The sequence below is a fragment of the Xanthobacter sp. SG618 genome (assembly GCF_012932745.1).
Lineage (GTDB): Bacteria > Pseudomonadota > Alphaproteobacteria > Rhizobiales > Xanthobacteraceae > Xanthobacter > Xanthobacter flavus.
Genome location: NZ_JABBHL010000011.1, coordinates 1 through 57095 on the forward strand (window position 1 = coordinate 1; position 57095 = coordinate 57095).

General features: G+C 68.4%; 49 protein-coding genes and 1 tRNA gene (1 of these 50 running past the window's edge). 20 read left to right on the forward strand and 30 right to left on the reverse strand.

Translation table 11 applies throughout. The features are described from left to right. The 8 genes from FHT36_RS22890 to FHT36_RS22925 form a co-directional block, all read right to left on the reverse strand. The coding region (locus FHT36_RS22890; protein WP_169124597.1) for an AAA family ATPase at nt 1-155 on the reverse strand (155 nt) is incomplete at its 3' end. A gap of 467 nt (nt 156-622) precedes the next feature. Then, nucleotides 623-1888, reverse strand: a complete 1266-nt coding sequence (locus tag FHT36_RS22895) for a cysteine desulfurase (protein ID WP_169124780.1) — start codon at nt 1886-1888, stop codon at nt 623-625. Nucleotides 1889-1892: 4 nt separating this feature from the next. After that, the gene (gene sufD, locus FHT36_RS22900; protein WP_169124781.1) at nt 1893-3236 is read right to left on the reverse strand and encodes a Fe-S cluster assembly protein SufD; all 1344 of its coding nucleotides are present in this window, start codon (nt 3234-3236) and stop codon (nt 1893-1895) included. Beyond that, the gene (sufC, locus tag FHT36_RS22905) at nt 3236-3997 is read right to left on the reverse strand and encodes a Fe-S cluster assembly ATPase SufC (protein ID WP_169124782.1); all 762 of its coding nucleotides are present in this window, start codon (nt 3995-3997) and stop codon (nt 3236-3238) included. The genes sufD and sufC overlap by 1 nt, the downstream gene beginning before the upstream one ends. 65 nt (nt 3998-4062) lie before the next feature. After that, nucleotides 4063-5547 carry a Fe-S cluster assembly protein SufB gene (gene sufB, locus FHT36_RS22910; protein WP_169124783.1) on the reverse strand — a complete coding sequence of 495 codons (1485 nt, stop codon included), beginning with the start codon at nt 5545-5547 and terminating at the stop codon, nt 4063-4065. Between the two features lie 241 nt (nt 5548-5788). Beyond that, complete coding sequence (locus tag FHT36_RS22915) at nt 5789-5983, reverse strand: 4Fe-4S binding protein (protein WP_029555939.1); 195 nt, start codon at nt 5981-5983, stop codon at nt 5789-5791. A gap of 287 nt (nt 5984-6270) precedes the next feature. Further along, entirely contained in the window at nt 6271-8049 is a 1779-nt protein-coding gene (gene nifA / locus FHT36_RS22920) for a nif-specific transcriptional activator NifA (protein WP_169124784.1), read from the reverse strand. Nucleotides 8050-8395: 346 nt separating this feature from the next. Beyond that, a complete protein-coding gene (locus FHT36_RS22925; protein ID WP_169124785.1) occupies nt 8396-10765 on the reverse strand; it encodes a bifunctional diguanylate cyclase/phosphodiesterase in 2370 nt (789 codons plus the stop codon). A gap of 297 nt (nt 10766-11062) precedes the next feature. Here FHT36_RS22925 and coaBC point away from each other — a divergent pair, with 297 nt between their 5' ends. From coaBC to FHT36_RS22955, 6 genes are all read left to right on the forward strand, one after another. Next, complete coding sequence (coaBC, locus tag FHT36_RS22930; protein ID WP_169124786.1) at nt 11063-12280, forward strand: bifunctional phosphopantothenoylcysteine decarboxylase/phosphopantothenate--cysteine ligase CoaBC; 1218 nt, start codon at nt 11063-11065, stop codon at nt 12278-12280. Continuing rightward, on the forward strand, nt 12277-12741 hold the full coding sequence (dut, locus tag FHT36_RS22935) for a dUTP diphosphatase (RefSeq protein WP_169124787.1): 465 nt from the start codon (nt 12277-12279) through the stop codon (nt 12739-12741). The genes coaBC and dut overlap by 4 nt, the downstream gene beginning before the upstream one ends. 74 nt (nt 12742-12815) lie before the next feature. Beyond that, nucleotides 12816-13256 (forward strand): Rrf2 family transcriptional regulator, encoded by a 441-nt coding sequence (locus FHT36_RS22940; RefSeq protein WP_024281083.1) that lies wholly within the window; start codon nt 12816-12818, stop codon nt 13254-13256. Nucleotides 13257-13467: 211 nt separating this feature from the next. After that, entirely contained in the window at nt 13468-14451 is a 984-nt protein-coding gene (gene cysK / locus FHT36_RS22945; RefSeq protein ID WP_169124788.1) for a cysteine synthase A, read from the forward strand. A 490-nt stretch (nt 14452-14941) separates the two neighbouring features. Further along, on the forward strand, nt 14942-15325 hold the full coding sequence (locus FHT36_RS24635; protein ID WP_246702402.1) for a helix-turn-helix domain-containing protein: 384 nt from the start codon (nt 14942-14944) through the stop codon (nt 15323-15325). Nucleotides 15326-15357: 32 nt separating this feature from the next. Continuing rightward, nucleotides 15358-15906: a DUF6456 domain-containing protein gene (locus FHT36_RS22955; RefSeq protein ID WP_210257946.1), complete on the forward strand. Its 549-nt coding sequence runs from the start codon at nt 15358-15360 to the stop codon at nt 15904-15906. Nucleotide 15907: 1 nt separating this feature from the next. Here FHT36_RS22955 and FHT36_RS22960 read toward each other — a convergent pair whose 3' ends face one another. Then, nucleotides 15908-17320, reverse strand: coding sequence for a pyridoxal-dependent decarboxylase (locus tag FHT36_RS22960; protein ID WP_169124789.1), 1413 nt, complete (start codon nt 17318-17320; stop codon nt 15908-15910). A gap of 336 nt (nt 17321-17656) precedes the next feature. Here FHT36_RS22960 and ilvD point away from each other — a divergent pair, with 336 nt between their 5' ends. After that, on the forward strand, nt 17657-19510 hold the full coding sequence (gene ilvD, locus FHT36_RS22965) for a dihydroxy-acid dehydratase (protein WP_169124790.1): 1854 nt from the start codon (nt 17657-17659) through the stop codon (nt 19508-19510). 48 nt (nt 19511-19558) lie between these two features. Here the strand turns inward: ilvD and FHT36_RS22970 are convergent, their stop codons facing one another. The 3 genes from FHT36_RS22970 to FHT36_RS22980 all read right to left on the reverse strand — a co-directional run bounded on the left by FHT36_RS22970 (nt 19559) and on the right by FHT36_RS22980 (nt 21570). After that, the gene (locus FHT36_RS22970; RefSeq protein ID WP_348644551.1) at nt 19559-20563 is read right to left on the reverse strand and encodes a sensor domain-containing diguanylate cyclase; all 1005 of its coding nucleotides are present in this window, start codon (nt 20561-20563) and stop codon (nt 19559-19561) included. Between the two features lie 379 nt (nt 20564-20942). Beyond that, nucleotides 20943-21018, reverse strand: a tRNA-Ala gene (locus FHT36_RS22975). A gap of 156 nt (nt 21019-21174) precedes the next feature. Then, entirely contained in the window at nt 21175-21570 is a 396-nt protein-coding gene (locus FHT36_RS22980; protein ID WP_169124791.1) for a TIGR02300 family protein, read from the reverse strand. A 193-nt stretch (nt 21571-21763) separates the two neighbouring features. Here FHT36_RS22980 and aroA point away from each other — a divergent pair, with 193 nt between their 5' ends. Further along, nucleotides 21764-23146: a 3-phosphoshikimate 1-carboxyvinyltransferase gene (gene aroA / locus FHT36_RS22985; protein ID WP_169124792.1), complete on the forward strand. Its 1383-nt coding sequence runs from the start codon at nt 21764-21766 to the stop codon at nt 23144-23146. 10 nt (nt 23147-23156) lie between these two features. After that, nucleotides 23157-23777, forward strand: a complete 621-nt coding sequence (cmk, locus tag FHT36_RS22990; protein WP_169124793.1) for a (d)CMP kinase — start codon at nt 23157-23159, stop codon at nt 23775-23777. Here the strand turns inward: cmk and FHT36_RS22995 are convergent. After that, nucleotides 23774-24757 carry an LLM class flavin-dependent oxidoreductase gene (locus FHT36_RS22995; RefSeq protein ID WP_169124794.1) on the reverse strand — a complete coding sequence of 328 codons (984 nt, stop codon included), beginning with the start codon at nt 24755-24757 and terminating at the stop codon, nt 23774-23776. The genes cmk and FHT36_RS22995 overlap by 4 nt on opposite strands. Before the next feature lie 186 nt (nt 24758-24943). Here FHT36_RS22995 and FHT36_RS23000 point away from each other — a divergent pair, with 186 nt between their 5' ends. Beyond that, entirely contained in the window at nt 24944-25633 is a 690-nt protein-coding gene (locus FHT36_RS23000; RefSeq protein ID WP_169124795.1) for a fumarylacetoacetate hydrolase family protein, read from the forward strand. 84 nt (nt 25634-25717) lie between these two features. On the opposite strand, the gene FHT36_RS23005 is transcribed toward FHT36_RS23000, so the two are convergent. Then, nucleotides 25718-26923, reverse strand: a complete 1206-nt coding sequence (locus FHT36_RS23005; RefSeq protein WP_169124796.1) for a beta-ketoacyl synthase — start codon at nt 26921-26923, stop codon at nt 25718-25720. Continuing rightward, nucleotides 26920-27207: an acyl carrier protein gene (locus FHT36_RS23010; protein WP_169124797.1), complete on the reverse strand. Its 288-nt coding sequence runs from the start codon at nt 27205-27207 to the stop codon at nt 26920-26922. Before FHT36_RS23010 ends, FHT36_RS23005 begins: the two co-directional genes overlap by 4 nt. A gap of 180 nt (nt 27208-27387) precedes the next feature. On the opposite strand from FHT36_RS23010, the gene FHT36_RS23015 reads away from it, so the two are divergent. Together FHT36_RS23015 and FHT36_RS23020 are read left to right on the forward strand one after the other, a co-directional pair. After that, a complete protein-coding gene (locus FHT36_RS23015) occupies nt 27388-27591 on the forward strand; it encodes a hypothetical protein (protein ID WP_169124798.1) in 204 nt (67 codons plus the stop codon). Further along, nucleotides 27592-28209 (forward strand): cysteine hydrolase family protein, encoded by a 618-nt coding sequence (locus FHT36_RS23020; protein ID WP_169124799.1) that lies wholly within the window; start codon nt 27592-27594, stop codon nt 28207-28209. 6 nt (nt 28210-28215) lie between these two features. On the opposite strand, the gene FHT36_RS23025 is transcribed toward FHT36_RS23020, so the two are convergent. The 4 genes from FHT36_RS23025 to FHT36_RS23040 all read right to left on the reverse strand — a co-directional run bounded on the left by FHT36_RS23025 (nt 28216) and on the right by FHT36_RS23040 (nt 34217). After that, nucleotides 28216-29787, reverse strand: coding sequence for an FAD-dependent monooxygenase (locus FHT36_RS23025; protein ID WP_169124800.1), 1572 nt, complete (start codon nt 29785-29787; stop codon nt 28216-28218). 48 nt (nt 29788-29835) lie between these two features. Further along, nucleotides 29836-30894, reverse strand: coding sequence for an NAD(P)/FAD-dependent oxidoreductase (locus tag FHT36_RS23030; RefSeq protein ID WP_169124801.1), 1059 nt, complete (start codon nt 30892-30894; stop codon nt 29836-29838). Further along, nucleotides 30891-33533: a LodA/GoxA family CTQ-dependent oxidase gene (locus FHT36_RS23035; RefSeq protein ID WP_169124802.1), complete on the reverse strand. Its 2643-nt coding sequence runs from the start codon at nt 33531-33533 to the stop codon at nt 30891-30893. The genes FHT36_RS23030 and FHT36_RS23035 overlap by 4 nt, the downstream gene beginning before the upstream one ends. A 78-nt stretch (nt 33534-33611) precedes the next feature. Continuing rightward, complete coding sequence (locus FHT36_RS23040) at nt 33612-34217, reverse strand: biliverdin-producing heme oxygenase (RefSeq protein WP_169124803.1); 606 nt, start codon at nt 34215-34217, stop codon at nt 33612-33614. A gap of 397 nt (nt 34218-34614) precedes the next feature. Here FHT36_RS23040 and FHT36_RS23045 point away from each other — a divergent pair, with 397 nt between their 5' ends. Both FHT36_RS23045 and FHT36_RS23050 read left to right on the forward strand, forming a co-directional pair. Next, complete coding sequence (locus FHT36_RS23045; protein ID WP_169124804.1) at nt 34615-35205, forward strand: superoxide dismutase family protein; 591 nt, start codon at nt 34615-34617, stop codon at nt 35203-35205. Between the two features lie 298 nt (nt 35206-35503). Then, nucleotides 35504-36715: an ABC transporter substrate-binding protein gene (locus FHT36_RS23050; RefSeq protein WP_169124805.1), complete on the forward strand. Its 1212-nt coding sequence runs from the start codon at nt 35504-35506 to the stop codon at nt 36713-36715. A gap of 83 nt (nt 36716-36798) precedes the next feature. Here the strand turns inward: FHT36_RS23050 and FHT36_RS23055 are convergent, their stop codons facing one another. The 6 genes from FHT36_RS23055 to FHT36_RS23080 form a co-directional block, all read right to left on the reverse strand. Continuing rightward, complete coding sequence (locus FHT36_RS23055; RefSeq protein WP_169124806.1) at nt 36799-37746, reverse strand: DMT family transporter; 948 nt, start codon at nt 37744-37746, stop codon at nt 36799-36801. Nucleotides 37747-37885: 139 nt separating this feature from the next. Beyond that, on the reverse strand, nt 37886-39481 hold the full coding sequence (locus FHT36_RS23060; RefSeq protein WP_348644554.1) for a PEP/pyruvate-binding domain-containing protein: 1596 nt from the start codon (nt 39479-39481) through the stop codon (nt 37886-37888). Further along, nucleotides 39478-41421 carry a hypothetical protein gene (locus tag FHT36_RS23065; protein WP_169124807.1) on the reverse strand — a complete coding sequence of 648 codons (1944 nt, stop codon included), beginning with the start codon at nt 41419-41421 and terminating at the stop codon, nt 39478-39480. Before FHT36_RS23065 ends, FHT36_RS23060 begins: the two co-directional genes overlap by 4 nt. 141 nt (nt 41422-41562) lie before the next feature. Next, the gene (locus FHT36_RS23070; RefSeq protein ID WP_210257947.1) at nt 41563-44385 is read right to left on the reverse strand and encodes a cation-translocating P-type ATPase; all 2823 of its coding nucleotides are present in this window, start codon (nt 44383-44385) and stop codon (nt 41563-41565) included. Between the two features lie 67 nt (nt 44386-44452). Further along, nucleotides 44453-45082: a glutathione S-transferase family protein gene (locus tag FHT36_RS23075; RefSeq protein WP_169124925.1), complete on the reverse strand. Its 630-nt coding sequence runs from the start codon at nt 45080-45082 to the stop codon at nt 44453-44455. A gap of 269 nt (nt 45083-45351) precedes the next feature. Further along, nucleotides 45352-46125, reverse strand: coding sequence for a ferredoxin--NADP reductase (locus tag FHT36_RS23080; protein WP_168457481.1), 774 nt, complete (start codon nt 46123-46125; stop codon nt 45352-45354). A gap of 192 nt (nt 46126-46317) precedes the next feature. Between FHT36_RS23080 and FHT36_RS23085 the strand changes: the two genes are divergently transcribed. Together FHT36_RS23085 and FHT36_RS23090 are read left to right on the forward strand one after the other, a co-directional pair. Further along, nucleotides 46318-47922 (forward strand): acyl CoA:acetate/3-ketoacid CoA transferase, encoded by a 1605-nt coding sequence (locus FHT36_RS23085; RefSeq protein ID WP_246702403.1) that lies wholly within the window; start codon nt 46318-46320, stop codon nt 47920-47922. A 41-nt stretch (nt 47923-47963) separates the two neighbouring features. After that, nucleotides 47964-48647, forward strand: a complete 684-nt coding sequence (locus FHT36_RS23090) for a TetR/AcrR family transcriptional regulator (protein WP_169124809.1) — start codon at nt 47964-47966, stop codon at nt 48645-48647. 25 nt (nt 48648-48672) lie between these two features. Here FHT36_RS23090 and FHT36_RS23095 read toward each other — a convergent pair whose 3' ends face one another. Beyond that, on the reverse strand, nt 48673-49377 hold the full coding sequence (locus FHT36_RS23095; protein ID WP_169124810.1) for a toll/interleukin-1 receptor domain-containing protein: 705 nt from the start codon (nt 49375-49377) through the stop codon (nt 48673-48675). Nucleotides 49378-49727: 350 nt separating this feature from the next. Here FHT36_RS23095 and FHT36_RS23100 point away from each other — a divergent pair, with 350 nt between their 5' ends. From FHT36_RS23100 to FHT36_RS23110, 3 genes are read left to right on the forward strand one after another with little or no spacing between them, the layout of a single operon-like run. Next, nucleotides 49728-51203, forward strand: a complete 1476-nt coding sequence (locus tag FHT36_RS23100) for an NADH:flavin oxidoreductase (RefSeq protein WP_169124811.1) — start codon at nt 49728-49730, stop codon at nt 51201-51203. Between the two features lie 31 nt (nt 51204-51234). Continuing rightward, nucleotides 51235-52143, forward strand: a complete 909-nt coding sequence (locus FHT36_RS23105) for an NAD(P)-dependent oxidoreductase (RefSeq protein ID WP_210257948.1) — start codon at nt 51235-51237, stop codon at nt 52141-52143. Then, complete coding sequence (locus FHT36_RS23110) at nt 52140-52910, forward strand: enoyl-CoA hydratase/isomerase family protein (protein ID WP_169124812.1); 771 nt, start codon at nt 52140-52142, stop codon at nt 52908-52910. The genes FHT36_RS23105 and FHT36_RS23110 overlap by 4 nt, the downstream gene beginning before the upstream one ends. Nucleotides 52911-52915: 5 nt before the next feature. Here FHT36_RS23110 and FHT36_RS23115 read toward each other — a convergent pair whose 3' ends face one another. The 4 genes from FHT36_RS23115 to FHT36_RS23130 all read right to left on the reverse strand — a co-directional run bounded on the left by FHT36_RS23115 (nt 52916) and on the right by FHT36_RS23130 (nt 56785). Further along, on the reverse strand, nt 52916-53929 hold the full coding sequence (locus tag FHT36_RS23115; protein ID WP_169124813.1) for a hypothetical protein: 1014 nt from the start codon (nt 53927-53929) through the stop codon (nt 52916-52918). A gap of 125 nt (nt 53930-54054) precedes the next feature. Continuing rightward, on the reverse strand, nt 54055-54825 hold the full coding sequence (locus FHT36_RS23120) for a 2-keto-4-pentenoate hydratase (protein WP_169124814.1): 771 nt from the start codon (nt 54823-54825) through the stop codon (nt 54055-54057). Continuing rightward, entirely contained in the window at nt 54822-55625 is an 804-nt protein-coding gene (locus FHT36_RS23125; protein WP_169124815.1) for a shikimate dehydrogenase, read from the reverse strand. The genes FHT36_RS23120 and FHT36_RS23125 overlap by 4 nt, the downstream gene beginning before the upstream one ends. A gap of 164 nt (nt 55626-55789) precedes the next feature. Then, a complete protein-coding gene (locus tag FHT36_RS23130; RefSeq protein ID WP_169124816.1) occupies nt 55790-56785 on the reverse strand; it encodes an ABC transporter substrate-binding protein in 996 nt (331 codons plus the stop codon). 276 nt (nt 56786-57061) lie between these two features. Between FHT36_RS23130 and FHT36_RS23135 the strand changes: the two genes are divergently transcribed. After that, a protein-coding gene (locus FHT36_RS23135) for a coniferyl aldehyde dehydrogenase (RefSeq protein ID WP_348644555.1) crosses the window boundary here: on the forward strand, nt 57062-57095 show its 5' portion. The gene runs 1442 nt beyond the window's last position; the window shows 34 of its 1476 coding nt (coding positions 1-34); it begins with the start codon at nt 57062-57064; its stop codon lies beyond the right edge, outside the window.

Sequence of the window (57095 nt, forward strand, 5' to 3'; positions counted from 1 at the left end):
TGCAGGATCAGGCGGGTCGAGTCCGCCTTCGGGTCGCAGCCCACGATGAGGATGCGCTGACCAAGCTCGGTCAGGGCCGCAAGCGTGTTCTGGGACGTGGTGGACTTGCCGATGCCACCCTTGCCGTAAAACGCGATCTGTCGCAGCGAAGCCATCTTGCTCTCCTTCGAAACCTTCAAACGAGGATTCGGTGGTCTCCGGACCGCTGCGGGGCACGCAGACGGACCCGGGGACGTTGCACTCCGGCGCGGATGCGGACGGGGCCCTTCCGGAGCCCACCAGCCAGCAGCCTGGCGCCTGACAGTGATCTAGCAACGTCTATGCCAGCGATTTTCAGGAGATTTTATTTATTAAAATCAACATCTTGCGGACGACATACAGGCATGTTCAGAACCCGACACACGTGTTTTGACGGCCGACATGCCAGTTTAGGGCTGTTTGAAACAGGACACTGCCGGCCCCGCCCGCCCCCCTGTCGAAAGCCGACAATCGCCGCTCCCGGCCGCATGTCGCATTTTCGACCTTGTCCCTCGACGGGAGCCTCCCCCAACGCAAAACGGGCCGGCGAAGCCGACCCGTTGCTGTGCGTGAAGCAGAGACCTTGCGCTCGAGGGCGTCGGCCTCAGCCGATCAGGGCCTGCGCCTTGCTCAGCGCCGCGACGAAGCGGTCCACTTCCTCGCGCGTGTTGTAGAGGCCGAACGAGGCGCGGCAGGTGGCCGCGACGCCGAACCGCTCCAGGAGCGGCATGGCGCAATGGGTGCCGGCCCGCACCGCGATGCCGTCATTGTCGATGAGCGTCGCGAAGTCATGGGCATGGGCCCCGGCGATCTCGAACGAGATGATGGCGCCCTTCTCCTTGGCCGTGCCGATGATGCGCACCGAGTTCAGCTCGCCCAGCCGCTCCTGCGCATACCGGCACAACTCGTTCTCATGGGCACGGATGCGCGCCTTGCCGATGGACTGGATGTAGTCCAGCGCAGCCCCCAGACCCGCGGCCTGCACGATGGCCGGCGTGCCGGCCTCGAAGCGGTGGGGCGGATCGCCATAGGTAACGGAATCCTGCCGGACCACCCGGATCATCTCGCCGCCGCCGTTGAAGGGCGGCATGGCCTCGAGATGCTCATACTTGCCGTATAGCGCGCCGATGCCCGTGGGGCCATACAGCTTGTGGCCGGTGATGATGTAGAAGTCGCAGTCGATGTCCTGCACGTCCACATCGAGGTGGACCGCGCCCTGGGAGCCGTCCACCAGCACGGGAATGCCGCGCGCGTGGGCGATCTTCACCACCTCCTTCACCGGGACAGTGGTGCCCAGCACGTTGGACATCTGCGTGATGGCCACCAGCTTGGTGCGGTCCGTGAGCAGCTTCTCGAATTCGTCGAGCAGGAAGTTGCCCTCGTCGTCCACCGGCGCCCACTTCAGCACCGCGCCCTGGTTCTCCCGCAGGAAGTGCCACGGCACGATATTGGCGTGGTGCTCCATGATGGAGAGGACGATCTCGTCGCCCTCCTTGATCCGGGTCTTGCCGAAGGTGGCGGCGACGAGGTTGATCGCCTCGGTGGCGCTGCGGGTGAAGATGATCTCTTCCGGCCGCGCGGCGTTGAGGAAGCGCTGCACCGCGTGGCGGCCGCCCTCATAGGCCTCGGTCGCCGCATTGGCGAGATAGTGCAGGCCACGATGCACGTTGGCATATTCGGACGTGTAGACCTGCTGGATGCGGTCGAGCACCGCCTTCGGCTTCTGCGCCGAGGCGCCGTTGTCGAGATAGACAAGCGGCTTGCCGTTGACCTTGAGGTCGAGGATCGGGAAATCCTCGCGCACGCGCATCACATCGTAGGAACCGTTCGAGACCGCGGGGTGAAGGGCGGCCGACTGAGGGACGGTCATTGGTTCACTCCCGACCCAACAACCAGGCGCGCGTCGCCTCGGCGAGGGCGGTGCGGATGCCCTCCTCGCCGATGGCGTCGATCACCTCGCCGACGAAGGCCTGGATGAGCAGCGCCTCGGCCTCCTTGGCGGGAATGCCGCGGGCCATGAGATAGAACTTGATCTGCTGGTCGAGCGTGCCGGTGGTGCAGCCGTGGCCGCACTGCACGTCGTCGGCAAAGATCTCCAGCTCCGGCTTGTTGCAGGATTCCGCCGTCTCGGTCAGCAGCAGCGCGCGGCTGAGCATGCGGGCGTCGGTCTTCTGCGCCGCCTGGCGCACGGCGATCTTGCCCTGGAAGATGTCCTGGGAGGCGCCGTCCAGCACCGCGCGGAAGGACTCGCGGCTTTCGCCGGCCGGCGCCGCATGATCGACGGAGAGCATGGTGTCGGCGTGCTGCTTGCCCGCGAGCAGGCTCACGCCGCCCATGTGGGCCTTCACGTTCTCGCCCGCGAGATGCAGCAGAAGCTGGTTGCGCACCACGGCGCCGCCGGTGGTGAAGAAGGTGTTGGAGAAGCGCGCGTCGGCGCCCACCTTCGCCAGCATCGTGGCGAGATGAACGGCGTCGCTGCCTTCGGTCGTCACCTTGACGCGCTCGAAGGTCGCGCCGGCACCCACCACCAGCTCCAGCGCCGTATTGACCTGATAGGCGATGCCAGCAGGTCCTTCGTGACTCTCGACGAGAGAGAGGCTGGCGCCGTCTTCCACCACGACCAGCGAACGCGTGAAGGCGGCCACCGGGGTCTCGGCCGTGGTCACGAACACCAGCTCCACCGGCCGCGGGATCGACGCGCCGGCGGCAACGTGGACCACCACGCCGTCGCCCATGAGCGCGGTGTTGAGGGCGAGTACGGCATCCGACGAGGCAACGGTGCGGCCGAGGTAGCTTGCAGGAAGGCCCGCCGGATCGGCCAGCGCATCGGCCATGGAGGCGATGGTGAGGCCGGGCTCCAGATCCGAAAGGTCGGACAGCTCCGGCACGAAGGTGCCGTTCACCACCACGAGGCGGCGGAAACCGAGCGTGGAGAACAGGCTGCCGGCGGCCACCGCCTTCGCCTTGGCATCCGCGTCCGGCAGCGGCGCGAGGGGCTTGGCGTCGCGCATCAGGGCGCGCAGGTCGGTGTATTTCCAGCTTTCGACCCGGCGGTGCGGCAGGCCCGCATCGGCGAAGGTGTCGAAGGCCGCAGTGCGCTGGGCCGCCACGTCGGGACCGCCGGGCAAGCTGGCGCGGACGGCGGCGAAGGTCTCGGCCAGCGCCAGTTCGGCGCCGGTCTTCATGGGGCGGACGAGTGCCGGAGCTGGCGTGGCCATCACGCGGCCTCGCTCTGGTACTGGGCGTAGCCGGTGGCCTCGAGCTCCAGCGCCAGCTCCTTGCCGCCGGTGTGGACGATGCGGCCGGCATTGAACACGTGCACCACGTCCGGCACGATGTAATCGAGCAGGCGCTGGTAGTGGGTGATGACCAGCATGGAACGCTCGGGCGAGCGCAGCGCGTTGACGCCGTTGGAGACCACCTTGAGCGCGTCGATGTCGAGGCCCGAATCCGCCTCGTCCAGCACGCAGAAATAGGGCTCCAGCAGCATCATCTGCAGGGTCTCGTTGCGCTTCTTCTCGCCGCCGGAGAAGCCCACGTTCACCGGGCGCTTGAGCATGTCGGCGTCGATGCCAAGCGTCTTGCCCAGCTCGCGCACCTTGCGCACCAGTTCGGGGGAGGTCAGCTCCGCCTCGCCGCGCTTCTTGCGCTGGCTGTTCACCGCGGTGTGCAGGAACGCCATGTTGGAGACGCCGGGGATTTCCAGAGGATACTGGAAGCAGAGGAACAGGCCCTGCGCTGCACGCTCGTCGGGCGACAGATCGAGCAGGTTCACGCCCCGGAAGATGACCTCGCCGCCGGTGATCTCGTAGCCCGGCTTGCCGGAGAGGACATAGGAGAGGGTGGACTTGCCGGCGCCGTTCGGCCCCATGATGGCATGCACCTCACCGGGATTGATGGTGAGGTTCATCCCGTTGATGATCTTGCGCCCCCCAGCGATCTCGGCATGGAGGTCCTTGATTTCGAGAAGGGGAGCCATGGTGAAGATCCTTTGGTTATTGTTGCCCGGCGACGCGACCTGAACACAAGGAAGGGAAGGCGGCGTCAGCCGACGCTGCCTTCCAGGCTGATGGAGATGAGCTTCTGCGCCTCGACGGCGAACTCCATGGGAAGCTGCTGGAGCACGTCCCGGACGAAGCCATTCACCACGAGCGCGACGGCATCTTCCTGCGAGAGGCCGCGCTGCATGCAGTAGAACAGCATGTCTTCCGAGATCTTCGAGGTGGTCGCCTCGTGCTCGAACTGCGCCGTGGGGTTTTTCGCCTCGATATAGGGCACGGTGTGTGCGCCGCAGAGGTCGCCGATGAGGAGCGAGTCGCAATTGGTGAAGTTGCGGGCCCCGGCCGCCTTGCGGTGGGCCGAGACGAGGCCGCGATAGGTGTTGTTGGACCCGCCGGCCGAGATGCCCTTGGAGATGATCCGGCTCGTGGTGTTCTTGCCGAGATGGATCATCTTGGTGCCGGAATCCACCTGCTGGCGGCCGTTGGAAATGGCGATGGAGTAGAACTCGCCGGAAGAGCCCTCGCCGCGCAGCACGCAGCTCGGATACTTCCAGGTGATGGCCGAGCCGGTTTCCACCTGCGTCCAGGAAATCTTGGAATTCTTGCCGCGGCAGTCGCCGCGCTTGGTCACGAAATTGTAGATGCCGCCCTTGCCCTCGGCATCGCCGGGGTACCAGTTCTGGACGGTTGAATACTTGATCTCGGCGTCATCGAGGGCGACCAGCTCCACCACGGCGGCGTGCAGCTGGTTCTCGTCGCGCATGGGCGCGGTGCAGCCTTCGAGATAGGAGACGTAGGAGCCCTTGTCCGCGATGATGAGGGTGCGCTCGAACTGTCCCGTATTCTTCTCGTTGATGCGGAAGTAGGTGGACAACTCCATCGGGCAGCGCACGCCCGGCGGGATGTAGACGAACGAGCCGTCCGAGAACACCGCCTGGTTCAACGTCGCATAATAATTGTCGGTCGCCGGCACCACGCTGCCCAGATACTGCTTCACCAGATCGGGATGCTCGCGCAGGGCCTCGGAGATGGGCATGAAGATCACGCCCGCGGCCTTCAGCTCCTCCTTGAAGGTGGTGGCCACCGACACGCTGTCGAACACCGCGTCCACGGCGATCTTCGGCCGCTCGCCCTCGGGAATTTCGACGCCGGCGAGAATCACCTGCTCGCGCAGCGGAATTCCGAGCTTTTCATACGTCTTCAGGATTTCCGGATCGACCTCGTCCAGCGACTTCGGCGCCTTGAACTTCTTGGGCTGCGAATAATAATAGAGGTCCTGGAAGTCGATCTGCGGGTAGCTGACGCGCGCCCACTCCGGCTCCTGCATGGTGAGCCAGCGGGCGTAGGCGTCGAGGCGCCACTGCAGCATCCACTCCGGCTCTTCCTTCTTGGCCGAGATGAAGCGGATCACCTCTTCGGAGAGCCCCTTCGGCGCCTTCTCGGATTCGATATTGGTCTCGAATCCGTATTTGTACTGGTCGACGTCGATGGAGCGAACCTGTTCGACTGTGTCCTGTACGGCCGCCATCTGGTCCTCCGTTCAACTGTCAGGCTGCGGCGCCGGGCGCCGCGCGCAGGGGGGTTGGGAGCGGAGCCCGGACGGCCCCGATCTCGTATTCGGTGGAGGGAATGCCCGCCGGGACCAGCAAGGATGGGTCCGTGCGGAGCCGATCGGGCCGGCATCCCCACCGCGGCGCCGCCGGAGCGGGCCCTCCCGCCGCACCCTCAGGCACGGCCCCAGGCCTGCAAACGGCGGGCGCCGCCGGGTGTCATGCCGGGACGCAGGTATTCTCCACCGGGCAGACCACGGCGCACTGGGGCTTGTCGAAATGCCCTTCGCACTCCGTGCACTTCTTGGGGTCGATCACATACATGTCCCGCTTGAGGCTGATGGCAGCATTCGGGCACTCGAACTCGCAGGCACCGCAGACGGTGCACTGGGACGCGACGATCTTGTAGGCCATGGGCTAGCTCCGCACTGTGCAGATTGGCAGGCGCAGACCCTCTTTCAAGCAACGTGCCATCGGGCAAGAGCTTGATTTTTAATTGTTATTCTTACGGGTCAGAGTCGCGGACCGCTGTCGTTCACCCGACAAGGTGTCGCAAGTGCGACACCGCGCGCGTCCGTGTCCGGAGCCCCGGGCCAGATCGGCGGCCACTTCGCGCGGGCACGAAAAAGCCCTCCCCGCGGGGCGGAGAGGGCTTGTTTCGGTTCAAGGCCCCAAGGAGCAAAGACGGCGGCCGGCGAAAATCAGAAGCGCTTGATCTCGATGTCGTGCTTCTTGAGGGCGTAGCCAATCTGGCGGGGCGTGAGGCCGAGCAGTCGCGCGGCCTTGGCCTGAACCCAGCCGGCCCGCTCCATGGCGTCCACCAGGCGCTCGCGCTCGGACATTTCCTCGTCCAGGACAGCGGCTCGCACCGGCACGGCGGGGGCGGGTGTCGGCACCGGCACGGTCAGCGGCGGCAGGCGCGGCACCGTGTTGGAATTGGCCGCCTCGCCGCTGATCGCGGACAGCGGCGGCATCACCGGCAGGGGGATTTCCATCGGCCGGCGCGTCTGCGGCGCATCCGCCGGGCTGCGCCACAGGAGCGCCGACAGGCATTCGTTGTGACGACACGCGAAGTCGTCACCGACGATGGAGCCGCCCTGCGCAAGGGTGGCGGTTCGCTGCACGCAATTCTCCAGCTCGCGCACATTGCCGGGGAAGCCGCAGCCCATCAGCACGTCCATGGCGTCCTGATTGAAGTGCAGGTCGCGGCCGTTCTCGCGATTGAAGCGGTCGAGGAATTCGTTGGCCAGGAGCGGGATGTCGCCACGCCGGTCGCGCAGGGAGGGCACGATCACCGGGATCACGCTGATGCGGTAATAAAGGTCGGCGCGGAACTCGTTCTTGGCCACCGCCTCTTCGAGGTTCTTGTTGGTGGCGGCGACGACGCGCACGTTCACCTTCAGGGTGTGGCTGCCGCCGACCCGCTCGAACTCCTGCTCCTGCAGCACGCGCAGCAGCTTCGCCTGAAAGGAAGGGGAGATCTCGCCGATCTCGTCGAGGAAGAGCGTGCCCTTGTCAGCGAGTTCGAAGCGGCCCTTGCGGGCGCCGACGGCGCCGGTGAAGGCCCCCTTCTCGTGGCCGAACAGCTCGGATTCCAGAACGGATTCGGGCAAGGCGGCGCAGTTGAGCTTGATGAAGGGCCCCTTGGCGCGGGGCGAGAGCTCGTGGATGGCTTTGGCGATCAGCTCCTTGCCGGTGCCCGATTCCCCGCGCAGCAGCACCGGCGAATGGGACTTGGCGACGATCATGATCTTGTCGAGCAGCCCGCGGATCTCGCGGCTGTCGCCGATGATGCCGTCCACATAGACGCGCTTGCGCTCGCGACCGGCGCTCGTCGGCTTCAGCTCCGACAGCTCCTTCTGCAGGCGTCCGCTTTCCGCCATCAGCCGCTCGCGGTCGCGCGAGACGACGCGATGGAGCTGGACCGTTTGGCCGATAAGGTTCGCCACCATGGTGAGGAAGCGCACGTCGGAATCGAGCCGGAACACGGAGCGGCCGTCCCACACGCGGTCGATGGTGAGCGTGCCGATGACCCGGGACGCGACGCGGATCGGCACGCCGATGAAGGACACGCGCGAGTCTTCGCTGGCGCCGAGCGCCTGCGCGTCCGCCTCGCTGAAAGCGGGATGGGAGGCGACATTCTCGGCGATCAGCGGCACGGCGGTCGCGATCACCTGTCCGATGGCCTTCTCCGGCAGGCGCGCGCGGTAGCGCGCATCGGTGCCTTCGTTCCAGCCGCCGCCGACAGTGATGTCGGGAATGCCGTCGTCTTCGAGCAGCGAAATCACGCCGTGGCGCATCTGCATGAAGGACGACAGAAGATTAACCACGCTCGACAGCGTGGTTTCGAGACGATTCGGGGCCGTGAGAATCTTCGAGATCTCGTAGATCCCGGTCAGAGCCACGTCGCTCAGTGAAACGAGGGGCACATGAGATCGAGGCTGCTCGCGCTCGATTTGCAACGCTTCCTGCTGAACCATGGTGCTCTCTCCATCACCCCAGGCACCGTCCCCACCCATTTTTGTCTGATTAGCGACACTTTGATTTAGTTTCATTCTCATGTCGTGCCCAAGGTGAGGGCAAGATTTGATGCTTGTTTGAGCACCTGCTGACCAATTGTCGTCTTTGCTGCGACAACTTGGCCATTTCCGGCGTGAGTTGGGCGTCCGCTTGTCAGAGAAGGGACGAATTGGCCGTCTCGCCGGCAAAAAGATTTCGCGCTGCGAAATCATCGCGGCTCTTCTTGCCGCAACTTTCCGCACACTGCCTTTCGCAGTGCAGCGAAGAGGACGCGGGTACGGCGTTCCCTTCCGTTCGCCGGCGCGTTCAGTTCGCCTCGAACAAAGCGAGGCGCGCAGCGGCGGTGTCCGGGCGCTCGGCCCGCAGCAGGTCCGTCATTTCCGGTGCGGCCAGCGGACGGAAGAACAGGAATCCCTGCGCCAGCTCGCAGCCGTTGTCGCGCAGGAACCGCGCCTGCCCCGCCGTCTCCAGCCCCTCCGCCACCACCCGCATGCCCAGCTTGCGGCCGAGCTCGATCACCGCGCAGACGATGGCGGTGTCGAAGGCATCGCGTTCGATGTCCTTCACGAAGCTCTGGTCGATCTTGATGGTGTCGATGGGCAATTGCTTGAGGTGGATGAGGCCGGCATAGCCCGTGCCGAAATCGTCGAGGGCCACCCGCACGCCCGCGCGGTTCAGTTCGTCGAGAATCGGCGCCACGTGGTCGGAGCTGCGGCCGAGAAAGACGGTCTCGGTGATCTCCACGTCGAAATGCGACGGCTCCACGCCCGCGGCGTGGAACTGGCGCAGCAAAGTGGGCGCGAGGTCGCGGTTGGTGAACTGGGCGGGCGCGAGGTTGATGGCGACGCGGCCGCAATCGTAGCCCAGCTCGATCCAGCCGCGCACGTCGCTCGCCACCCGGCGCACCATGCGCTCGCCGATCAGCACCGCGAGTTCGGGATCCGACAGCGCCGCCTCGAAGGCCGAGGGCGAGAGGATGCTGTGCGGCGAGCGCCGCCAGCGTACCAGCGCCTCCACCCCGGCGAGCTGCCCGGTCACGAGCGACACCTTGGGCTGGTAGTAGGGCACGATCTCGTCGTCGGCGAGGGCGCCGATCATCGCCCGGTTCAGCGCCACCCGCTCCAGCACCGCCTGACGCATGGCCGGCGCGTAGACGACCACGCGATTGCGGCCCTGCTGCTTGGCGGCATAGAGGGCGAGGTCGGCGTCCTTCATCAGCTCGCCATATGAGCAATCGTGCTCGGGACACACGGCGATGCCGACGCTCGCGCGGGTGGAAAAGTGGCGGCCGGCATGCAGCAGCGGCCGACGCAGCTCGGCGAGGATGCTCTGGGCGACACGCCGGCCGAGCCCAATGGGGTCCGGCCCCTCGATGGCGCAGACGAACTCGTCGCCGCCGAGCCGGGCGATGAGAGCGGGCTGGTCGACGAGGGCGTCGAGCCGGTGCGCCGTCTCCATCAGCACGGCGTCGCCGGCATCATGGCCCAGGGTGTCGTTGACGTCCTTGAGCCCGTCGAGATCCAGGAGCAGCACGCAGATGCCCTGCCCCGGCTTGCGACGGGCCAGCGCGGCTTCCAGCCCCTCGTGGAAGGCGGAGCGGTTGGGCAGGCCGGTGAGGGCATCGTGGCTCGCCGCATAGCGCGCCCGGCGCTCGGCGGCGCGGCGGTCGGTGACGTCAACCAAAGCGGCGACGAGATTGGGCGAGGGGCCGGAGCGCGTCACCGCGGCCGCCATCACGACCTGCCGCTCCTCGCCGTCGGCGAGCGTCACCGTGGTCTCGAACTCGGTGGCGATGCCGTCGCGGCGCAGGCGATCGCGAAGCGACAGGGCCCCCTCCCCGCCGAGGCTGGCCTCGCACAGGCCCCCGGCATCGGGCAGGTCGAGCGTCCCGCCATAGAAGCGACGCGCGGCCTCGTTGGACTTGATGTGCCGGCCGTCTTCCAGCCGCGCCACGACCAGCGGAATCGGCACGGCCTGGAAGGTGTTCTCCAGGATGTCCTCGCTGGCGCGCAGCTTCTCGTTCGCCTCCCGCTCGGCCCGCACCACAGACCAGAAGCGCCGCTCCGTGCGGTTGGCGCGGGCGGCGATGAGCGCCAGCATGGTGTTGAGCACGGCGACCGCGAGGGCGAGGCCCACCCCCACCTGCCAGCCCGCCGACCGGTCGAGATAGCCGTAGAGCAACAGGGCGCTCGCCCCGAAGCCTCCCGACACCAGCCAGCCGAACGGTATGGGCACGGCCAGATAGAAGACCGTGGGCAGCAGCATCACCACGAACAGGGCAAGGTCGGTGTGCGAACTCACCAGCACCGCTATGGCCGCCGATATGCCCCAGAGCCAGACGAGATAGATGGCGGTCATCCGCCCCGGCGTGGTCGCGATCTGGACCGCCACCAAGCAAAGCAGCGACAGCGTGACCACCCCGAAGCGCGCGCTCACCGCCACCACGAAATGGGCGGTCCCGGCGAATCGCCAGTCGCTCATCAGGAACAAGGCGTTGAGGATGACCGAGGCGGCGAACAGGAGACGCCCGTGCCGCCGCGTCTCTTCAAGGCAGGCCGTACGGAACCGCTGCTCCGTGGCCTTGTCGACGAATTCGCCGCCGAACGCGCTGAGACGAACGTCCTCAGCGCCTCCGAGCCCATCAGAGTTCCCGACCTGCCCCGTGATACCTCTCATGAGACAGATTCTAATGGTCATTCCCGCCCCGCGCCAGCACGCGGGGCGGGCGGCCGGGGCGTAATCGTACCGCTGGCCACGATTTTCTTCGAACGTTTCTTGGCGACCGGACAACTCGGCAATTCATAGGGTCCGGCAATGCAATCGCCGGATACCGGCACACCTCGGAACTACTCTGGGATGCAGACCGGGATTCCGTATACCGGCAGCACGATGTGGCCGGCATTCCAAGGCGCGCGCGTTGCATGGCGGCCCTTGCGTGCTGTACTGCGGCGGGACGACGCAATGGAGCCGCCGATGCTGAAGGACAAGCGCATCCTCCTCCTCATCGGAGGGGGCATTGCCGCATACAAGTGCCTCGATCTGGCGCGCCGCCTCAAGGAGCGCGGCGCCACGGTCCGCGCCATCATGACCGAGGCGGCGGGGCGATTCGTGACACCCCTGTCGGTCGGGGCCATCACCGGCGAGCGGGTGTTCACCGACCTGTTCGATCTGACGGCGGAGCACGACATCGGCCACATCCGGCTGTCGCGGGAGGCGGACCTCCTCGTGGTGGCGCCGGCCACCGCCGATCTTCTCGCCCGCATGGCGCACGGCCTCGCCGACGACCTCGCCACCACCTGCCTTCTCGCCACCGACAAGCCGGTGCTCGTTGCCCCCGCCATGAACCCGCGCATGTGGTCGCACCTCGCCACACGCCGCAACGTCGCCCAGCTCAAAGCGGACGGGGTTTCGGTGGTCGGCCCCAATTCGGGTGCCATGGCCGAGCGCGGCGAGTTCGGCGAGGGCCGCATGGCGGAGCCGATGGAGATTCTCGCCGCCATCGAGGCACATTTCGACGACGGCGCGTCGCGGCTGCTCGCGGGCCGCCGCATCCTCGTCACCTCGGGCCCGACCCACGAACCCATCGATCCGGTGCGCTACATCGCCAATCGCTCCTCCGGCAAGCAGGGCCATGCGATCGCCGCCGCCGCCCGCGCCGCCGGCGCCGAGGTGGTGCTGGTCTCCGGCCCGGCCGAGGCAGCGGACCCCGTGGGCGTGCGCGTGATTCACGTGGAGAGCGCCCGCGACATGCTGGCCGCCGTGGAAGAGAACCTGCCGGTGGACGCCGCCGTCTTCGCCGCGGCGGTCGCCGACTGGCGGGTGGCCGACGCGTCGGAGCAGAAGATCAAGAAGGACGGCGGCGGCGCGCCCACCCTGACGCTGGTGGAGAATCCCGACATCCTCGCCTCGGTCTCGCGCCACCACACCCTGCGCCCGCGTTTGGTGGTCGGCTTCGCGGCGGAAACCGAGCAGGTGGTGGCCCATGCGCGCGACAAGCGCCTGCGCAAGGGCTGCGACTGGATCGTCGCCAATGACGTGTCCCCCGCCACCGGCATCATGGGGGGCGACAGCAATACCGTGCACCTTGTCACCGCCGCCGGCGTGGAAGATTGGCCCTCGGCCACCAAGGCCGAGGTCGCCCGCGACCTCGTCGCCCGCATCGCCGCCGAACTTTCGGGAACCCATCCGTGACCACGCCCCCTGTGAAGATCCAGCGCCTGCCCCACGCCGCAGGCCTCCCCCTGCCCGCTTATGCCACCCCCGGCGCCGCCGGCATGGACCTCGCCTGCGCTTTGCCGGCCGACACGCCGCTGCTGCTGGCGCCGGGCGCGCGCGCCGCCATCCCCACCGGCTTCGCCATCGCCTTGCCGGACGGCTACGAGGCGCAGGTGCGGCCGCGCTCGGGCCTCGCCAAGAACCACGGCGTCACCGTGTTGAATGCGCCGGGCACCGTGGATTGCGACTACCGGGGGGAGATCGCCGTCCTGCTCGTCAACCACGGCCGCGAGACCCTGGAAATCAGCCGCGGCATGCGGATCGCGCAGCTCGTCGTGGCGCCTGTGGTTCAAATAATGCTGGAAGAAATCGGAGAATTGAGCGAAACTGCACGCGGTTCCGGTGGTTTTGGATCCACAGGCCTCGGTTCCACGTGATTTAGCCGTCGGTGGACGGCTGGGAGCAGTTTCACCTTTCGAGACGCCCGCCCTTAAAGGAAGCCGTCCCTCCGATGCCGCGCCTTTCCGACAAGAGCCTCCTCGCCATCGCCGCCGTGGTGGATGTGGCCGTCCACGCCCGTGGCGCTCCGGTTGCCGCCAAGGCGCTGGCCGCCCGCCACGGACTTCCCCCCCGCCGGCTGGAGCCGGTGCTGCAGGCGCTTGTCCATGCCGGCGTCCTCAAGGGCGTGCGGGGCCCGCGCGGCGGCTACGAGCTGGCGCGGGAACGCCGCCGGGTGTCGGTCGCCGAGATCGTGCGGGTGGTTGAAGGCGCCGAGGAGGAAAAGGAGATCATCCTTCCGCCGCTGGTGACGGAAGTGGTGCAGCCCGCCGTGGCCGCCGCCGAGGACACGTTCGACACCGCCCTCGACGGCGTGACGCTCGAGGATCTGTGCCGCGCCGCCGACGACAAGGGGCACGGCTCGGAGCACGAGAGGATCGACTTCGCCATCTGAGACCGGCCTCCGGGCCGGCGACGGCCCGGCCGGACGCACGCCGGAATCGACCCGGCGGCAGAAAAGGGTTCTATTTCCGCGCTCGAGAGTTCCCCCGAGGTAGAGCGTTCCCCACCCGCGAGGACAGGCCCCGCCTTTTGTGCCGGACGCAGCGCGGCGCGCCGGGAGGCCCGCCCGAAGCAGACGAGACAAGACAAGAAGGAGATCGCCCATGGCACAACCTGCCGCCAAGATCGTGTCCTCCGCGCCCCTCGTGGGCCGGGGCAGGGTCTATGATTCCATCACCGAGACCATCGGCAACACGCCGCTGGTGCGGCTCAAGCGGTTGCCCGAGCTGCGCGGAGCCAAGGCGGACATCCTCGCCAAGCTCGAATTCTTCAATCCCATCAGTAGCGTGAAGGACCGCATCGGCGTCGCCATGATCGACGCGATGGAAGCGGCCGGCGCGCTCGATGCGGACACCGTGCTGGTGGAGCCGACCTCCGGCAACACGGGCATCGCGCTCGCCTTCGTCGCGGCGGCCCGAGGCTACCGGCTCATCCTGGTCATGCCCGAGAGCATGTCCATCGAGCGCCGCAAGATGCTGACCCTGCTCGGCGCCGAGCTGGTGCTGACCCCCGCCAACCTCGGCATGAAGGGCGCCGTGTCGCGGGCCGAGCAGATCATCGCCGAGATGCCCAAGGCGGTGATGCCCCAGCAGTTCAAGAACAAGGCGAACCCCGAGGTGCACCGCCGCACGACGGCCGAGGAAATCTGGAACGACACCAACGGCAAGGTGGACGCGGTGGTGGCCGGCGTCGGCACCGGCGGCACCATCACCGGCATCGGCCAGGTGCTGAAGCCCCGCAAGGCCTCGCTCAAGATGATCGCGGTGGAGCCGGAGGATTCCCCGGTTCTCTCCGGCGGCCCTCCCGGCCCGCACAAGATCCAGGGCATCGGCGCCGGCTTCGTGCCGGAGGTGCTCGATCGCTCGATCATCGACGAGGTGGTGACGGTGGGCAACCAGACCGCCTTCGACACCGCCCGTGCCCTCGCCCGCTATGAAGGCATTCCCGGCGGCATCTCCTCCGGCGCCGCCGTGGCGGCCGCCTTGGAGCTTGCGGTGCGTGACGACATGGCCGGCAAGACCATCGTCGCCATCGTCCCCTCCTTCGCCGAGCGCTATCTCTCGACCGCGCTGTTCGAAGGCCTCTGAGCCTTTGCCCGCGCCCCGGCACCGGCCGGGGCGCGGGCGCAATCTTGCTTAAGCCGCTGAAGCCGCAGCAGCGCCGCATGGCGCGCCGGATCATAGCCGACGCCACCGGCCCGCGCCGCCTTTCGCGCCGCGCGCAGCGCCCGTGCGATGCCCGCCGGCCCCTCGCAGAACACCTCCAGCCCCCGCATCAACCGCCCGACCTGCGTCTCGGCCGCCTCGGCCGCGAAGGCATGCGCCCGTCTGCCCTTCCCATCCGTACCGGCCATGCCGCTCCTCCCTGATGTCGGGCGATGCTGGAGCGGCGCTGGGGATAGGAGGATAAATTCCTATTACGCGAACATGGAGAAGCTGCACCTTAGTTCCGATAAACATCTGGTTTAAATAATTTTTCTCCCCATACGCTACAAACGTAGGTTGCAGTCTCTATCCGCCTCCTCTTGCAAGGGCGGATGATTGGTGTAGGAATTTTTACCTACAATGAGCGTTCCCGATGAGTCCATTGCCCACCGCCCCCTCGGTCGCCCGCCCGTCCGCCGGCCCCGTCCGCGCCTCGCGGGGGCGCCGCCCACCCCGCCCGAAACCCTGCTGGCATCTGGCCGTCGCGGTGGCGGCGGCCGATGCCGGAATGACCGTGGAAGCCTTGCTGGCGCACAGTCGCTCGACCGCGCCGGTGGCCCTCGCGCGGCAGCTCGCCATGTATCTCGCCCATGTGGGGCTGGGCCTGCCCCAGGCGGCGGTGGCGGCGGCCTTCGGCCGGGATCGCTCCACCGTCGCCCATGCCTGCCGGCGCATCGAGGAATTGCGGGACGCGACGGCGTTCGACCAGAAGGTCGGCCGGCTGGAAGGCTGCCTGCGCTGGGCGGCGGAGGCGTGACCATGGCGACGGGATCTGCAAGCGAAAACGGCGTGAAATCAGCGCCTTCCGCCCGCCCTTCCGGACGGGGACGACGCCGGGCCGCAGCCAAGCCGGCGGCGGACAAGCCGGGCTTCAACCCGGCGGAAAGCCCGCTCGCCTGGCTGGCGCGGCGGCAGGGCAAGGACGGCCGGACAATGGTGGATGCGGCCCAGTTGCAGGCGGGAGAACGGCTCCGGGCCGATTTCACCCGGGCCAATCTCACCCCCCGCGTCACCAGCCGCTGGAGCGAGGTGTCGGGGGCCGGCACACCGGAAGCCTTCACCGACATGGTGCTGGCGGCCAAGCTCCGGGTCTCCCGCGCGCTCACGGCGGTGGGGCCGGAACTGTCCGGCGTCCTGCTCGACGTCTGCTGCTTTCTCAAGGGGTTGGAGACGGTGGAGCGGGAACGCCGATGGCCGGCCCGCACCGCCAAGGTGGTGCTGTGCCTCGCCCTCGATCGGCTCGCCTCCCATTACGGGATTTCCGCCTCGGCCACCGGCCGCGACCGGGCGAGGATGCGGGCGTGGCAGGCCCCGGCGTCCGCCGAGGCCGAAAGCTAAGTCAGGACAAAGCTTTGGCCGTATCCCGGATGATCTGGAAGGCGGCGTCCACGTCGCCTTCCGTCGTCTCCATCGCCCCCGCCTGGAAGCGGATGGCGAGGTGGCCGTCGATGCGGGTGGGGGTGAGATAGAGATCGCCGCCGTCATTGATGGCGGTGAGGATCGCCAGCATATGGGCGTCGAGGTCCCGCCCGTCGCCGGGGTCGTGGCGGAAGGTGAAGAGGGAGAGCACCGGGGTGCTCGCCAGCGCGAAGCCCGGCTCCGCCGCGAGGCGCGCCGCCAGCGCCTGCGACCAGCGCACATGGTTGCGCATCATCTCCCTGAGCCCGTTCAGTCCATGCGCGCGCAGCACAAACCAGAGCTTCAGCGCGCGGAAGCGGCGGCCGAGCTGGACCGTCCATTCGCTGTAATTGGTGATGTCGTCATGGCCGTGGGTCTTCAGGTACTCCGGCTGGATCGAGAGCGTCCTCAGGTGGTCGTCCACGCTCCGCAGGTAATGGGCGGAGCAGTCGAACTGCACCCCCAGCCATTTGTGCGGATTGAGCACGATGCTGTCCGCCGCCTCCACCCCCGCCCACAGATCCCGGAATTCCGGGCAGATCATCGCCGTGCCGGCCCAGGCGGCATCCACATGGACGAACAGGCCATGCCGGTGCGCGATTCGGATGAGTTCAGGTGCCGAATCCATCGCGCCAGTGCCGGTTCCACCGATACACAGTACGAGTCCAGCCGGCCGATACCCGGCAGCGCGATCGGCGACGATGGCCGCCTCCAGCGCGGCCGGATCCATACCCCGGAACGGACCTATCGTCGGTATTCGGATGAGGTTGTCATGGCCGATGCCCGACACCCACGCCGCCCGGTCGATGGAGGTATGGACCTCCGCTGAGGCATAGACCCGCAGGCGCTCCCGCCCCGACAGGCCGGTGGCGTTGCCGGTGAAGCCCAGCGCCCGCTCCCGCATGGTGAGGAAGGCGCATAGGGTGGCGGAGGAGGCGGAATCCTGGATGACGCCGGTGAAGTCCGCCGGCAGGCCCACCGCCTGGCGCAGCCAGTCCAGCGCCACGCCCTCAAGTTCCGTCGCTGCGGGGGAGGTCTGCCACAGCAGGCATTGCGCGCCCATGGCGGAGGAGAGCATTTCCGCGATCACGCTGGCCGGGCTGGCATTGGCAGGGAAGTAGGCGAAGAAGCGCGGGTGCTGCCAATGGGTCATGCCCGGCACGATGATGCGGCGGAAATCCTCGAACAGCGCCGCCATGGGCTCCGCCTCCTCGGGCGGGCTTTCGGGAAGCTGCGCGGCGATCTCGCCGGGCTTCGTGCGGGCACGGACGGGCTGGTCCCTCAGCGTCTCGCGATAATCCGCCGCGAAGGTCGCCGCCTCGTGCGCCCAATGGCGGAAGGTCTCCCCGTCCATGTCCCGTCCTCGTCCCGTCCTCGTCACGCGCAGAGGGCGGACATAGCCGACTTCGCCGGCCCCGCAAACGCGCAGGTCGGCCGCACCGGCTTGAGCGGGGCAGGCGCGCTCCGGCCCGCTCTGCCGCCCGGCCTCCCGCCTTCGTGTCCGGCGGCAGGCCTTCTCCATGCTAGTGTCTCTGGGGAAAGGGCTTTCCCCGGAGGCTCCGCCGCACTAAGACGGCGCGAAAGCTCCGGATGCGGGCGCGCAGCCGCCCGCCGATGCGGAGCCCGAGACGACCACAAGACGCGCCCAAGAGACGCAAGGACGCGACGCAAGAACGAGGCCCGCGAGGATATGCCCCAATACCGCTCCCGCACGTCCACCCACGGCCGCAACATGGCCGGCGCCCGCGGCCTGTGGCGCGCCACCGGCATGAAGGACGGCGATTTCGGCAAGCCGATCATCGCGGTGGTGAACTCCTTCACCCAGTTCGTGCCCGGACACGTGCACCTGAAGGATCTCGGCCAGCTGGTGGCGCGCGAGATCGAGAAGGCCGGCGGCGTCGCCAAGGAGTTCAACACCATCGCGGTGGATGACGGCATCGCCATGGGCCATGACGGGATGCTCTATTCGCTCCCGTCCCGCGAGATCATCGCCGACAGCGTGGAATACATGGTCAACGCGCATTGCGCCGACGCCATGGTCTGCATCTCCAACTGCGACAAGATCACCCCCGGCATGCTGATGGCCGCCATGCGCCTCAACATCCCGGCCGTGTTCGTCTCCGGCGGGCCCATGGAGGCCGGCAAGGTGCTGCTCTCCACCGGCGAGCGGAAGGTCGACCTCATCGACGCCATGATCTCGGCCGCCGACGACAAGGTGTCGGACGCGGACGTGACCGTGATGGAGCGCTCCGCCTGCCCCACCTGCGGCTCGTGCTCCGGCATGTTCACCGCCAATTCCATGAACTGCCTCACCGAGGCGCTGGGCCTCGCGCTGCCCGGCAACGGCTCGGTGCTCGCCACCCATGCCGACCGCGAGCGGCTGTTCGTGGAGGCCGGCCACCTCATCGTGGATCTCGCCCGCCGCTATTACGAGCAGGACGACGCCAGCGTGCTGCCGCGCGCCATCGCCTCGTTCAAGGCGTTCGAGAACGCCATGACGCTGGACATCTCCATGGGCGGCTCCACCAACACGGTGCTGCACCTGCTGGCCGCCGCCAATGAGGGCGAAGTGCCCTTCACCATGGCGGACATCGACCGGCTGTCGCGCAAGGTGCCGGTGCTGTGCAAGGTCGCGCCCGCCGTCGCCAACATCCACATGGAGGACGTGCACCGCGCCGGTGGCATCATGGCCATCCTCGGCGAGCTGGACCGCGGCGGGCTCATCCATACCGACCTGCCCACCGTGCACGCGCCGACCATGGCCGATGCGCTGGACCGCTGGGACATCGCGCGCACCAAGAGCGAGAGCGTCGCCACCTTCTACCGCGCCGCGCCCGGCGGGGTGCCCACCCAGGTGGCGTTCAGCCAGTCCCGCCGCTGGGACGACCTCGACCTCGACCGCGAGGCGGGCGTCATCCGCAATGTGGAGCACGCTTATTCCAAGGATGGCGGTCTCGCCGTGCTCTACGGCAACATCGCGCTGGACGGCTGCATCGTGAAGACGGCGGGCGTGGACGCCTCCATCCTGAAGTTCACCGGCAAGGCGCGCATCTTCGAGAGCCAGGACGCGGCGGTGGAGGCCATCCTCTCCACCGGGCGCATCCAGCCCGGCGACGTGGTGCTGATCCGCTATGAGGGGCCGCGCGGCGGGCCGGGCATGCAGGAGATGCTCTATCCGACCTCCTATCTGAAGTCGAAGGGCCTCGGAAAGGCGTGCGCGCTGGTCACTGACGGGCGCTTCTCGGGCGGCTCCTCGGGCCTCTCCATCGGCCATTGCTCGCCGGAAGCGGCGGAAGGCGGCGCCATCGGCCTCGTGGAAGAGGGCGACACCATCGAGATCGACATCCCCAACCGGGTGATCCGCGTGGCGGTGTCCGACGAGGTGCTGGCCGAGCGCCGTGCCGCCATGGAAGCCAAGGGTGCTGCCGCCTGGAAGCCGGAGAACCGCAAGCGCGTCGTCTCCCAGGCCCTCCAGGCCTACGCCGCCCTCACCACCTCCGCCGCCCGCGGCGCGGTGCGCGACGTGAACAGCATCCGCCGCTGAGTAAAAACGGCGGCGGGCCCCCTCCCGCCGCCACCGTCGCCGAGCCGGTCAGCCCACGACGCTGCGGCAATAGAGATCGCGGCCGCCGTCCTTCGCCGCGTAGAGCGCGGCATCCGCCGCCGCGAACAGGTCGTCGAGATTCTCGCCCCGCGCGGTGGCCCCGCCGATGCTCGCCGTCACCCGGCCGCCGGAGGGGTGGGGAATGTTCTCCGCCCTGAGCGCCGCCAGCAGCGCGGCCCCCACAGCATCGCAGCCGGCCTCGTCCGTATCGGGCAGGATCACCGCGAATTCCTCGCCGCCATAGCGCGCCGCCGTGTCCTGCGCGCGGGCCGGCTGCCGCGCCAGCACGCCGCCGATGGCGGCCAGCACCGCATCCCCCGCCTGATGGCCCCACAGATCGTTCACCACCTTGAAGTGGTCGACATCGATCACCAGCAGCGACAGCGGGCCGGCGAGGCGCTGGGCCCGGCGCACCGCGCGCTCCATCGCCTCGTCGAAACTGCGCCGGTTGAGCAGGCCGGTGAGGTCATCCACCTGCGATTTGCGCGCGAGGTCGAGATTGAGGCGCAGCAGCTCCACCTCGTCCGCCGCCACCGCCGCGAGGTCCAGCAGCGGGCCGAAGTCGAACGCCTCCTGGTCCCGCGCCTCCCGCCCCATCACGCACAGCGAGCCGATGACCAGTTCGGGCGCCACCATCAGCGGCGCCCCGGCATAGAAACGCAGCGGCAGGTGCGCCACGGCGGGATGGCCGGCGAGGCGCGGATCGCACGCCATGTCGCCGATCACCAGCGGCTCGCCGCTGTTCACCATCACGTTGCAGACGGTGTCGCGCCGGGGGACGCTCGCCGGCACGAGATCCGACGTGCGCGATTTCTGCCACTGGTGGGTCGCGTCGATGAGGCCGAGGAAGGCGACGTCCGCCCCGTAGAGCCGGCGGGCCAGCCGGGTCAGACGGTCGAATCGCTCATCCGGCGGGCTATCCATGAGGCCGCATGTCGCAAGGACGGCGAGGCGGTCGGCCTCGTTGGCGGGGGCGGCGGGGGGTGACCACACGGGCTGGACCTCGATCGATGACGCTGGGGCGGGCGGACCGGTCGGCGGCGAAGGTGGGGATAACTCTTGCTGAGGCTGGCAGGTACCCCCCGCCGGCGCAACGGGCGTGCGGGAGGCGCACAGGCCTCCGCACAACCTGGAAGCGTGCCGACCTTGCAGCGCTGGAGAGCGTGAGCGCGGGAGGGATGATTCGCTGAGGGGACGCATGCGAATCGGACGATGATTCGCGGAGGCCGTGACGGCGCCTCAAAGAGCCACATCGAATCGCGCGGAACGCACCTGATTGGGTGGGCGACCCTGCGGGAGCGAAGGATGGGATGTCACGGGCGGGAGAAAGACCCGGAAAAGCCTGCTGGGTGCTTCAGGCCGGGTAGAAATTTGGTGGAGCCAGGCGGAATCGAACCGCCGACCTCTTGAATGCCATTCAAGCGCTCTCCCAACTGAGCTATGGCCCCACCGGGCCGCGGGCTGCGCACTTTCCGCTCGAACACCAAGGTCGAAAAACCTCGGCAGGAGAGCCAGTTAGCGCGCCGGGAAGTCCCGCGGCGGGGTGCCCGGCGACTCACGTCCGCCGAGCGAGAGCGGCCTTAAAGCACAGGCCGCGTCGGGTATCAAGCCTCTTCGTCGTCTTCGAGGCCCTCACCGATCAGATCGGAGACGTCGTCCCCATCATCTTCGTCTTCTTCGAGGAACGTGTCGTCGTCACCGGCCTCGATGTCGTCGTCCACGTCCACGTCGTCGCCGACCACCACCTTGGCGGGGGCGGCGGCTTCCTCGTCGGCTTCCTCGAGGCTGATGACCTCGGCCTCGGCCTCCTCGCCATCCGCCTCTTCGGCGACGGCTGCACGCGGCTCGGCGCGGCTGGCGCCGCGGGCTGCGGGTTCAAAATAGGACCTTGGATAGGATTCCCCCGTGAACGGCGACACGATGGGGTCCTTGTTGAGGTCGTAAAACTTGCGCCCCGTGACAGGACAGATGCGCTTGGTGCCGAGTTCGGGCTTCGCCACGGCAAAGTTCCTCGGGAGCTGTATAAGGAGCGTGCTCCATTGGCGTTTCGCCCGCCCCCTGTCAAGGGCAGATCATCATGGCGTCGCAACAGCGTGACGCCGCGGGCGGGGGCGTGCTAGACGACGGCCCGCAAAGAACATGCGGCGATCGCCCGGCGAACGGCCGGCTTTAGACCGCCCGAGCGAGGCAAGAATGGCCCATCCCGAACCCGCAACCGCAGGCGCTTCCGAAGCTCACGGCCACGGCACGGGCGAGGCCCGCCCCGCCACCGGGCGCCGCTCCCCCGCGCTGTCGGGCCGGGTCCGGGTGCCCGGCGACAAGTCGGTGTCGCACCGGGCGCTGATCTTCGGGCTGTTCGCCGAGGGCACCACCCACATCACCGGCCTGCTCGAAGGCGAGGATGTGCTGAATACCGCCAAGGCCTGCGGGGCCTTGGGGGCCTGCGTCACCCGCACCGGCGAGGGCGCGTGGGAGGTGACGGGCACCGGCGGCCGGGGCCTTGCCTCCCCCGCCGCGCCGCTCGACTTCGGCAATTCCGGCACCGGCGTGCGACTGATGATGGGCGCGGTGGCCGGCCAGCACGTCATCGCCGGCTTCGACGGGGATGCGAGCCTGCGCCGCCGGCCCATGAAGCGCGTGCTCGATCCGCTCACTCAGATGGGCGTCGAGCTGGTCTCCTCGGCAGAGGGCGGCCGCCTGCCGCTCACCCTGAAGGGCAGCAGCGAAACAAAAGCCATCACCTACGAGACCCCGGTGCCCTCCGCGCAGGTGAAGTCCGCCGTGCTGCTCGCCGGCCTCGGCGCCGAAGGCGAGACGGTGGTGATCGAGCGCGAGGCCACCCGCGACCATACCGAGCGGATGCTGGAGCATTTCGGCGCCCAGATTTCCGTGGAGCCGCAGGGCGCCCATGGCCGCCGCATCACGCTGAAGGGCCGTCCGCACCTCGTCGCCGCGCCGGTGGACGTGCCGGCCGATCCCTCCTCCGCCGCCTTCCCGCTGGTGGCGGCGCTGATCGTGCCCGGCTCGGATATCGTCCTCACCGACGTGATGATGAACCCGCTGCGCACCGGCCTCATCACCACCCTCCTCGAAATGGGCGCGGACATCACCGTCGTCGCCGAGCGCACCGAGGGCGGCGAGCGGGTGGCGGATCTCCGGGTGCGCCATTCCCGCCTGAAGGGCGTGGAAGTGCCGCCCGAGCGGGCGCCGGCCATGATCGACGAATATCCCGTCCTCGCCGTCGCCGCGGCCTTTGCCGAGGGCACGACAGCCATGCGCGGCCTGTCCGAGCTGCGCGTAAAGGAGAGCGACCGCCTCGCCGCCGTGGCGGCCGGCCTTGCCGCCTGCGGCATCGCCCATGAGGTGCAGGGCGACGACCTCCTCGTCACCGGCGCCGCGACGGTCAAGGGCGGCGGGCCGGTGGAGACCCACATGGACCACCGCATCGCCATGTCCTTCCTGGTCCTGGGCCTTGCCAGCACGGACGGCGTGAGCGTGGACGACGTGGCCTTCATCGCCACCTCCTTCCCCACCTTCATGCCCATGATGCGCGGCCTCGGCGCCGTCATCGACTGACGGGGCGGCCATGGTCATCGCCATCGACGGGCCGGCCGCGTCCGGCAAGGGCACGCTCGCCCGGCGGCTCGCCGCTCATTACGGCCTGCCGCATCTGGACACCGGCCTGCTCTACCGGGCGGTGGCCGCGCGATGCATCGCGCTGGGCCGGCTCGCCGACGAGGCGGCGTCCGAACAGGCCGCGCAGACGCTGGATGTGGCGGACCTGGACCCCGAAGCCCTGCGTACGGCGGAGCTGGGCGAAGGCGCATCCGTGGTGGCGGCGCGACCGGGCGTGCGCGCGGCGCTGCTCGACCTCCAGCGCCGGTTCGCCGGCCAGCCGGGCGGCGCGGTGCTGGATGGGCGCGACATCGGCACCGTCATCTGCCCGGAGGCGCCCGCCAAGCTGTTCGTCACCGCGCGGCCGGACGTGCGGGCCGAGCGGCGCTTCCGCGAGCTGCTGGGGCGAGGAGAGGATATTTCCTATGACGCGGTACTGGCGGACATCCTGAAGCGCGACGAGCGCGATTCCGGCCGCTCCAGCGCGCCCCTCCTCAAGGCGGATGACGCCGTGCTGCTCGACACTTCCGACCTCGGCATCGAGGCCGCCTTCGCGGCGGCGCTCGCCATCGTCGAGGCGCGCCGGGGCTAGGCCGCGACGGAAAGCTGCGGACGGACGCGGAGTGCAAACGCCTCCAGATCCGCCATGCGCTTGTCGAAGGCCGGCGCCAGCGGCTTCAGGACCAGCGAACGCGGCGCCAGCCCGCGCTCCAGCGCCGCCACCTGATCGGTCACGTCCGCCTCCGTTCCGATGAGCGAATCCGCGATCATCCGATCGAGGTCGAACCACGGCGCCCAGTCCGGGCGCACCTTTTCCGTGGTCGCCTTCATGCGCTCGACGAACGGGGCGAGGAAGGCGCGCGCCTCCTCCTGCGCCTGCGCCCGGCTGTCGGCGAGGTGGAGGAAGCGCAGGAGGGTGAGGCACCGTCCCGCTTCCGGGGCGGCGGCGCGATACTGCCTGACGCTCTCCGCAATGCCGGCGAGGGGAAAGGGCGGCGCCGCCATGATGCCGTAGCCGCGCCGGGCAGCGAGGGCCACCGTTTCGGCCGTCGCCGAAGCGATGTGGATGGGCACGGGCGCCTGAACCGGACGCGGCACCAGCTCAAGGCCGTTGACCTTGAAGAAGGCGCCGTCGCGGGTCACCGGCCCGCCGTCCAGCAGCGCGGCGACGAGATCGAGCGCTTCCAGCATCCGGCCGCGGCTCTCCGCCCGGGCCACGCCGAAATGCTGCTCGTGCAGGGGAAAAGGGCCGCCGCGACCGACGCCGAGTTCCAGCCGCCCGCCGGAGAGGATGTCCACGGTGGCCGCATCCTCCGCCACGCCCACGGGATGGTGCAGCGGCAGCAGCACCGCCGCGGCGCCGAGCCGGATGCGCGTGGTGCGGCCGGCGAGATAAGCGAGGATGGCGAGGCAGGAGGGGCTCGCCGCCTGCGGATTGAAATGATGCTCGGCGATCCACGCTTCCTCGAAGCCGAGATCCTCCACCCGCTCGACCAGCGCGGTCTGCTCGGTATAGGCGGAGGCATAGTCCTGCCGGGGGTTTTCATAGGTGCAGAAGAGGCCCAGTCGCATGGCAATCCCCGGAGCGGAATGAGCGGGCGCCCGCCTGCGGCCGGCACCCCGCATGAAATAACGCTATATTAGTTTGAATATAGCTTAAGCGCCATGCTCCGGCCCGCCGACCCGCGCTGCGACGTTTCGCCCTTTTCTCCTCGGCGGCAGCGCCCTATGCAGGACGCCGAACATCCGGAGCGCCCCATGGCCAGCTACGTCTTCCAGCCCCAGCCCCATCCGCATCTGCCCATCGTCGGCAGCGACGCGGTCTTCCCGGTGCACCGCATCTATTGCGTCGGCCGCAACTTCGCCGACCACGCGGTGGAGATGGGCCACGACCCCAACAAGGAGCCGCCCTTCTTCTTCCAGAAGAATCCGGACACGCTGGTGCGCTCGGGCTCGACCATCTCCTATCCCAAGCTCACCAAGGACCTGCACCACGAGGTGGAGCTGGTGGTGGCGCTGAAGGAAGGCGGCGAGGACATTCCGGTGGAGCGCGCGCTCGACCATGTGTTCGGCTACGGCGTCGGCCTCGATTTGACGCGGCGCGATTTGCAGGGCGAGGCGAAGAAGCTCGGCCGCCCGTGGGAAACCGGCAAGGCCTTCGAGGAATCCGCCCCCTGCTCGGCCATCCTGCCGGTGGCCACCGCCGGGCACCCCGGCACCGGCCGCATCTTCCTGAAGATCAACGACCGGATGAAGCAGGAAGGCAACCTCAACCAGATGATCTGGAAGGTGCCGGAGATGATCGCGACCCTCTCCACCCTGTTCCGCCTCGCCCCCGGCGACCTCATCTTCGCCGGCACCCCGGCGGGCGTCGGGCCCGTGCACAAGGGTGACGTGCTGGAAGGCGGCGTCGAGGGCGTCGGCGAGATCCGCCTGACGGTGGACTGATCGGCAAGGTCGGTGAACAGGCCCGTGAAGTCGTCACGGGCCTCGGCTGGCCGGCGCGGCGCCTGAGCGACCCGCCCGGCGGCGTCAGGCGGCCCTGATCGCGAGCACCGCGTTCAGGCCGCCGAAGGCGAAGGCATTCACCAGGGCGATTTCCGCCGAGGCCGCCCGCGGAGCGTTGGGCACGCAATCCACGTCGCACTCGGGATCATGCTCGCGGAAATTCAGCGTGGGCGGCAGGAAGCCGTTGCGCATGCCGAGCAGCGCCGCCGTCACGCCCAGCGCCCCCGAGGCGCCGAAACAGTGGCCGGTCATGGATTTCAGCGACGACACCGGCACCTTGGCCAGCCGGTCGCCCAGCACCGTGCGCAGCGACGTGGTCTCGGTCTTGTCGTTCAGCACCGTGCCGGTGCCGTGCGCCGCGACGTAATCCACCGCGCCGGCATCGAGCCCCGCATCATCCAGCGCCGCGGAAATGGCGCGGGCGGTGCTCGAGGCGTCGGGCGCCGTCAGGTCCGCGCCATCGGCGGTCATGCCGAAGCCGAGCACCTCGCCGAGGATGGTGGCGCCACGGGCGCGGGCCCGCTCCATCTCCTCCAGCACCAGCACGGCCGCGCCTTCGCCCAGCACCAGCCCGCTGCGGTCCTTCGAGAACGGGCGGCAGGTGTCCGCCGCCAGCACGCGCAAGGCTTCCCAGCTCTTCACCATGCCCAGCGTCAGCGGGGCCTCGCAGCCGCCGGTCACGGCCATGTCCAGCATCCCGCCACGGATCATCTGGAAGGCAAGGCCGATGGCGTGGGAGGCGGAGGAGCAGGCCGAGGCGGTGCTGAAGCTCGGCCCGGTGATGTGATAGGCCATGGAAATCTGGCTTGCGGCGGACGAGGGCATCACGCGCGGCACGGTGAAGGGCAGCGGGCGCGCGCCATCGCGCAGGATGCGCACATAGCCCTCTTCCAGCGTCTGGCAGCCCACCGCCGCGCCGAAGATGACGCCGGCCTTCTGCGGCGATACGCCCTCGGTGGCGCCGGCCGCGGCATCCATCGCTTCCGCCGCCGCAAGCAGCGCGAACTGGCCGGACCGGTCGATCGTGGAAATCTGTCGCGGGTTGAAGTGCGCTTCGGCGGCGTAGCCCGGCACCTCCCCGACCACCCGCGTCTTCACCTGCTCGGGCGGCACCAGCGTGAGCGGCCCGATACCGCCGCGCCCCTCGCGCAAGGCTGCGAGATGGACGGGAATGCCGAGGCCGAGCGCGGAAACGGCGCCGATGCCGGTGATGGCGACCCTGCGGCTCATCGTGCCGGCTGCGCCGTGGGAACCTTGCCGCTCCTTGCGTCGATGAGCTGCTCGACGGCTTCGAGCAAGGCGAAGACCTTCACGTCATTGCTTTCCAGTACGCCATGGGACGGCACCTCGATACCGAAGCGCTCCTCGATCTTGAAGATCAGCTCCACCAGATCGAGCGACCCGATCCCGAGGTCCGCGACGCTGGTCTCGGCGTCGATGATGGCCGGATCGATGGATGCCTCTTCTGCGATGACCGCGAGGATTTCGGCCCTGCGTCCGCTGAATTCCGCCACGCAACTTCTCCGTACCCGGTCCACGGCGGCGGCGCCGCCGTCACCCCCCTCCGGGAGGGGCTAAAATGCACAGCAGCACCGGGGCTGTCCACCTGTCGCGGCGTCCGGTGCCGGAACCCGCCCCCGCGCCGTGCCGTTGAGCCAGACAAGCCCGCCGGTTGCGGGCGGCGAGGAGACGCCATGACGCTCGAACCGCGACTCATTTCGAAGGCCGACGCGACCCGCCTCGGCGTCATGCCCGGCTGGTGGGCGGTCACCCCGGACGGCACCCCTGCCGGCGGCCCCTATGCGACCGAGGAAGCCGCCATCGTCGGCATCGGCGCCCGCGGCGCGGATCAGCCCACCGGACGGCCGGGCGAGGCCGGGCCGCCGCCGGAGGAATGAATGGGACAGGGTCTGAGAGGCGCCATCGGTCCGCGCACGGCGCATCTGTGCGTGGACATGCAGCACTTGTTCGGCCCCGGCGGACCCTGGCCGGCCCCCTGGGCACCGCGCATCCTGCCGGTCATCGTCGAACTCGCCGGCCGCGCCCCCGGGCGCACCCTGTTCACCCGCTTCATCCCGCCCCACACCGTGGAAGCGCTGCCCGGAAGCTGGCGCCACCTCTACAGCAAGTGGCGCGAGGTGACGCGGCAGGAGCTGGCGCCGGAGCTTCTGGAGTTGGTGCCGGAGCTCAGGCGCTTCACGCCGCCGGCGCGGCTCATCGACAAGACCCGCTATTCCGCGTTTTCGTCCCCGACCCTGCTGCCGACCCTCGCCCATCTCGGCGCCGATACGCTGGTGCTGTCGGGCGCGGAGACGGATGTCTGCATCCTCGCCACCCTGTTCGATGCGGTGGACTACGGCTACCGCGTGGTGGTGGCCCGCGATGCGGTCTGCTCCTCCTCCGATGCCGGGCATGATGCGGTGCTGGCCATGCTGTCGCAGCGGCTGTCCACGCAGGTGGAAGTGGCCGACGCGGAGGAGATCCTCTCCGCCTGGCGCACCGCCGACGCGGCGTGAGGCGGATTACCGCCGCAGACCCAGCTTCAGCCCGTAGGCGGTGAGCGCCGTCTCGTGCCCCGAATCGGCCCTCAGGCCCACATGGCCGTCCGGCCGCACCACCAGCAGCGTCATGCCGGAAATGCCCAGCCGCGCGGCATCATCAGCGGAGAGACTGGCGACGCCCGGCGCGACGCCGGTCACCGCCGCCGCGAAGCTGGCGCCATAGAGCGGGGCGGCGCAGCGCTCGGCCAGCGCCTGATAAAGGCTGGCGACCTTCTCGCCGCTCGCCCGCTCGCCGCCGAGCAGCAGGATGGTGTGGCCGGTGCGGTTGACGAGATCGTCCAGCATCAGCGCCTCGCCGTCCGCCGTGCCCACCGCGATACGGTCCGGCAGGCGCTGGCCGGGGGCCAATCCCGGACCCGCCTCCCCCACCACGATGGGCGAGCCCGCATAGTCCACATCCAGTTCGGCCTCGGCCACTGCCTCGTGGTGGCGCGTCTGCGGATCGGCGAGCACCTCGCGGATGATGGCGTTGCGCGCCTGACGGTCGGCGGCGTCCTTCAGCATCTGGGCGCTGTCCGCCTCGTCGCCCGAGGCGGTGATGCGCTGGGCCACCGGCCGGCGCTCGGCCTCGTAGCTGTCGAGCAGGGTGTCGGCGCAATGCCCCTGCGCCACCAGCGCCAGCTTCCAGGCGAGATTGAAGGCATCCTGGATGCCGCTGTTCATGCCGTGCCCCTGGATGGGGCTGCAGGTGTGGGCGGCATCGCCCGCCAGCAGCAGGCGGCCGGAGCGGTATTTCTGCGCCACCCGCGTGTAGCACTGGAAGCGGACGGGATTGGCCACATCCACGAAGCGCGACGCCGGCAGATAGCGCGCGAGGGGGACCGAAGCGTCCGCCACCAGATCGCTGTCCGGCCCGCTCGGCCGCACATAAGCGCGCCAGCGCTGGTTCGGCAGCGCGGTGAGGATGAGGGGGTTGTCGTCCAGATAGGCGTAGGTCGCCTCGAAGGCGTGCGGGAAATCGGTGACGGTGGCATCGAACACCGCCCACGGCTCCTCGATGGGATGGCCGTCCTGCCCGATGCCGGCGAGGCTGCGCACGGCGCTGCGGTGGCCGTCGCAGCCCACCACCCAGCGGGCACGGATCACCTTCGTCTCGCCGCCATTCTCCAGCATGGCGACCACGCCGTCGCCATGCGACTCCAGGTCCACGAGCTTGGTGCCGCGCGTCACCCCGCCGCCGAGCCGGGCGAGATATTCGGTGAGGATCTGCTCGGTCACCTCCTCGGAGATGCCGATATTGTAGCCGTAGCGGCTGCCGGCGAGGCCGAGATCGATCTCGCCCAGCACCGCGCCATCCGCATGGATGCGGGCGATGCGCTGCTTCACCCCGGCGGCGAGGAGCGGCGCGGCGATGCCGAGATGGTCGAACACCTCGATGGAGCGCGGATGCACCACGGTGGCGCGGTCCCACGCCATCGGCGCGTCGTGGGCATCGATGATGAGGCTGTCCACGCCCCGCCGCTTCAGTTCGGCGCCAAGCAGCAGCCCGGTGGGCCCGGCCCCCACCACCAGGACGGTCACGTCAGGAACCAAGGCACGTTCTCCCCATTTGCCGCAATGGAGCACGGCAAAGCTGGAAATTCAAAGGGGTCGGGCCGAACGGCGGCGGGACCAGAAGGGCGCGTCGCGCCAGCGGGTTTCCATCAGCGCGTAATGGCGGCCGAGGTCGGCCGTTTCGCCCTGGAGGGTGCGGTAATCCTCTGCCCACGCCGCGAAGGCCGCCCCCTCCCCCGCCAGCGCCTGCGCCACCAGCCCGCCGGCCCGCGCGCCCATGAGGATGGCGGCGGAGATGCCCTGCGAGGAGAGGGGATCGAACGTCATGGCCGCGTCCCCCGCCGCGCACCAGCGCGGGCCGTGGAGGGTGCGCCCGGCGGCTGTCTCGGCCGGAGAGGTGCGGGGTACCACCGCGCCGGCGCCCTCGCCTACCAGCCGGCGCACGTGAATCGTCGGCTCAAGGCGCCGCGCCCAGCCGGCGACGCCATCCCCCAGAAGGTCGGCATCCGTGAGGAAGGCGAGGACACGCCGGCCGCCCGGCAGCGGCGTCGTGTACCACCAGCCGTCCGCCACCGCCTCCACGCTCGTGCCGCGATAGGGGTCGGCATCATCCAGCGTCGCCACCAGTGCCACCTGACGGTCGAAGGCCTCACGCCCCGAACCGACGTGCCGCGCCACGGCGGCGGCCCGGCCGGTGGCGTCGAGCACGAAGCGCGCGGCGAGGCGCCGGCCGTCCCTGAGCGTCACCTCCCATCCCTCGGGCGTCGAGGCGATGCCCTCCAGCCGCCCCGCGACCAAAGCCGCACCCGCCGCTTCGGCACGGGCGCGGGCGTCGGCATCGAAGCGGGCGCGGTCGAGCAGCCAGCCACTGCCGAGGGGATTGGCCAGGAAATCCGTCTCGATGAGGTCGTCGCTGCCCCAGCAGGAGCGGGTGCCGTAGGCGATGAGGTGGCGGTCCTCGTCGAGCAGCCCCGGGCCGAAGGCGGCATCCACCAGCCCCGCCATGCCCGGCGGCAGGCTCTCCCCGGGCCACGCCTGGCCGCGCGCATCGTGAAGCAGCACCACCCTCAGCCCACGCCCCGCCGCGGCGATGGCGGCGGCGGAACCGGCCGGGCCGGCACCCGCCACGAGGAGATCGCAGCTCATCCGACGAAAACGAGGCCGCCCGGATTGGGCAGGCCGTCGGCGAAGTCGGAGACGATGCCCACCTCGCCCTTCAACTGCACCTTCTTGATGAGCCGCCCCCGCGTCTGCGACGTGTAGAGATCGCCCTTGAGGTCGAAGGCGATGCCGAACGGCATGGTCAGCTCCGCCCCGCGCAGGATGAGCGGGATGGGCGTGCCGAGCGGATCGAAGCGCCTGACGGCGTTCTCCAGCTGGTCCGCCACATAAAGGCGATAGGAGGTGTCGTAGGCCATCTGGCGGGGATTGCGGAAGCCGGTGAGCCAGTTGGGGTTGAGGATTTCGCCCGTGGTCGCGTTGATGCGCGCCACCGAGGTGCCGCCCCAGCTCACCAGCAGCGCGCCGTCCGGCGCCACCACCACGCCGATGGGCGAGACCAGCCCCGCCTCCGGCGGCACCAGCACGCGGCTTTTCCCGTCCGGCGTGATGACGGAGACGAAGCCCTTCTCCACCCAGTTGGCCACATAGAGGTTGCCCTGCCGGTCGCCGGCGATGCCCATGGGCTGGGAGAAGCCTTCCGCGAACAGGGAGACCTCGCCTTTGGGCGTCACCCGCCGCACGAAGCCGGCATTCATGCAGGAGACGTAGAGGTTGCCGTCGAGGTTGCGCGTCATGCCCTCCGGCCGCTCCAGCGGGGCGGAAAGGGCCATCACCGTCACCGCACCCTCGGCATCCACGAGGCGCAGGCTGTTGTCGTCGGAATTGGCCACCACCAGCGGGAAGGTCGCCACCTGCGGATAGAGCGTGTTGGCGCCGTAGCTCGCGTCCGGCTCGCGGGCGAAGCCCACCAGCGTCTCCACCTTCATGCGCGCCGGGAAGCTGCCGTCGCTCGGGCCGGGACGGTCGGCGACGACGCCGAGGCGGAACCAGTCCTGCGCCATGGCGGCGAGCACCGGCGGGCGGGTCGGCGCGCTGATGAAGCGTTCCCAGTCGCGGCGTCGGGCGAAGGCGGCGCGCCGCTCATCAATGGCGCGGGCGGTGTCCATCACCACCTTGTAGTCCGCTTCCGACAGCACCGTATTGGGCACCCGCGCCGGCCAGAAGGCGGGCAGAACGGGGGAGATGGACGACTGGTAGCCCGAGCGGCAGCTCGACCAGTCCGCCTGCCACGGCAGGCCCAGCCACTGGGTGATGCCGCCCGGCCCGAGGCGGGAGAGCGGGCCGGACTTGGACAGGGCCTCCGGCGAAGTCATGTCGGGCCCGTAATCGGTGAGGTCCACCGCGCGGGCGGTGGAGACGAGGCGCATGTCCGCCGTCCAGATCCACGGCACGCGGGCGATCCACGGGAATTCCTGCCCCGGATGGAACGGCCCGCCGACGCAGGCCTCCAGCGCCGCGCGGTCCAGCGCCGCCGGCTGGCCGCCGAGGGCGATCCCCTCCAGCCGTCCCGCGCGGGCCGGGCGGCCGGCGGTGAAGCGGCCGGCGGCCCAGTTGCGCAGATGGGCATATTGCAGCGGCGTCAGCGTCATCCACTGGCGCGGCTCGATGACATCGGGCGGCAGCACCAGATGGTCGCCATAGAGCTGCGGCTCCAGATCCGGCCGCACCTCGGGGGAAGCGGGATCGCGGAACAGCGCGAGGATTTCGGCCCGGAAGGCGGCATTGGCCGGCGATGCATCCGCGAGGCGGGCACGCAAGGCGGGGCGCGCGAAGTCCCGGGGCGATCCGAAGCCGAATTTGGCGAGGAAGCCTGCATTCACCCATTGCAGATCGGAGAGGCGCGCAAAGACCGGCCAGACGTGATCCTCGAACACGGTGGGCGGCGCCTTGCGGACACCGGCGCCCACCAGCGTCGCCTCCACCACGTCATAAAGCGTCACGAGGCTGGTCGCGATGGCCGGCGCGTAATTGGGGCCGACGCTGATGAGCCACGCGGGATCGGCGCGGAAGTCCCGGCCGCCCATGCGCACCACCGCATCCACCGGACCGTCGCCGGTGTCGTCGGCCCAGCCGTCATTGTCGGCATAACCGCTCATGGGCGGGGCATCGGGGGCGGGGTGGCAGCGGCCGGAGGCGGGCATCACCACGAGGTGACCGTCGGCGTCGGTCATCACCTCGCCGAGATTGACCGACTGGCCCTGAAAGGCGCCGCCATCGAGCCGCTGGGGCCTGGCCCCCGGCCCGGTCACGGTGCGCGGACCGGGAACGATGGCGAGGCTGGCGCGGTCCGCCACCTTGGCGTTGCGGCGGCCGGCGGCGGGGGCGCCGGGCAGGTCGAAGGGAATGTCGATGCCGTACCAGAGCGCCTTGGTGTTGGCGACGGTCAGCGTCCAGCTTATTTCAGCCTCGCGCGCCGTCACCTCGCCCAGCACGCGGCCCTGCGCGTCATAGGCGAAGAGGCGGAAGCGGGCGGCCTGCCGGGCCATGGCGCCGGCCTCGTCCTTGAAGGGACCGACCGGCACCCCGCCGGGCACTTCGGGGCCGAAATAGAAGGCGTCCTTGCTGTTGCCCACCCGCGCCACGCCGATGGCGGGATGGATGGCGATGCGCGCCACCCGCTTCGGATCGATCCCGCCCGGTGCGGCCGACGCCTGCGTGGCGCCGGCAAGGCCGGCCGAAAGCCCGGCAACGAATGCACGGCGCGACAGCACCCCGTCCCCCATGGTCCCCTCCCCGCTCCCCCGAGCGCGGCGAGACTAGGCAAGCGATGGCTATGCCGTAAAGAGCGCCTGCGGGAAAACTCAGGCGAAATGATCGCCCACATAGGAGGCCACCCGCCCGAACGCCGCTTCCGCGCCCTTGGCGGCGCGCGCCTCCTCCTCGGCCGAGAGCGGCACCGCATCGAGGGCGGCGACGAAGGTCTTCCAGTGGAGGCCCCGCCCCTCGGGCGCGGCGGCGAGATGGCGGGCGCCGAAGCGCTCGTCGAGACCGAGGGCGGCGGCGGCCTTCAGCAGGAAGGCGGCACCGAGGTTCGATCCCTCCGCCACATAGAGCCAGCCGAGCGCCTCCGGCAGCGGCGCATTGAGGCCGAGGGCGGGGACATCGCCCGGCGCGGGCACGGGAAGGCCGAGATCGGCGAGATCGGCGGCAATGTCGGCGAGCCGCCGGCGGCCGGGCAGATCGGGCAGCAGCGCGCCGAGGGCCGGGCTGTCATAGAGCGCGGCGATGTCGCGATGAAACAGATACTGCACCGCGAGGAAGCGGCCATAGCGCTCCCGGCTCTCGAACGGCCGCCCGGCCATGATGGCGCTGTCCAGCCGCTCATGGGCGGCATGGGTGAGGGCCTTCAGCGCCGATGCGCGGCTTTCGGCGCGGGCGGGGGAGCGGTCGAGTTCGGCGGTGGTCATGGCAGCCTCAATATTTGAACTATTCTCGATCAAAACAGATGATCCGTTAGAATAGGAACAGTCCGGATCTGTCTAAGCGGATACGCGGTCTCTCGCAAGGTTAGGCAGCAGCGTCTGCGATCACAGGGACAAGTCATCGCCGCAGCTCTCCGATGTGGAAATCAATGCTTGCGGCATCATTACATCAAACGGCCGGCGAGGCCAGCTTTGCGCCCTAGAGACGGCAGCCGCCGCAACGCAAGCTTTGCTGGAAAAATTCCAATCAACACTCGGAACGTTCATCGCGGCGCGGAGATAGGCAAAGGCGGGCCGGCTGCGGCGCGGTCGAGTTCGCCGCAGCCTTGATGTAGGCTCGTCGCTGAGGCCGGCGCGCCGTCCGGCCCGAGGAGGAACGTCCATGCGTCCGGTCACCACTGCTGCCCACTCCGTTCGGGCCACGCGCTCCCTTCCCCTTCTCGCCGCGCTCCTCACCGGCCCGCTCTTCATCGCGCCGGCTCTCGCCCAGGCCCCGGCGGCTGCGCCCGCCGCGCCGGCCGCGAAGGTGGTGAAGGCCGACATCATCAACAACGAAGGCAAGACCATCGGCTCCGCCACCGCCACCGGCACGGAGCGCGTCACCATCGTGCGCGTGGCGCTCTCCGCCGGTGCCCTGCCGCCCGGCTGGCACGGCATCCACTTCCATCAGGTGGCGAACTGCTCCGACACCGCCAAGTTCATGGATTCCAAGGGCCACGTGAACCATCACGACAAGGCCCACGGCCTGCTCAATCCCAATGGCCCGGACCAGGGCGACCTGCCGAACATTTATGCCAATGCCGACGGCTCGGTGAATGCCGAGGTGTCGAGCACCACCGGCCTCACCGACAAGGACGGCCTCGGCCAGCCGGGCGGCTTCGCGCTGGTGATTCATGCCAGCCCCGACGACTTCATCACCCAGCCCATCGGCGGCGCCGGCGCCCGCATCGCCTGCGCGGCGTTCAAGCCGTAAGGGCGAGGGAAGTCCGTCGGACGGATCGACAGGCACCACCGTCATGCCCGGGCTTGTCCCGGGCATCCACGTCGGGCCGATCACAACATGGCCGGAAAGTGTGCCCGGCCTCGCCACGTGGATGGCCGGGACAAGCCCGGCCATGACGGCTCGTGAGAACCCCATCGGGCCTATATTAACATCATTAAAATGTGCAACTAAAGAATACCCCGCTCCTTTCCGATAATTTATTGAATCCCCCGATTTTGTGGTGATACTCCGCGCCCGAATTGCCCCATCCCGCGCGGAGTCCCGTTTCATGCGCCTGTCCCTGCCTTTCGCCGCGCTCGCGGCGACGCTGCTTTCCCTTTCACCGGCCCTTGCGGCGGACCCCAAGCCCCTGCGCATCGGCGTGCTGAACGACCAGTCCGGCATCTATGCCGACATGGCCGGCCCCGGCTCGGTCATTGCGGCGAAGATGGCGGTGGAGGATTTCGGCGGCAGCGTGCTGGGCCGTCCGGTGGAGATCATCGCCGGCGACCACCAGAACAAGCCCGACGTGGGCTCGGCCATCGTCACCCGCTGGATCGACGAGGACGGGGTGGACGTGATCGCCGACATCCCCACCTCCTCCGTGCTGCTGGCGGTGCAGGAGATCGGCCGCACCAAGAACAAGCTGGTGCTCGCCTCCACCGGCGGCTCGTCCGATTTCACCGGCAAGGCCTGCGCGCCCACCGGCATCCACTGGACCTACGACACCTATGCGCTGGCCGCCGGCACCGGCGCCTCGCTGGCCAAGGACGGGCCGTGGTTCTTCATCACCGCCGACTATGCCTTCGGCACGGCGCTGGAGCGCGATACGGCGAAGGCGGTGGAAAAGGGCGGCGGCAAGGTGGTGGGCAGCGTGAAGCACCCGCAGGGCACCGCCGATTTCTCCTCCTTCCTGCTCCAGGGCCAGGGCTCGGGCGCAAAACTCATCGCCTTCGCCAATGCCGGCAGCGACACGGTGAACGCCATCAAGCAGGCCAACGAATTCGGCATCCCCCAGTCGGGCATCAAGCTCGCCGGGCTCTATCTGCACATCACCGACATCCACGCCATCGGCCTTCAGACGGCGCAGGGCCTCATCCTCACCCAGGGCTTCTACTGGGATCTGAACGACGAGACCCGCGCCTGGTCCAAGCGCTTCTATGAGCGCCACAAGGCCATGCCCACCATGGGCCAGGCCGGCACCTATTCGGCGATCCTGCATTACCTGAAGGCGGTGAAGGCCGCCGGCACCACCGACACCGCCACCGTGGCGGCGCAGATGAAGGCGACGCCGGTGGACGACTTCTTCTCTCATGGCGGGCGCATCCGCGAGGATGGCCGCATGGTCCACGATCTCTATCTGCTGCAGGTGAAGACGCCCGCCGAGCAGAAGTATCCGTGGGACTATCTCAAGCTCATCCGCACCATCCCCGGCGACGAGGCGTTCCGCCCGCTGGCCGAGGGCGGCTGCCCGCTGGTGCGCCAGCACGCGGCCAACTGAGGTCGCCTCCCGCGCGGCGGGTGGTCTTGGGGTTGCCCCCGGCGCTTAGCCCGCGCCGGGGCGGTCTTAAGTTGCCCCGCCGCTCAGGCGCGGCGAGGGAGCGGCCCCCCGCTCGCGAGATAGACGCCGATGGTGGCGGCGAAGATGCCCAGCCAGTCCGTGCCGGAGGGGTATTCACCGAGGATGGGGATGGCCATGAGCGCCGCCAGCACCGGCACACAGGCGCCGAAGGCCGCGCCCGCCGAGGCGCCCAGCAGCGCCACCGAGCGGGCGAACAGGAACAGCGAGATCACGGTGGCGAAGACGCCCTGATAGACCGCCTGGAAGATGACGTCGCGCAGCGGCGCATCGAGCACGGTGAAGCCGTGCACCATGGCGTACAAGGGCAGATAGAGCACCGCCGAGCCCACCGACACCACCGCCACCGCATGGAGCGCGCCGAGCCCGCTCTTGCGCAGCGCCACCGCATAGCTGGCCCACATGAAGGCGCCGGCCATGCACAGGAGGTGGCCGATGCCCGAACCCAGCCCGGAAGCCACCGCCCCCACCCCGGCGATCAGCGCCACGCTGGCGAGGATCAGCGCATAGCCCACCCGCCGCTGCATGCTGAACCGTTCGCGCAGGGCCACGGCCGAGATCAGCGCCACGAACAGGGGCATGACGCCGGGAATGAGCACCCCCGCCTGCCCCGCCGGCGTGGTGCGCAGGCCGAAGCCGGCCACCACCGCATAGGGCGCGCCGGCGCCGATGATCATCACCAGAAGCTGCCAGGGCTTCGCCTTGTCGAGCCCCAGCCCGTGGCGCAGCAGCACCGGCAGCAGCACGAGGCCGGCCGTGGCGTAGCGCAGCATGGTGACGTCGAAGACGCCGAGGGACGACGTGACGCCGAGCCGGGTGATGGACATCCACCCCGCCCATATGGTGACGCTCGCGAGCCCGAACAGCGCCCCCGCCACATAGCGCGCGGTGGAGATCGGCGCGCCCGCCGCCTGCGGGCCCGTCGTCTGGGATGGAGCCGTGTGCGTACTCATGCCGTGTAGGTCGTCATGCCGCGGATATGCCCATGCCTGTCCGGAATCGGCCACAGGCTACCCCGCACAATCCACGCGGCCTAATGAGAGTTTGAGCTGCAATCCATGAGGCCCGCTGATGGGTCGACGGCCAGGAGCCTCACGCCGGCACGGCCGCCCGCCAGCCGTTGACCGCCGCCAGCTCCGCCTCCGGCTGCTCGGACACCACGGCGCGCCGGCCCAGGAAGACGCTGCCCGCCTCGCCGTCGAGTGACAGCCAGTCGCCCTCCGCCAGGATCGCGGTGCCAAGGCGGGCACGGCGGGCGGCGAGGTCGATGACCAGCGCGGCGCAGCCGACCACACAGGCCCGGCCGAGCTGGCGCGCCACCACGGCGGCATGGGCGGTGCGCCCGCCGATGCTGGTGAGGATGCCCGCCGCCAGCGCAAGCGCGGCGATATCGTCGGTCGCCACATCCGGGCGCAGCAGGATCACCGCATCGCCCGCCGCTGCGAGGCGTCGAACGCCCTCCTCGTCGAACGCCACCCGGCCGCTGACCGTGCCGGGCGAGGCGGCGACGCCGTGCGCCACCGGCTCCGCATCGCCGGAAAAGCGGGTGGCGGCGACAGCGGAAAGGTCCACGCCTTCCATCAGCGCCAGTCCCTCGGCCGGGGTGATGGCGCCTTCCGCCACCATGTCCACCGCGATCTTGAGCGCGGCGCGTGGCGTGCGCTTGGCGGCGCGGGTCTGGAGGAAATAGAGGCGGCCCTCCTCGAAGGTGAATTCCACGTCCTGCACGTCGCGATAATGCCGCTCCAGCGCCGCGACGCCCTCGGCCAAAGCGGCGGCGACGTCGGGCAGCACCGCGCCGAGCCGGTCGAGCCCCACCGGCTGGCGGCGGCCGGACACCACATCCTCGCCCTGCGCATCGAACAGGAGATCGGCATAGAGGCCCGGCACCCCGCTCGCCGGATTGCGCGAGAAGGCGACGCCCGAGCCCGAGCGCACGCCGGCATTGCCGAACACCATGGCCTGCACCGTCACCGCCGTGCCGGCCAGATGCTCCAGATGGTTCAGCCGGCGATATTCGATCGCTTTCGGCGCGGCCCAGGAGCGGAACACCGCTTCCACCGCCTCGGCAAGCTGGTCGCGCGGGTCGGCGGGCACGCTCGCGCCATAGCCGTCGCGGGCAAGGTCCAGATAGCGCGCGGCGAGGCGCTCCAGCGCCTCCGGGTCCAGTCCCTGCTCGCTGCCCGCCTGCTCGGCGGCGATGAGTTCGCGCTGCACCTGCTCGAACGGCGCGCGCGGCAGGCCGGCCACCACCTCGCACCAGCCCTCGATGAAGCGGCGATGGCAGTCGAAGGCAAGGCGCGGGTTGCCATGGAGGCGCATGAGACCGCGCGCGGTCTCGGCGGTCATGCCCACGTCCAGCACGGTCTCCAGCATGCCGGGCATGGACTTTTCCGCGCCGGAGCGGACGGAGACGAGGAGCGGGCGGCGGCGGTCACCGAAGCGCCGGCCGGTGGCCGCTTCGAGGAAGCCGAGGCCCTCCTCCAGCAGGCGCCGCACCGCGCCCTCGCGCCGCTCGCCGCAGAGCGTGGTGGAGAGCACGAAGGCGGGCGGCACGTCGAGCCCCAGCGCATTCATCCGCCAGAGCTGGGCGGCCTTGGAGCCGAAGTCATGCGCCGTCAAAGGCGCGGTGGTGCCGCCGGTGCCGATGAAGGCGATGGGGTGCGTGTGGGGGGTCTGGTTCTTCACGGGGCCATCTCCTCCAGCACCGAGGCGCGCAGCGCGAGGGCGGCGCGGGCCAGTTCGTCGGTGGCGCCCTCGATGGCGCGGGCCAGCTCAAGGGTCGCGACAAGCGCCCCGGCGTCGAGGGGGGCGCCCTCATCCAAGGCCAGCGCGGCTTCCTGCACCCGGCGATGGGCGGCATCAGCCCGGCGCTCGCCCTCGGTCACGGCGTCGATGGCTTCCAGCGTGTCGGTCACATCCTCCCGCCGGCCGGCAGAGCCCTCGCTGGCGGCGGCCACCGCCCGCACGAGATCGGAGCAGCAGACCACCGCGCCGGCGGCGAGATCACGCAAGGGCGGCACGGCGGCGCCGGGCTTCAGCCGCGCGGCGCTGGCGAGGAAGGCGGCCTCCTCGAACGCATCCACCGCCTGCTCGGCGGCATCCGCCACGGGCAGGAAGCGCCCGCCCTGGCCGAACGGGCCGCTCGCCCGCTCACGGGCGCCGACGATCTGCCGGTCGGCCTTCTCCTCCAGCCTTTTGGCCCGGCTGCGCAGCGCATCGCGGGCCGCATCGGAGAGATCCGAAGGGGCATCGAGCACGCCCGCCACCGCGCCGGCCAGCATGCGGGCGATGCCCAGCTGGCGCAGCACCACGGCCAGCATCTCCTCCTCCACCGAGCCGAAGCTGCGCGCCAGTTCCGCCCGCACCTCGTCGCGGATGAGCCGGGCCGAGCGGCCGGCGGCCAACCCCTCGCTGGCGAGGCGCAGCACCTCGGCGAGGAAGCGCGCCGCGCCCTCGCGCCCCAGCACCCGGTCGAGCCGCGCACCATAGGGCACCCGCCCCTCGGCGCTGCGGCGCACGGCATCGAACACCAGTTCCGGCCCGCCCATCTCCAGAAAGCCGCGATGGCCGATGGCGCCGCGCGCGGCGGTGCGCAGCAGGGCGATGGCAGTGGATTTGTCCACAAAGGTCTGGAGCGCCTTGCGCGCCTTGTTCCAGTCGATGAGGAAGACGATGTTGCGGCCCACGGCCGAAAGGAAGCCGTCCAGCGCCTCCCCATCGGTCGCGACGAAGCGGCCGGTGACGAGGTGGAAAGCCGCCCCGCCGGCAATGCCCGCCGCCGTGCGCTCGGCAAGTGGAGTCCACTCGGCCCCGGCATCCGAAAACAGGGAGATGAAGAACTTGGCGCGGGAGCGGTGCACGTCCGTATAGGTGACGGTCGCCGCGAGCCCGTCCACGGCGATGATGATGACATGGGCATCGGTGGTGCCGATGTCGTTCTGGATCACGAGGCGCGCCCCGCTGCGGCTCGCCGTGGTGTCGAGGCCGGGATGGCCGAAGATCAACCGGCGCGTCTGCGCAAGCCCCGCCATGAAGGCGGCGATGCGCGGCTTGTCCGCCTCCGCGATGCCAAGCGTCCGCGCGCCCGCCACCGTCTCGGCGGACAGTGTTGCGGAGAGGCGGTTCAGCGCCTTGTGCAGGTCCATGACCAGGAGATGGGCGCTGTCCGCCCCGCCGCGCCGGGCACTGGTGAGGCGCACCAGATCGGCCTCGGAGAGGATATCGTCCACCCCGCCGGCAAACGCCGTGCGCAGGGCCGCGAGACGCGCGGCGAAGCCGTCGGCGCCGCCATCCCCCGCCGCCTCCAGCGGATCGGCCATGGCGGCGATGTCGTCGAGGATCGCCTGCGTCAGCCGGCCGGCGCCGCTGACCTGATAGCCGCCGCCGTCGAGCATCCGGGCGCTGGCGATGGCCGCGTCGAGCCCGTCGCCCCCGAGGCCGGCAGCGCGCGCCTCGGCGTCCAGCGGGCGAACGGGGGTGGCGGGCGCGCGGGCACGGGCGGCGGCGTCCTGCAAGGCGGTCATGCGCAGCTTGGCGCGGTCATTGGCGGCGAGCGCGCGTTCCAGCCGCGCCGGGAGCAGCAACCCGCCTTCGCCGAGCGCCTCGACGATCAGGGTCTTCTCCATGTCTTCCGCCTCCCCGTCACCTGATACGCACAGCCCGCCCGTGCGCCGGCCACAAGGGCGGGCGCCGGGTGTCGAAAGGCTGTGTGGGACTTTCGGCGCCCCGGTCTACGACGGGCATCTGACAAATCGACGACAGGCCACTCACGCCACGCGCCTGCGCCGGAGCGCCCGCGCGGCGAGCTTCCACAGCTCGCGCGTCCAAATGACCGAGCTTGCCACCGCCGTGCACAGCAGCCAGTCGCGCGCGGTCAGTGGCACGGTCGAGAAGGCCTGCTGCAGCGCCGGCAAATAGAGCACCAGCGCATGGAGGAGGAGCGAGCCGGCCACGGCGGCGATGAGCCAGCGGTTGGCGAAGGGCCGCACGAAGGCGCTCGCGGTGTCGGAGCGCGCGTTGAAGACATTGAACAGCTGGAACAGAACGAGGGTGGTGAAGGCCATGGTCTGGCCATAGGCCAGCGTGCCCTGCCCCTCCACGAGCCCGCCCGGCAGGGACAGGTCGATGACGAAAAGCGTGCCCGCCGCCATCACCGCGCCGACGAAGACGATGCCCGCCCACATGGTGCCGGTGATGACGCCCTCGCCCCGCCGGCGCGGCGGCCGCGTCATCACGTCCCCATCGGCCGGATCGATGCCGAGGGCGAGCGCGGGCGCGCCGTCGGTCACGAGGTTGATCCAGAGAATCTGGGTGGCGAGCAGCGGCAGCGCCACGCCCCCGCCCGCCGCCTCGGCCACGGCCGAAAGGCCGATGCGCCCGGCGAGGAGCAGGCCGAGGACCATGGTCATCACCTCGCCGATGTTGGACGACAGCAGGTAGCGCAGGAACTTGCGGATGTTTGCGAAGATCGCCCGGCCTTCGGCGACGGCGCGCACGATGGTGGCGAAGTTGTCGTCCGCCAGCACCATGTCGGCCGCCTCCTTCGACACGTCCGTGCCGGTGGTGCCCATGGCGATGCCGATGTCCGCCGCCTTGAGGGCCGGCGCGTCGTTCACCCCGTCGCCGGTCACGGCGACCGTCTCGCCGGCCCGGCGGAGGGCCGCGACGATCCTCAGCTTGTGCTCGGGATCGACACGGGCATAGACGGACGCCTGCGCGACCACCCGGTCCAGCCCGGCCTCATCCAAAGCGGCGATGCGGGCCCCGGTCACGACCCCGGCGTCCACCGGAATACCCACCTCGCGGGCGATGACGGTGGCGGTGGCCGGATGGTCGCCGGTCATCATGAGCGTGCGGATGCCCGCGGCATGGGCCTGCGCCACCGCCGCCCGCGCCTCGGGCCGGGGCGGGTCCATCATGCCGATGAGGCCGATGAAGACGAGGTCGCGCTCGTGCTCGGCGGTGACGACACCATCCGCGAGGTCAGGGGCCGGCAAGGCCCGATAGGCGACGCCCAGGGTGCGCAGTGCCTCGCCGGCAAGCGCGTCATTGGCGGAAAGGATGGCGGTGCGGCGCGCCGCGCCGAGCGGCACCTCGGCCTCGCCCCGAAGCTCGCCGGTGCAGTGGGCGAGCAGCACGTCCGGCGCGCCCTTGGTGACGAGGATGAGGTGGGAGGGCCGTTCCGCGTCGCTGTGCAGCGTGCTCATGAGCTTGCGCTCGGACGAGAAGGGCACCTCGCCCAGCCGGGCGAAGCGCGCATCGAGGGCCGGGGCGCTGAGGCCCGCCTTTCGCGCGGCGACGATGAGCGCACCTTCCGTGGGGTCGCCATGCACCACGAAACCATCGGCGCCTTCGTGAAGGATGGCATTGTTGGCCCGCTCGGCGGCGATGAGCGCGCGCTCGACCTCCTGCTCCAGCGCCGGCCGGTGGGCGGGCGCGTCGGGAAATTCCAGCGCGCCGTCTGGGGCATAGCCGGTGCCGGTGAGGGCGACGCTGCCGCTTGCCGTCACCACCCGGCGCACGGTCATCTCGTTGCGGGTCAGCGTCCCGGTCTTGTCGGAGGCGATCACCGTGGCCGAGCCCAGCGTCTCCACGGCGGCGAGGCGGCGCACGATGGCCTTGTTGCGGGCCATGCGCTGCATGCCCAGCGACAGCACCGCCGTGACCACCGCCGGCAGGCCCTCCGGCACCGCGGCGACGGCGAGGGCGACGCCGAGGATCAGCACATTCAACACCTGTGGCAGGTCGCGCACGCCCTCCATGAGGAGGATGGTGCCGATGACCGCGCCGGCGATGGCGAGGACGACGGCGCCGAGCACCCGGCCGACGCGCTCCAGTTCCCGCTGGAGGGGCGTCTCGTCCTGCGGCGCCTTCTCGATGAGGCCGGCGATGCGCCCCATCAGCGTCTGCATGCCGACCGCCGTCACCACCGCCCTGCCGTGGCCATAGACCGCATGGGTACCGCTCCACACCATGTTGGCGCGGTCCGCCGGCTCGGCCCCGTCCGGCAGCGCCGCCACGTCCTTCGCGGTGGGCACGCTCTCGCCGGTGAGCGCCGCCTCCACCGTCTGCAGCGCGGTGGCCTGCAGGAGGCGGCCGTCGGCCGGAATGGTGTCGCCTTCCGCCACGAGGATGACATCGCCGGGCACGAGCGCGGCGGCGTCGATGGACAGGGTTTCGCCGTCGCGTATGACCCGCGCATGGGCCGCCGAAAGCCGCCGCAGCGCCGCAGCGGCGCGCTCCGCCCGCGCCTCCTGCACATAGCCCATGGCGGCGTTGAGGAGCACGATGGAGAAGATGGCGAGCGCCTCGTAGGGCAGCGGCGTCGCGCGCTCATGCAGCCAGATGGCGGCCGAGATGGCGCCGGCAGCGATGAGCATGAGGACGAGGGCGCTGGCGAACTGGTCGAGGAACCGCCGCCATCCGCTGCGCGCCGGGGCGGTGGCGATCAGGTTCGGGCCGAAGGCCGCCTGCCGCCGCTCCGCCTCGGCGCCGGAGAGGCCGCGCTCGGCGTCGCTGCCCAGCACGGCAAGCACCGCTTCGGCGGACTGTCGGTAGGGCTCGGACGAAGCAACGGCGATCGGCAGCATGACGCTACGATAGCCGCATGGTGGCGACATGGTGCTGACACAGAGCAAATATCCCGCGGGATTCCGCTCAGGTCCGGTAGCCCTCCTCGGCCAGCACCTGCCGCACCACGGGGCGGGCACGCAGGCGCTGGTAGTGGGCCTTCACCTTGGGAGGCATGGGGATGCCGGTGCGGTCGGCCCAGAACTCGTTGTAGAACAGCGCCGCATCGGCGATGGAGAAGCGCTCGCCCACGGCGAAGCCCTCGGCCGGCAGGCGGCGTTCGATGATGTCGAACCCCTGTGTCACGATCTCCCGGCCGTGTGAGGTCACGTCGTCTTTCAGACGTCCGCTGTCTTCCGGCGCGACATAGCGCTCGGCCACGAACACGCGGGTGAAGCCCTCGCCGTGCAGCTGGCCGATGGCGAAATTCATCAGCTCTTCGGCCTGCGCCGCCAGCGCCGGGTCCTCCGGCAGGAGCTTGCCGCGCGGATAGGTGCGGGCGAGCCAGAGGGCAATGGACCTGAAGTCGCACAAGGGTTCGCCGCCATCCGGCACCAGGGTCGGGATGGTGCCGCGCGGGTTGATCTTGAGGTAATCGGGACGCAGGTGGTCGCCGGCGGGGATGTTGATGATCCACGCCTCGAACGGCAGTTCCAGCGTCTCGAGCAGGATGTGGATGCCCGTGGAGCAGGACCCGGGCGTCATGTAGAATTTCATGGCCATGGGGACAGCCAAGCAAGAAGCGTGACAGGGCGGGGGGCAGGGGCGAAGCCGTCACGCTTGGCCTGCGCGGCCATCTCCGCTTCGTCCACCCGCGCCCGCCTTTCAAGGCCGTCATCGCCCGCCTCGTGCGGGCGATCCACGGAACGGCCGGGGCGGCTCCGTCTGGACGAGCACCCTTCCTGCGGCGGGGTGGATCCCCCGGACAAGCCGGGGGATGACGGCTGCGGGAGAGCCGTGCGAGCGGCAGCACTCCGCCGACGCCGCTACTTCTCCACGAACGCCTTCTCGATCACATAATGCCCCGGCTCCGACATGCTGCCCTCGGCGAAGCCCTGCGCGTCGAGCAGGCCGCGGATGTCGGCGATCATGGCGGGGCTGCCGCACAGCATCACCCGGTCGTGCGCCTTGTCGAGGGGCGGCAGGCCGATGTCGGTGAAGAACTTGCCGGAGGTCATCAGGTCGGTGAGTCGGCCCTGGTTGCGGAACGGCTCGCGCGTCACAGTGGGATAATAAATCAGCCGCTCGCGCACCTCCTCGCCGAGGAAGGGGTCTTCGGGCAGCTCCTTGGTGAGGTAGTCGGAATAGGCCAGTTCCGCCACCGTGCGGCAGCCGTGGGCCAGCACCACCTTGTCGAAGCGCGCATAGGTGTCGGGGTCGCGGATGATGCTGAGGAAGGGCGCGAGCCCCGTACCGGTGCCGAGCAGATAGAGGGTGCGGCCGGGCAGGAGATTGTCGTGGATGAGGGTGCCCGTGGGCTTCTTCCCCACCAGGATGCGGTCGCCCACCTTCAGATGCTGGAGGCGCGAGGTGAGCGGGCCGTTCTGGACCTTGATGGAGAAGAATTCCAGCTCCTCGTCATAGTTGGGCGAGACGATGGAATAGGCGCGCACCAGCGGGCGGCCCTCCACCTCCAGCCCGATCATGGTGAACTGGCCGTTGATGAAGCGCAGCGCCGGGCTGCGGGTGGTGCGGAAGCTGAACAGGGTGTCGGTCCAGTGATGGACGCTGAGCACTTCCTGCGTCTCGAAATTGCTCATGGACGATCCGATGGCTTAAGGCCACGCGCACGGCGCCGGACGCGCGCAAGGGCGCGCCCGCGGGGCACGGGGCGAATTGACGATGGACGGATCCAGACATATAACTAACTAGTGAGTTAAGCAAGACGGAGCCCGGCGCCAGAAGGCCCGGCGGCACCGCGGCATGGGTAGGAATGGCAGGGGAGGATCGGCATGGCGATGCGCGTGCTCAGCGCGGACGAGGCAGCGCTTCTGGTGGAGAGCGGCGACACCCTCCTCATCGGCGGCTCGGGCGGCGGCCATGCGGTGCCGGACACCCTGATCGCCGCCGTGGCCGAGCGCTTCCTGAAGGAGGGCGCACCGCGCGGCATCACCACCGTGCATCCCGTGGGCCTCGGCGACCGCAAGACCCGCGGCGTCGGCCACCTCGCCCATGACGGCCTGCTAAAGCGCGTGGTCTGCGGCACGCTGGTGGATTCCCCGCCAGTGGAGAAGATGGCGCTGGAGGACCGGGTCGAGGCCTATACCCTGCCGCAGGGCGCGCTCTCCCAGCTCACCCGCGAGATGGCCTCCGGCCGTCCGGGCCTCGTCACCCATGTGGGCCTCAACACCTTCATCGATCCGCGCCTCGGCGGCGGGCGGCAGAGCCCCTCGGCCACGGAAGACCTGGTGGAAGTCGTCCAGCTCGCCGGGCGGGAATGGCTCTTCTACAAGCCCTTCGTGCCCAACATCGCCTTCCTGCGCGGCACCACGGCGGACGAGGACGGCAACATCTCCATGGAGCAGGAGGCCATCTTCGGCGAGATGATCTCTATGGCGCAGGCCACCAAGCGCGCCGGCGGCATCGTCATCGTGCAGGTGAAGCGCCTCGCCCGGCGCGGCACGCTGAACCCCAAGATGGTGAAGATCCCCGGCATCCTCGTGGATGTGGTGGTGGTCGATCCCGGCCAGATGCAGACCTATGTCTCGGACTACAATCCCGCCTATGCGGGCGAGTTGAAGATCCCCCTCTCCGCCATCGCGCCCTTGCCGTTCGATCCGCGCAAGGTCATCGCCCGACGCGCGGCGCTGGAGCTTTATGCGGGGGCGGTGTGCAATCTCGGCTCCGGCATCTCCACCGGCATCGCCACCGTGGCGGCGGAGGAAGGCTGCCTCGATGCCATCACGCTGACCAACGAGCAGGGCCTCATCGGCGGCGCGCCGGCGAGCGGCAACGAGGTGGGCGCCAGCCGCAACTTCCACGCCATGATCGACCAGCCCTACCAGTTCGATTTCTACGACGGCGGCGGGCTGGACATCGCCTTCCTCTCCTTCGCCGAGGTGGATGCGCAGGGCTCGGTGAACGTCTCGCGCTTCTCGGACCGCATCATCGGCCCCGGCGGCTTCATCAACATCTCGCAGAACGCCAAGAAGGTGGTCTTCTCCGGCACCTTCACCTCCGGCGGGCTCGACATGGCCTGGCCGGACGGCCAGACGGTGATCCGCAAGGAGGGCAGGGACCGCAAGTTCGTGGATCGCCTCCAGCAGCTCACCTATAGCGGCGCCTATGCCGCCGGCATCGGGCAGGAGGCGCTCTATGTCACCGAGCGCGCGGTGTTCCGGCGCGGCGCCTCCGGCCGGCTGGAACTGATCGAGATCGCCCCCGGCATCGATCTGGAGCGCGACGTGCTCGCCCACATGGACTTCCGCCCGGACATCGCCGGGGATTTGCGGCCCATGGATGCCGCGCTCTTCCTTCCGCAATCGATCGGACTTGAACAGCGGCTCGCCGTGTCGCAACGTTCGCCGCGCGGGCTCGGCGCAAGACTCAGCGCTTGAGCTGGCCCGTTCCTGTCACGCCGCCTGTTCCGGATCTTTCGATGCCCGCATCCCCTCCCGCCCGCAAGGCGGCCCGCTCTTCCAACGCCGCCCCCCAGCGCGAGGCGGCGACGCGGGATGCGGATAAGACGCGGCTGAACATCCTGGAGGCGGCGGAAGCTGAATTCGCCGCCAAGGGCCTCGCCGGGGCGCGCGTGGACGTGGTGGCCGAGGAGGCCGGCGCCAACAAGCGCATGATCTATTATTATTTCGGCAGCAAGGAAGACCTGTATCTGGCGGTTCTCGAGCGCGTCTACACGGACATGCGCATCGCCGAGGCCGAGCTGGCGCTGGAGGCGATGGCGCCGCTGGAGGCCATCACCTGCCTCACCGAATTCAAGTTCGACTATCCCGCCCAGCACCCCCATCTGATCCCGCTGCTCAACAGCGAGAATTTGCTGGGGGGCGAATATCTGCGCCGCTCGCTGCGCCTGCGGGAGATGCAGATCTCCCTCATCGCCCGGCTGGAAGCCATCCTGGCGCGCGGCGCGGCCGACGGCACGCTCCGAGCCGGCATCGACCCGCTGCATCTCTATCTGACCATCTCCGCCGTCAGCTATTTCTACTTCTCCAACAACCCCACCCTCTCCACCGCCTTCGGCCGCGACCTCGCCACCCCCGACGAACGCGCGGCGCGGCGCCGGCATGTGGTGGATGTGGTGACGCGGTATATCGAGAGGGTGTGAGGGGGGCGACGGCCTGTTGGCGCCCTTAAGGTCTTTCCATGCTTAGGAGATCTTCAGCGACTTGGTAGATGCTCGCCGCGACAGTCGAGAGAGCGGTATCGCGATCAGGCAACGTCGCGACGGCTTTTGCATCCTTGGGCAGGGCCTGCAATTTTCCAAATGGCGCATAATGCCACAAACATTCACGGGCTATCACGGGGATTACCCTGGCTTGACCCGCCTCATGCCGCTCCATGGCCCTCTTCATTTCGATATCGTAACAATAATTCGAATTAATGAAGTCAACACTTATTATTAGTATAATAATATCGGCACATTCCAACTTTTTTGAGATCAATCCATTCCATTCTTCCCCCGCCTTTATCATTCTATCATCCCAACTCTGGACCATATTTAAACGAGATAGCGGATGTAAATGCTTAATTAACTCACGCTTTATTTCTTCGTCGCTATGACTATAAGAAACAAACACATTAAGATGTTTCTTTTTATCGTAATTAATAGGGAAATTTACAAATCTAACTTTTCCGCCTGGGCCTGGCGCAACTTTAATTAGATTTTTTGCCAGTAAAGAGGCCTTTACTTTGTCATATCTATCGTCTGCCCACCGCAGAGATTTACGCATATCGGAATTGCTTATAGAAATATCATTATTTCCACAAAGCTTCAAAAGGCGATCCAAAAATCTTTCGTCAAAACTCTTAATTGGCTTACGTTTCTTCCCAACCATTGGCCTGCCCCTGAGCAACGACTGATTATCGACGTTATCTGATACAACCCTCCTCCACCAGTGCCAAGGCAGAGCTAGAAATGGCGGAATCTAGGAGCTGATCTATCAGCTTCGCTCCAGATGGGCTGACGACCGGGGCGGCTACCCAATGAGCACTCCTCGCCCTCCCCCCCCCCTTGGGGATAGTATTTCCTTCTTATGGGCATCGTGGACCTCCTTTCCCGCATTGACAGCCCCATGTCGTCCATATTAACTAACCAGTTACATAAGCAAGAACGCTCACCGAAACGCCCGCGCTGTCCTGCACGACGCCCGAGACGCGCCCCGAGAAACACCCCAAGGAGCCCTCCATGAAGTATGGGGATTTCCCGAAGATCACCTCGTTCAACGGCGTCGCCGGCTTCCGCGCGCATCTCGCCGAGCTGGGCGCGGACATGCCCTGCGACGACATCGTCGCCCACGGCCCCGACCAGCCGCTGGCCGCTCCGCTGACCGTGGACGGCATGACCATCGGCAACCGCTTCGCCATCCACCCCATGGAGGGCTGGGACGGCACCCGCGAGGGCGCACCCACCGAGAACACGAAGCGGCGCTGGCGGCGGTTCGGCGAGAGCGGGGCGAAGCTCATCTATGGCGGCGAGGCGGTGGCCGTGCGCCATGACGGGCGCGCCAACCCGCTCCAGCTGGTGATGACCGAGGCGGCGCAATCGGCCATCGCCGGCCTGCGCGAGACGGTGATCGAGGCCCACAGGGAGGCCACCGGCAATGACGACAACCTCGTCATCGGCCTCCAGCTCACCCATTCCGGCCGCTTCTGCAAGCCGAACGACAATCGCAAGTTCGAGCAGATGATCCTCTACCGCCATCCGGTGCTCGACCGGAAGTTCGGCATTCCGGAGGAGTATCCGGTGATGTCGGACGACGACATCTGGCGGCTGATCGACGATTACATCACCGCCGCGAAGCGCGCCCAAGCCTGCGGCTTCGACTTCGTGGACCTGAAGCACTGCCACGGCTATCTCGGCCACGAATTCCTCTCCGCCCGCACCCGGCCCGGCGCCTTCGGCGGATCGCTGGAGAACCGCACCCGCTTCCTGCGCGAGCTGGCCGCCGGCATCCGCGCCGCCTGCCCGGGGCTGAAGTTCGGCGTGCGCCTCTCGGCTATCGACCTCATCGCCTACCGGCCCGATCCGGCGGCGAGCGTGCCGGGCATCCTCGGCCCCGGCGTGCCGGAGAATGCGGCCGGCGCCCTGCCTTACGTCTACGGCTTCGGCACCGACGCGGGCGACCCGACCGCCTACGACCTCAACGAGACCTTCGAGATGTTCGAGGTGCTGCGGGCGCTCGACATCCACCTCGTCAACGTCACCTTGGGCAGCCCCTATTACAATCCCCACGTCACCCGGCCGGCGAGCTATCCGCCCTCGGACGGCTACCAGCCGCCGGAAGACCCGCTGCTGGGCGTGATGCGCCATCTGGAGGTGGTGCGGGCGCTGAAGGAACGCTTCCCGGACTTCACCCTCATCGGCTCCGGCTACACCTATCTGCAGGAATTCCTGCCCAACGTGGCGCAGGCGGTGGTGCGGCAGGGCTGGACGGATTTCGTCGGCCTGGGCCGCATGGTGCTCTCCTATCCCGATCTGCCGCTGGACGTGCTGCACGGCCGCGCCTTCCAGAAGAAGAAGGTCTGCCGCACCTTCTCCGACTGCACCTCGGCGCCGCGCAACGGCATCGTCTCCGGCTGCTATCCGCTGGATGCGTTCTACAAGAAGTCCGAAGAATTCAAGCAGCTCGCGGCGGTGAAGAAGGCGGCGAAGACCGCTTGAGATAACCGCTTAAGTCATCCGGGAGGACACCATGGCGGAGATCGCACCGGGGGCGCGGATCGCCTTCCTCGGCACCGGCATCATGGGCGGCCACATGGCCCGGCGGCTCGCTGAGGCCGGCTTCCGTGTCGCCGCCTGGAACCGCAGCCGGGCGAAGGCGGAGCCGCTGCTTGCCTCCGGCGCCACCCTCGCCGGGACGCCCGCCCAAGCGCTGGCCGGGGCGGAGGCAGCGGTGGTGATGCTCTCCACCGGCGCGGTCATAGACGAGGTGCTGTTCTCCGGCGCCGCCCTCGATACGCTGAAGCCCGGCGCCATGCTGGTGGTGATGAGCTCCATTCCCGTGGAGACCTGCCGGGCGCAGGCCGCGCAAGCCGCCGCGCGCGGGCTCGCTTACGTGGATGCGCCCGTCTCCGGCGGCGAGGTGGGGGCGCGGGACGGCACCCTCGCCATCCTCGCGGGGGGCGATGACGCCACCATCGCCGACCTCTCCCCCCTCTTCGCCCCCATGGGGCGGGCGACGCGCATCGGGCCGGTGGGGACGGGGCAGCTCGCCAAGCTCGCCAACCAGATCATCGTCGGCGCGGCCATGGCCGGGGTCGCCGAGGCGTTCGCCTTCGCCGCGAAGGGCGGTGCGGACCTTAAAAACCTGCGCGCGGCGCTGATGGGCGGCTTCGGCGACTCGAAGGTGCTGAACCTCCACGGCGCGCGCATGGCGGCGCGGGATTTCGTGCCCGGCTCCCCGGCGCAATATCAGCTGAAGGATCTGAAGACCGCGCAGGCGCTGGCGGGGGAGATGGGGCTGAGCCTCACCTTGCTCGACACGCTGACCGGCCTGTTCACGGACATGATGGCCCATGGCGGCACGGACCGCGATGTCTCCGCCATCTTCGAGGAGGTGGAGCGCCGCTCCCCCCGCGCCCGCACGGGAGAAAAAGCATGAGCGACACGGACGGCGCCATCCGCGTGACGCACGAGGGGGCGGTGGCACGCCTCGTCATCGACCGGCCGCGCAAGCACAATGCCATCACCCCCGTCATGGCCCGCGACCTCGCGGCGGCCTGCGCGGCGCTGGATGCGGACGATGCCGTGCGCGTGGTGCTCCTCACCGGCGGCGGGGAGAAGGCGTTTTCCGCCGGCTCGGACATGAATGCCCTTGGCGAGATCACCGACCTCTGGGCGTTCCGCAACCGGGTGGAATACGCCGCCGTGGTGCGCGACATGAGGAAGCCCGTCATCGCGCTGCTGCGCGGCTGGGTGCTGGGCGGGGGGCTGGAGATCGCGCTCGGGGCGGACATCCGCATCGCCGGCACCTCAGCCAAATTCGGCGCGCCGGAGGTGACGCGCGGCTGGGTGGGCGGCGGCGGCGCCTCCCAGATGCTGCCGCGCCTCGTGGGCTACGGGCAGGCCATGCGCCTGCTGCTCTCCGGCGACACCATCGATGCGGCGCGCGCGCTCGCCATCGGCCTCGTGGAGGAGGTGGTGGAGGACGACGCCCTCGACGCGCACGCCACGGCGCTGGCCCAGCGCATCGCCACCTTCAGCCCCCTCGCCACCCAGGCCGTCAAAGCCGCCACCCGCGCCGCCCTCTCCATGCCGCTGGACGCCGGCATCCGCCATGAGAACGAACTGCACGTGATCTGCATGAGCGACCGGGGCCGGCAGGAGGGGATCAAGGCGTTTCAGGAGGGACGGGAGGGGCGGTTTTGAGGGACTTATGGCAATCGAACTCCACGGCCGTTGAGCATTTGAATAAAGGCGGCCGGGTCTTGGAGCCCGACCAAGCCATACTCATTGGCCATGCGCCGAGCTGTGACATTCCTGTCGCCAGACACACTCCTTCTATTGATACGACTCTTTAAAAATCGGACAATGGCATCTTCACCTGCGATCGTTAAGCCAACCTCCGCATCTAAAGTTGTCATTAACCTGACAACGATGTCATTGAATCCGACGACCCCGAAAAGCGACAGAGTTACCTCTTGCCCCAATACCAAGGGGCGGCCGACGCCTATCGGAGGGTCCATTTTTGTCCCCAACGGATCTGGGCCCATCATCTTTTCATAATTTGAAGCCGCAGTCTCGAGATACTGGTTTACCCGTCCATTTCTGTGTATAATAGAATTCCTCAATTCTTTAAAATATCTATAGCAAACGAGTAGCTTTAACGCGTTTTCTCCGGAATAATATCTCTTTTCTCTTAAACTTTTCCCAAAACACACCGCCATAACCAAAGAATTAGCGGCGCCAAGTTGCCTCATCATCCACGTCCAATTTTTCTTTCCATTGGACGTATCGTAGAATTGGCATGAATCAATCATTTTTTTTCTAATGTTATCTTGCGATTTTGTTCTTGGATTTGGATAAATTTCATCCATTAAATCGTCAAGCCATCCCTCGTATATAGCAAATATATTTATTAACACTATTCTTGCTACTATCTGCTCCTGATTCGACCAATCGGATGTTATAAATGCTTTTTCCAAACTCGCCCTCTTCAAGCCTGCAATATCCCGATATTCCGGTCGCAAATTGCGTGGAGACTGGAATGCCTTAGTTAGAGCCAATCGCCTTTCTGAAGGTGACATATCTTTATATTTGTAAGATTTAGATCTCGCGAACACCAAAGCCGAAACAGTAGGCCAGACGAAATCAAACAACTCCGTCATCCTTCCAGCTGCTTCATCAGTACAACGGAAAAAAAATTTACGAGCCTGAGACATACGCATCGCGCCCCGCTTCTGACTTCCATTTAAGCCAGTGACCATAGAATATAGTCAGCATCGACCTTTGCAATACGTCCCTCGTTGGATCCACGCATGGCAACGTGACGCCGCTGCCAAATCCCCAAACCTCACTTCGTTACAAAGACGTCTGCCCCCACCGCCCCGAAATCCGCCTCCGCCCGTCCCGCCCGCTCCAGCCGCACCGGCGTCGTCGCCGTCCCGGTGGTCACAATCTGCCCAGCCAGCAGCGGCGCGAAGAGGGGCTGAGCGTTGGCGAGGTGCTGGACGGCCTTGAGGGGGTCGCCGAGGATGCGGGCGCCGCTGCCGGTCTCGATCTTTGTGCCGTCGATGAAGAGCGTGACGGGGCCGGCGCGGTCGAGGGCGCGCCAGTCGGTTATAGGCGTTCCGGGGATGAAGGCGCCGTTGCCCATGCTGTCGGCGAGGCGCAGGGCGCCGGGGGCATCCGGCGGCACCCTGCCATCGGCGATCTCGAAGGCAGGGATGAGCGCGGCGACCGCGTCAGTGATCTCCTCCAGCGTGTAGGGCGTTTCGCGCGGGGGCAGGTCCCGCCCCAGCAGGAAGGCGAATTCGCATTCCAGCAGCGGCGCGATGAAGCGGGAGAGCGGCACCTCCGCGGGAGATGGAAAGACCCAGCCGGAGAGCAGCGGGCCGGCCACCGGCCGCGTGCCGCCATAGGCCGCGCGGTCTTCCTCCTTCAGCGCCGTCACCTTCCATCCGCGAATGTCTTCACCCGAGAGGCGGACGATCTCGGCCTGCACCTGGTAGGCCTCCTCCGGTGTCGCGGGCAGGCGCGCGTCGGCCGGCAGGTCCGCGAGCCGCGCCTCCTGCCGCGCGGCGTGGAGGAGGCCGGCGAGGCGGGCGGTGTCTTCCGGGCTCATGGCGTGGCCTGCGGAGCAAGGCCGAAATAGGCCATCATCAGATCGCGCTGGCCATCCAGCATGTGCTTGCCCTGGTGGATGGCGCAGCCGCGTGCGGCGGCGGCGTGGAGGAGGGCCGTCGTCTCCGGCTTCATCAGCACCTCGGCGACGAGGGTTTGCGGGTCCGCCTTCTCCACATCGAAGGAGAAGGGATCATCCGGCTCAAGGCCCAGCGGCGTCGCATTCACTGCAAGATCGTGGCCGGAGGGGTCACGCGTGCCGAACGCCGTCTCGATCTGCGGGTAGGCCGCCTTCACCCGCGCGAGCAGGGCCTGGCCGATGGCGGGCGTGCGATCGAAGATCGTGAGCCGCGCCATGCCCGCCCCCGCCAGCGCAAAGGCAATGGCGCTCGCCGCCCCGCCGGCGCCGGCGATGTAGACGGATTTGCCCTGCGGCCCCCACCCCGCCTTGGCGAGGCCGGCGACGAAGCCGTGGCCATCCAGCATGGTGCCGGTGAAGCTGCCATCCGCCTCCCGCCGCACGGTGTTCACCGCGCCCACTTTATCCCCGTCCCCCACCAGCCGGTCTACAATGCCCGCCACCCGCGCCTTGTGCGGCGCCGTGACGATGAAGCCATCCAGATTGGCGATGGACTTGAGACCCGCCATGGCGGTTTCGAGTTCGTCCGGGCGGATGTGGATGGGCACGCAGACGGCATCGATGCCGTGCTCGGCGAAATACGCATTGAACACGAGCGGCGTGCGCACATGGCCGACGGGATCGCCGATGATGGCATAGAGGCGGGCGGTGCCGGCGACCATGGGGGCTCCTCTTGGTAACTATCTGGTTAGGTGGTTTTCAGCGCGCGATTTGAGGCGCGCATGCCCCCGCCTTGCCGGCGGGGGCCGTTTCGATTCAGCTGACAGCCTGCCGAACGGCACCGATTCCCCTGGTGAAAGGGGGCCTGACAGCACCGATATCGCAGTCAGTTCGGCAGGAAATCGTTGGTGTAGAACTTCGCGCCCTGGGCAGGATCGAGGTCCACGCCGGAGTATTTGCTGAGGATATCCAGCGTGCCGGAAATATCCTTGGGGTCCGTCCACAGCGGCGGCTTCTGCTCTGTGAGGGCGGTGTGGAGAAGCGGCAGGGTCACAGTCCAGCTGGCAAGAAGAGTCTCGCGTTTACCGGCCTTGGGGTTCACCTTCAGCATGGCATCCACGGCGGCCTGCGGATTCGACTTGGCCTCCGCGATGGATTTCTGCAACGCGCGCAGGAAACGCTTGGCGAGGTCCGGATTCTTCTCCAGAAGGTCCGGCCGCACGATGACCGAGCCGTTCACCGTATTGACGCCGAAATCGGCGAAAAGCATTGCGTAGACAGGCTTTCCGGTGGCTTCCTCGATCAGCGGCTTCTGGTCGTTGACGTTGCCGAGGAGGAAGTCGGCCTGGCCGGAAATCACAGCATTGCGCTTGGTGGCGGCATCACCGGTGATGACTTTCACTTGGCTGTCCTGAATGCCGTTGACCTTCAGAAGGGCCGGCCACAGCTGGGAAAAGCTGTCGCCCGGCGTATAGACGACAGTCTTACCAATCATGTCCTTGGGGGTGCGGATATTCTTGTCCGCGAAACCTTGCACGGCCATGGGGCTCTTCTGCAGCATGATGCCCACGGCCTTGATGGGGGCGCCTTTGACGGCCGCCTTCACCATGGTGCCGAAATCCGCATAGCCGAACGTCGCCGACCCCGCCGCCACCGCCTGCACGGTCGCCCCGGAGCCGCGCCCCTCCTCAACCGAAAGCTCAATGCCTTCGGCGGGGAAATAACCCTTCTCGATGCCGAGATAGAAGGGGGCATGCTCGCCGTAATTGTACCAGTTCAGCAGCAGCGTCACCTTGTCCGCTGCGGCGGCTGAGAGGGTGCTGCACAGCAATATGCTCGCAGCACCCAGAGCCCATGCGCCGAATGTCTTCCCAAGCGCCATTCTATCCTCCCGCTCACGCGCTCGCATCTTGGCGAGCCTTGTTGATTGTCTCCGTTCCACCACCTTGGCGGGTGGTTGGAACGGGCGGCCGCCCCACCGTGCGGAGGGGTTCGGCCTCGATTATCTAACCATATAGTTACGTCCGACACGTGACCTGTCAAATGCCCTTCCGAGGCGGCGGTGTGCGGAAAATCGTACCTGCAAATTTTGTCGCTGATCTCGAGCCTTGTGGGCCTACAATCTGCACCCTGCGGGGGCGAGAATCCGGAGAATGGCGTGAGCGGGCCAGGCCGAACGGCGGAGCAGACCC

What these genes read in the sequence shown, in the direction of transcription:
- coaBC (WP_169124786.1), top strand. Translation starts at nt 11,063, where the DNA reads ATGCTGAAGGACAAGCGCATCCTCCTCCTCATCGGAGGGGGCATTGCC.
- FHT36_RS23015 (WP_169124798.1), top strand. Translation starts at nt 27,388, where the DNA reads ATGACGCTCGAACCGCGACTCATTTCGAAGGCCGACGCGACCCGCCTC.
- FHT36_RS22895 (WP_169124780.1), bottom strand. Translation starts at nt 1,888, where the DNA reads ATGACCGTCCCTCAGTCGGCCGCCCTTCACCCCGCGGTCTCGAACGGT.
- FHT36_RS22915 (WP_029555939.1), bottom strand. Translation starts at nt 5,983, where the DNA reads ATGGCCTACAAGATCGTCGCGTCCCAGTGCACCGTCTGCGGTGCCTGC.
- FHT36_RS23035 (WP_169124802.1), bottom strand. Translation starts at nt 33,533, where the DNA reads ATGGGGGACGGGGTGCTGTCGCGCCGTGCATTCGTTGCCGGGCTTTCG.
- FHT36_RS23105 (WP_210257948.1), top strand. Translation starts at nt 51,235, where the DNA reads ATGGCGGAGATCGCACCGGGGGCGCGGATCGCCTTCCTCGGCACCGGC.
- cysK (WP_169124788.1), top strand. Translation starts at nt 13,468, where the DNA reads ATGGCACAACCTGCCGCCAAGATCGTGTCCTCCGCGCCCCTCGTGGGC.
- sufD (WP_169124781.1), bottom strand. Translation starts at nt 3,236, where the DNA reads ATGGCCACGCCAGCTCCGGCACTCGTCCGCCCCATGAAGACCGGCGCC.
- FHT36_RS22995 (WP_169124794.1), bottom strand. Translation starts at nt 24,757, where the DNA reads ATGCGACTGGGCCTCTTCTGCACCTATGAAAACCCCCGGCAGGACTAT.
- FHT36_RS23050 (WP_169124805.1), top strand. Translation starts at nt 35,504, where the DNA reads ATGCGCCTGTCCCTGCCTTTCGCCGCGCTCGCGGCGACGCTGCTTTCC.
- sufB (WP_169124783.1), bottom strand. Translation starts at nt 5,547, where the DNA reads ATGGCGGCCGTACAGGACACAGTCGAACAGGTTCGCTCCATCGACGTC.
- FHT36_RS23125 (WP_169124815.1), bottom strand. Translation starts at nt 55,625, where the DNA reads ATGGTCGCCGGCACCGCCCGCCTCTATGCCATCATCGGCGATCCCGTC.
- FHT36_RS23045 (WP_169124804.1), top strand. Translation starts at nt 34,615, where the DNA reads ATGCGTCCGGTCACCACTGCTGCCCACTCCGTTCGGGCCACGCGCTCC.
- FHT36_RS23070 (WP_210257947.1), bottom strand. Translation starts at nt 44,385, where the DNA reads ATGCTGCCGATCGCCGTTGCTTCGTCCGAGCCCTACCGACAGTCCGCC.
- FHT36_RS23030 (WP_169124801.1), bottom strand. Translation starts at nt 30,894, where the DNA reads ATGAGCTGCGATCTCCTCGTGGCGGGTGCCGGCCCGGCCGGTTCCGCC.
- FHT36_RS23130 (WP_169124816.1), bottom strand. Translation starts at nt 56,785, where the DNA reads ATGGCGCTTGGGAAGACATTCGGCGCATGGGCTCTGGGTGCTGCGAGC.
- sufC (WP_169124782.1), bottom strand. Translation starts at nt 3,997, where the DNA reads ATGGCTCCCCTTCTCGAAATCAAGGACCTCCATGCCGAGATCGCTGGG.
- FHT36_RS23115 (WP_169124813.1), bottom strand. Translation starts at nt 53,929, where the DNA reads ATGCGTATGTCTCAGGCTCGTAAATTTTTTTTCCGTTGTACTGATGAA.
- FHT36_RS23085 (WP_246702403.1), top strand. Translation starts at nt 46,318, where the DNA reads ATGGCGATGCGCGTGCTCAGCGCGGACGAGGCAGCGCTTCTGGTGGAG.
- FHT36_RS23075 (WP_169124925.1), bottom strand. Translation starts at nt 45,082, where the DNA reads ATGAAATTCTACATGACGCCCGGGTCCTGCTCCACGGGCATCCACATC.
- FHT36_RS22960 (WP_169124789.1), bottom strand. Translation starts at nt 17,320, where the DNA reads ATGGACGGGGAGACCTTCCGCCATTGGGCGCACGAGGCGGCGACCTTC.
- FHT36_RS22925 (WP_169124785.1), bottom strand. Translation starts at nt 10,765, where the DNA reads ATGAGAGGTATCACGGGGCAGGTCGGGAACTCTGATGGGCTCGGAGGC.
- FHT36_RS23055 (WP_169124806.1), bottom strand. Translation starts at nt 37,746, where the DNA reads ATGAGTACGCACACGGCTCCATCCCAGACGACGGGCCCGCAGGCGGCG.
- ilvD (WP_169124790.1), top strand. Translation starts at nt 17,657, where the DNA reads ATGCCCCAATACCGCTCCCGCACGTCCACCCACGGCCGCAACATGGCC.
- aroA (WP_169124792.1), top strand. Translation starts at nt 21,764, where the DNA reads ATGGCCCATCCCGAACCCGCAACCGCAGGCGCTTCCGAAGCTCACGGC.
- FHT36_RS23000 (WP_169124795.1), top strand. Translation starts at nt 24,944, where the DNA reads ATGGCCAGCTACGTCTTCCAGCCCCAGCCCCATCCGCATCTGCCCATC.
- nifA (WP_169124784.1), bottom strand. Translation starts at nt 8,049, where the DNA reads ATGGTTCAGCAGGAAGCGTTGCAAATCGAGCGCGAGCAGCCTCGATCT.
- FHT36_RS23120 (WP_169124814.1), bottom strand. Translation starts at nt 54,825, where the DNA reads ATGAGCCCGGAAGACACCGCCCGCCTCGCCGGCCTCCTCCACGCCGCG.
- FHT36_RS24635 (WP_246702402.1), top strand. Translation starts at nt 14,942, where the DNA reads ATGAGTCCATTGCCCACCGCCCCCTCGGTCGCCCGCCCGTCCGCCGGC.
- FHT36_RS22940 (WP_024281083.1), top strand. Translation starts at nt 12,816, where the DNA reads ATGCCGCGCCTTTCCGACAAGAGCCTCCTCGCCATCGCCGCCGTGGTG.
- cmk (WP_169124793.1), top strand. Translation starts at nt 23,157, where the DNA reads ATGGTCATCGCCATCGACGGGCCGGCCGCGTCCGGCAAGGGCACGCTC.
- FHT36_RS23020 (WP_169124799.1), top strand. Translation starts at nt 27,592, where the DNA reads ATGGGACAGGGTCTGAGAGGCGCCATCGGTCCGCGCACGGCGCATCTG.
- FHT36_RS23100 (WP_169124811.1), top strand. Translation starts at nt 49,728, where the DNA reads ATGAAGTATGGGGATTTCCCGAAGATCACCTCGTTCAACGGCGTCGCC.
- FHT36_RS23080 (WP_168457481.1), bottom strand. Translation starts at nt 46,125, where the DNA reads ATGAGCAATTTCGAGACGCAGGAAGTGCTCAGCGTCCATCACTGGACC.
- FHT36_RS23040 (WP_169124803.1), bottom strand. Translation starts at nt 34,217, where the DNA reads ATGACCACCGCCGAACTCGACCGCTCCCCCGCCCGCGCCGAAAGCCGC.
- FHT36_RS23110 (WP_169124812.1), top strand. Translation starts at nt 52,140, where the DNA reads ATGAGCGACACGGACGGCGCCATCCGCGTGACGCACGAGGGGGCGGTG.
- FHT36_RS23005 (WP_169124796.1), bottom strand. Translation starts at nt 26,923, where the DNA reads ATGAGCCGCAGGGTCGCCATCACCGGCATCGGCGCCGTTTCCGCGCTC.
- FHT36_RS23090 (WP_169124809.1), top strand. Translation starts at nt 47,964, where the DNA reads ATGCCCGCATCCCCTCCCGCCCGCAAGGCGGCCCGCTCTTCCAACGCC.
- FHT36_RS23065 (WP_169124807.1), bottom strand. Translation starts at nt 41,421, where the DNA reads ATGGAGAAGACCCTGATCGTCGAGGCGCTCGGCGAAGGCGGGTTGCTG.
- FHT36_RS23095 (WP_169124810.1), bottom strand. Translation starts at nt 49,377, where the DNA reads ATGGTTGGGAAGAAACGTAAGCCAATTAAGAGTTTTGACGAAAGATTT.